This window comes from Caballeronia sp. NCF2 (assembly GCF_023631205.1).
GTDB lineage: Bacteria > Pseudomonadota > Gammaproteobacteria > Burkholderiales > Burkholderiaceae > Caballeronia > Caballeronia zhejiangensis.
On sequence record NZ_JALQDN010000008.1, the window covers coordinates 57,672 to 114,836 of the forward strand.

At 61.0% G+C, this 57,165-nt stretch carries 53 protein-coding genes, 1 tRNA gene and 1 pseudogene (2 of these 55 running past the window's edge); 33 read left to right on the forward strand and 22 right to left on the reverse strand.

The window, feature by feature from the left end:
* Positions 1 to 462: the final stretch of a D-alanyl-D-alanine endopeptidase gene (gene pbpG / locus NCS02_RS05410; protein WP_033537204.1), read on the forward strand. Its footprint begins 723 nt before the window's first position; the window shows 462 of its 1,185 coding nt (coding positions 724–1,185); its start codon lies off the left edge, out of view; the stop codon is at positions 460 to 462.
* Between the two features lie 77 nt (positions 463 to 539).
* On the opposite strand, the gene NCS02_RS05415 is transcribed toward pbpG, so the two are convergent.
* Positions 540 to 1,349 carry an IclR family transcriptional regulator gene (locus NCS02_RS05415; RefSeq protein ID WP_008350464.1) on the reverse strand — a complete coding sequence of 270 codons (810 nt, stop codon included), beginning with the start codon at positions 1,347 to 1,349 and terminating at the stop codon, positions 540 to 542.
* A 190-nt stretch (positions 1,350 to 1,539) separates the two neighbouring features.
* On the opposite strand from NCS02_RS05415, the gene NCS02_RS05420 reads away from it, so the two are divergent.
* Positions 1,540 to 2,274: a (Fe-S)-binding protein gene (locus NCS02_RS05420; RefSeq protein WP_034472139.1), complete on the forward strand. Its 735-nt coding sequence runs from the start codon at positions 1,540 to 1,542 to the stop codon at positions 2,272 to 2,274.
* Positions 2,275 to 2,287: 13 nt separating this feature from the next.
* On the forward strand, positions 2,288 to 3,700 hold the full coding sequence (locus tag NCS02_RS05425; RefSeq protein ID WP_250519361.1) for a lactate utilization protein B: 1,413 nt from the start codon (positions 2,288 to 2,290) through the stop codon (positions 3,698 to 3,700).
* A 55-nt stretch (positions 3,701 to 3,755) separates the two neighbouring features.
* Here NCS02_RS05425 and NCS02_RS05430 read toward each other — a convergent pair whose 3' ends face one another.
* Positions 3,756 to 4,286: a hypothetical protein gene (locus tag NCS02_RS05430; protein WP_008350459.1), complete on the reverse strand. Its 531-nt coding sequence runs from the start codon at positions 4,284 to 4,286 to the stop codon at positions 3,756 to 3,758.
* A gap of 272 nt (positions 4,287 to 4,558) precedes the next feature.
* Between NCS02_RS05430 and NCS02_RS05435 the strand changes: the two genes are divergently transcribed.
* Entirely contained in the window at positions 4,559 to 4,777 is a 219-nt protein-coding gene (locus NCS02_RS05435; protein ID WP_008350456.1) for a hypothetical protein, read from the forward strand.
* A gap of 75 nt (positions 4,778 to 4,852) precedes the next feature.
* On the opposite strand, the gene NCS02_RS05440 is transcribed toward NCS02_RS05435, so the two are convergent.
* Entirely contained in the window at positions 4,853 to 6,052 is a 1,200-nt protein-coding gene (locus tag NCS02_RS05440) for an amino acid aminotransferase (RefSeq protein ID WP_008350454.1), read from the reverse strand.
* Between the two features lie 332 nt (positions 6,053 to 6,384).
* On the opposite strand from NCS02_RS05440, the gene uvrB reads away from it, so the two are divergent.
* The 6 genes from uvrB to NCS02_RS05470 all read left to right on the forward strand — a co-directional run bounded on the left by uvrB (position 6,385) and on the right by NCS02_RS05470 (position 12,495).
* Positions 6,385 to 8,481, forward strand: a complete 2,097-nt coding sequence (gene uvrB / locus NCS02_RS05445; protein ID WP_250522908.1) for an excinuclease ABC subunit UvrB — start codon at positions 6,385 to 6,387, stop codon at positions 8,479 to 8,481.
* Between the two features lie 301 nt (positions 8,482 to 8,782).
* Complete coding sequence (locus NCS02_RS05450) at positions 8,783 to 9,328, forward strand: iron transporter (RefSeq protein WP_008350449.1); 546 nt, start codon at positions 8,783 to 8,785, stop codon at positions 9,326 to 9,328.
* A gap of 88 nt (positions 9,329 to 9,416) precedes the next feature.
* Positions 9,417 to 9,725: a cupredoxin domain-containing protein gene (locus NCS02_RS05455; protein WP_372492535.1), complete on the forward strand. Its 309-nt coding sequence runs from the start codon at positions 9,417 to 9,419 to the stop codon at positions 9,723 to 9,725.
* 66 nt (positions 9,726 to 9,791) lie between these two features.
* Positions 9,792 to 10,643, forward strand: a complete 852-nt coding sequence (locus NCS02_RS05460) for an FTR1 family iron permease (RefSeq protein ID WP_008350446.1) — start codon at positions 9,792 to 9,794, stop codon at positions 10,641 to 10,643.
* The gene (locus NCS02_RS05465; RefSeq protein WP_250522909.1) at positions 10,640 to 12,043 is read left to right on the forward strand and encodes a 4Fe-4S binding protein; all 1,404 of its coding nucleotides are present in this window, start codon (positions 10,640 to 10,642) and stop codon (positions 12,041 to 12,043) included. Before NCS02_RS05460 ends, NCS02_RS05465 begins: the two co-directional genes overlap by 4 nt.
* A gap of 38 nt (positions 12,044 to 12,081) precedes the next feature.
* Positions 12,082 to 12,495, forward strand: coding sequence for a GlcG/HbpS family heme-binding protein (locus NCS02_RS05470; protein ID WP_008350442.1), 414 nt, complete (start codon positions 12,082 to 12,084; stop codon positions 12,493 to 12,495).
* A 259-nt stretch (positions 12,496 to 12,754) separates the two neighbouring features.
* Here the strand turns inward: NCS02_RS05470 and hemP are convergent, their stop codons facing one another.
* The 4 genes from hemP to NCS02_RS05490 all read right to left on the reverse strand — a co-directional run bounded on the left by hemP (position 12,755) and on the right by NCS02_RS05490 (position 15,080).
* Positions 12,755 to 13,003 (reverse strand): hemin uptake protein HemP, encoded by a 249-nt coding sequence (gene hemP / locus NCS02_RS05475; protein ID WP_008350441.1) that lies wholly within the window; start codon positions 13,001 to 13,003, stop codon positions 12,755 to 12,757.
* A 148-nt stretch (positions 13,004 to 13,151) separates the two neighbouring features.
* Complete coding sequence (locus NCS02_RS05480; protein ID WP_250519362.1) at positions 13,152 to 13,640, reverse strand: SRPBCC family protein; 489 nt, start codon at positions 13,638 to 13,640, stop codon at positions 13,152 to 13,154.
* A 40-nt stretch (positions 13,641 to 13,680) separates the two neighbouring features.
* Positions 13,681 to 14,079, reverse strand: a complete 399-nt coding sequence (locus NCS02_RS05485) for an OsmC family protein (protein WP_034472128.1) — start codon at positions 14,077 to 14,079, stop codon at positions 13,681 to 13,683.
* 128 nt (positions 14,080 to 14,207) lie between these two features.
* Entirely contained in the window at positions 14,208 to 15,080 is an 873-nt protein-coding gene (locus NCS02_RS05490) for a pirin family protein (RefSeq protein ID WP_008350438.1), read from the reverse strand.
* Positions 15,081 to 15,252: 172 nt separating this feature from the next.
* Here NCS02_RS05490 and NCS02_RS05495 point away from each other — a divergent pair, with 172 nt between their 5' ends.
* Complete coding sequence (locus NCS02_RS05495; protein WP_008350437.1) at positions 15,253 to 16,215, forward strand: LysR family transcriptional regulator; 963 nt, start codon at positions 15,253 to 15,255, stop codon at positions 16,213 to 16,215.
* Positions 16,216 to 16,553: 338 nt separating this feature from the next.
* On the opposite strand, the gene NCS02_RS05500 is transcribed toward NCS02_RS05495, so the two are convergent.
* From NCS02_RS05500 to NCS02_RS05540, 9 genes are all read right to left on the reverse strand, one after another.
* Complete coding sequence (locus NCS02_RS05500) at positions 16,554 to 16,976, reverse strand: ExbD/TolR family protein (RefSeq protein WP_008350436.1); 423 nt, start codon at positions 16,974 to 16,976, stop codon at positions 16,554 to 16,556.
* Positions 16,977 to 16,994: 18 nt separating this feature from the next.
* Positions 16,995 to 17,741, reverse strand: a complete 747-nt coding sequence (locus NCS02_RS05505) for a MotA/TolQ/ExbB proton channel family protein (protein WP_250519363.1) — start codon at positions 17,739 to 17,741, stop codon at positions 16,995 to 16,997.
* A gap of 32 nt (positions 17,742 to 17,773) precedes the next feature.
* Positions 17,774 to 18,505: an energy transducer TonB gene (locus NCS02_RS05510; RefSeq protein WP_008350434.1), complete on the reverse strand. Its 732-nt coding sequence runs from the start codon at positions 18,503 to 18,505 to the stop codon at positions 17,774 to 17,776.
* Between the two features lie 320 nt (positions 18,506 to 18,825).
* On the reverse strand, positions 18,826 to 19,062 hold the full coding sequence (locus NCS02_RS05515; protein WP_008350432.1) for a (2Fe-2S)-binding protein: 237 nt from the start codon (positions 19,060 to 19,062) through the stop codon (positions 18,826 to 18,828).
* A gap of 175 nt (positions 19,063 to 19,237) precedes the next feature.
* Positions 19,238 to 20,119, reverse strand: coding sequence for a glutamate racemase (gene murI, locus NCS02_RS05520; protein WP_250519364.1), 882 nt, complete (start codon positions 20,117 to 20,119; stop codon positions 19,238 to 19,240).
* Between the two features lie 4 nt (positions 20,120 to 20,123).
* Positions 20,124 to 20,600 carry a bacterioferritin gene (gene bfr / locus NCS02_RS05525; RefSeq protein WP_014190999.1) on the reverse strand — a complete coding sequence of 159 codons (477 nt, stop codon included), beginning with the start codon at positions 20,598 to 20,600 and terminating at the stop codon, positions 20,124 to 20,126.
* Between the two features lie 205 nt (positions 20,601 to 20,805).
* Positions 20,806 to 22,329, reverse strand: a complete 1,524-nt coding sequence (locus NCS02_RS05530) for a fumarate hydratase (RefSeq protein ID WP_008350426.1) — start codon at positions 22,327 to 22,329, stop codon at positions 20,806 to 20,808.
* Positions 22,330 to 22,383: 54 nt separating this feature from the next.
* Positions 22,384 to 22,974, reverse strand: a complete 591-nt coding sequence (locus NCS02_RS05535) for a TIGR00645 family protein (RefSeq protein WP_033537207.1) — start codon at positions 22,972 to 22,974, stop codon at positions 22,384 to 22,386.
* 203 nt (positions 22,975 to 23,177) lie between these two features.
* A complete protein-coding gene (locus NCS02_RS05540; protein WP_244807894.1) occupies positions 23,178 to 24,077 on the reverse strand; it encodes a DMT family transporter in 900 nt (299 codons plus the stop codon).
* Positions 24,078 to 24,410: 333 nt separating this feature from the next.
* Here NCS02_RS05540 and acs point away from each other — a divergent pair, with 333 nt between their 5' ends.
* From acs to NCS02_RS05605, 12 genes are all read left to right on the forward strand, one after another.
* Positions 24,411 to 26,393, forward strand: a complete 1,983-nt coding sequence (gene acs / locus NCS02_RS05545; RefSeq protein ID WP_250519365.1) for an acetate--CoA ligase — start codon at positions 24,411 to 24,413, stop codon at positions 26,391 to 26,393.
* A gap of 76 nt (positions 26,394 to 26,469) precedes the next feature.
* Entirely contained in the window at positions 26,470 to 26,796 is a 327-nt protein-coding gene (locus NCS02_RS05550) for a DUF4212 domain-containing protein (protein WP_250519366.1), read from the forward strand.
* A complete protein-coding gene (locus NCS02_RS05555) occupies positions 26,793 to 28,817 on the forward strand; it encodes a sodium:solute symporter family protein (RefSeq protein WP_008350416.1) in 2,025 nt (674 codons plus the stop codon). Before NCS02_RS05550 ends, NCS02_RS05555 begins: the two co-directional genes overlap by 4 nt.
* A gap of 43 nt (positions 28,818 to 28,860) precedes the next feature.
* Positions 28,861 to 28,950: transfer RNA gene (locus NCS02_RS05560), tRNA-Ser, on the forward strand.
* Between the two features lie 165 nt (positions 28,951 to 29,115).
* Positions 29,116 to 30,342, forward strand: coding sequence for a tyrosine-type recombinase/integrase (locus NCS02_RS05565; RefSeq protein ID WP_250522910.1), 1,227 nt, complete (start codon positions 29,116 to 29,118; stop codon positions 30,340 to 30,342).
* A 26-nt stretch (positions 30,343 to 30,368) separates the two neighbouring features.
* A complete protein-coding gene (locus NCS02_RS05570; protein ID WP_250522911.1) occupies positions 30,369 to 31,235 on the forward strand; it encodes a DUF6387 family protein in 867 nt (288 codons plus the stop codon).
* 147 nt (positions 31,236 to 31,382) lie between these two features.
* Complete coding sequence (locus tag NCS02_RS05575) at positions 31,383 to 31,601, forward strand: helix-turn-helix transcriptional regulator (protein ID WP_250478689.1); 219 nt, start codon at positions 31,383 to 31,385, stop codon at positions 31,599 to 31,601.
* 571 nt (positions 31,602 to 32,172) lie between these two features.
* Complete coding sequence (locus NCS02_RS05585; protein WP_250522913.1) at positions 32,173 to 32,460, forward strand: hypothetical protein; 288 nt, start codon at positions 32,173 to 32,175, stop codon at positions 32,458 to 32,460.
* The gene (locus tag NCS02_RS05590) at positions 32,453 to 32,686 is read left to right on the forward strand and encodes a hypothetical protein (protein ID WP_250522914.1); all 234 of its coding nucleotides are present in this window, start codon (positions 32,453 to 32,455) and stop codon (positions 32,684 to 32,686) included. Before NCS02_RS05585 ends, NCS02_RS05590 begins: the two co-directional genes overlap by 8 nt.
* Positions 32,687 to 32,688: 2 nt before the next feature.
* Positions 32,689 to 32,913, forward strand: coding sequence for a transcriptional coactivator p15/PC4 family protein (locus NCS02_RS05595; RefSeq protein WP_250522915.1), 225 nt, complete (start codon positions 32,689 to 32,691; stop codon positions 32,911 to 32,913).
* On the forward strand, positions 32,910 to 33,356 hold the full coding sequence (locus NCS02_RS05600) for a hypothetical protein (protein ID WP_250522916.1): 447 nt from the start codon (positions 32,910 to 32,912) through the stop codon (positions 33,354 to 33,356). The genes NCS02_RS05595 and NCS02_RS05600 overlap by 4 nt, the downstream gene beginning before the upstream one ends.
* A complete protein-coding gene (locus NCS02_RS05605) occupies positions 33,353 to 36,079 on the forward strand; it encodes a DUF927 domain-containing protein (protein ID WP_250522917.1) in 2,727 nt (908 codons plus the stop codon). Before NCS02_RS05600 ends, NCS02_RS05605 begins: the two co-directional genes overlap by 4 nt.
* Before the next feature lie 838 nt (positions 36,080 to 36,917).
* Here the strand turns inward: NCS02_RS05605 and NCS02_RS05610 are convergent.
* The 4 genes from NCS02_RS05610 to NCS02_RS05625 all read right to left on the reverse strand — a co-directional run bounded on the left by NCS02_RS05610 (position 36,918) and on the right by NCS02_RS05625 (position 41,218).
* Positions 36,918 to 37,796, reverse strand: a complete 879-nt coding sequence (locus NCS02_RS05610) for an MBL fold metallo-hydrolase (RefSeq protein ID WP_250522918.1) — start codon at positions 37,794 to 37,796, stop codon at positions 36,918 to 36,920.
* An 18-nt stretch (positions 37,797 to 37,814) separates the two neighbouring features.
* Positions 37,815 to 39,176, reverse strand: coding sequence for an MFS transporter (locus NCS02_RS05615; protein ID WP_250522919.1), 1,362 nt, complete (start codon positions 39,174 to 39,176; stop codon positions 37,815 to 37,817).
* A gap of 29 nt (positions 39,177 to 39,205) precedes the next feature.
* Positions 39,206 to 40,222 (reverse strand): succinylglutamate desuccinylase/aspartoacylase family protein, encoded by a 1,017-nt coding sequence (locus tag NCS02_RS05620; protein WP_250522920.1) that lies wholly within the window; start codon positions 40,220 to 40,222, stop codon positions 39,206 to 39,208.
* Between the two features lie 120 nt (positions 40,223 to 40,342).
* The gene (locus NCS02_RS05625) at positions 40,343 to 41,218 is read right to left on the reverse strand and encodes a LysR family transcriptional regulator (RefSeq protein WP_061158502.1); all 876 of its coding nucleotides are present in this window, start codon (positions 41,216 to 41,218) and stop codon (positions 40,343 to 40,345) included.
* 563 nt (positions 41,219 to 41,781) lie between these two features.
* On the opposite strand from NCS02_RS05625, the gene NCS02_RS05630 reads away from it, so the two are divergent.
* Complete coding sequence (locus NCS02_RS05630; protein WP_250522921.1) at positions 41,782 to 43,986, forward strand: NACHT domain-containing protein; 2,205 nt, start codon at positions 41,782 to 41,784, stop codon at positions 43,984 to 43,986.
* Positions 43,983 to 46,259: a hypothetical protein gene (locus NCS02_RS05635; RefSeq protein ID WP_250522922.1), complete on the forward strand. Its 2,277-nt coding sequence runs from the start codon at positions 43,983 to 43,985 to the stop codon at positions 46,257 to 46,259. Before NCS02_RS05630 ends, NCS02_RS05635 begins: the two co-directional genes overlap by 4 nt.
* A gap of 616 nt (positions 46,260 to 46,875) precedes the next feature.
* On the opposite strand, the gene NCS02_RS05640 is transcribed toward NCS02_RS05635, so the two are convergent.
* Together NCS02_RS05640 and NCS02_RS36590 are read right to left on the reverse strand one after the other, a co-directional pair.
* Complete coding sequence (locus NCS02_RS05640) at positions 46,876 to 47,451, reverse strand: endonuclease NucS domain-containing protein (protein WP_250522923.1); 576 nt, start codon at positions 47,449 to 47,451, stop codon at positions 46,876 to 46,878.
* A 91-nt stretch (positions 47,452 to 47,542) separates the two neighbouring features.
* Positions 47,543 to 47,653: pseudogene (locus NCS02_RS36590) on the reverse strand (DUF7669 domain-containing protein); the annotation flags it as partial.
* A gap of 855 nt (positions 47,654 to 48,508) precedes the next feature.
* Between NCS02_RS36590 and NCS02_RS36435 the strand changes: the two are divergent.
* The 8 genes from NCS02_RS36435 to NCS02_RS05675 form a co-directional block, all read left to right on the forward strand.
* On the forward strand, positions 48,509 to 48,841 hold the full coding sequence (locus NCS02_RS36435; RefSeq protein ID WP_250478699.1) for a helix-turn-helix domain-containing protein: 333 nt from the start codon (positions 48,509 to 48,511) through the stop codon (positions 48,839 to 48,841).
* A gap of 260 nt (positions 48,842 to 49,101) precedes the next feature.
* A complete protein-coding gene (locus tag NCS02_RS05645; protein ID WP_250522924.1) occupies positions 49,102 to 50,067 on the forward strand; it encodes a hypothetical protein in 966 nt (321 codons plus the stop codon).
* 212 nt (positions 50,068 to 50,279) lie between these two features.
* On the forward strand, positions 50,280 to 51,806 hold the full coding sequence (istA, locus tag NCS02_RS05650) for an IS21 family transposase (RefSeq protein ID WP_250522935.1): 1,527 nt from the start codon (positions 50,280 to 50,282) through the stop codon (positions 51,804 to 51,806).
* A 2-nt stretch (positions 51,807 to 51,808) separates the two neighbouring features.
* Complete coding sequence (istB, locus tag NCS02_RS05655) at positions 51,809 to 52,597, forward strand: IS21-like element helper ATPase IstB (protein ID WP_034472196.1); 789 nt, start codon at positions 51,809 to 51,811, stop codon at positions 52,595 to 52,597.
* Positions 52,598 to 53,992: 1,395 nt separating this feature from the next.
* A complete protein-coding gene (locus NCS02_RS05660; protein WP_250522925.1) occupies positions 53,993 to 55,174 on the forward strand; it encodes a DegT/DnrJ/EryC1/StrS family aminotransferase in 1,182 nt (393 codons plus the stop codon).
* Positions 55,175 to 55,555: 381 nt separating this feature from the next.
* The gene (locus NCS02_RS05665; RefSeq protein WP_250522926.1) at positions 55,556 to 56,437 is read left to right on the forward strand and encodes a S1/P1 nuclease; all 882 of its coding nucleotides are present in this window, start codon (positions 55,556 to 55,558) and stop codon (positions 56,435 to 56,437) included.
* A gap of 33 nt (positions 56,438 to 56,470) precedes the next feature.
* Entirely contained in the window at positions 56,471 to 56,968 is a 498-nt protein-coding gene (locus tag NCS02_RS05670) for a hypothetical protein (RefSeq protein ID WP_250522927.1), read from the forward strand.
* Positions 56,965 to 57,165: the 5' end (the start) of a GMC oxidoreductase gene (locus tag NCS02_RS05675; RefSeq protein WP_250522928.1), read on the forward strand. 1,458 nt of this gene lie beyond the right edge of the window; the window shows 201 of its 1,659 coding nt (coding positions 1–201); it begins with the start codon at positions 56,965 to 56,967; its stop codon lies off the right edge, out of view. The genes NCS02_RS05670 and NCS02_RS05675 overlap by 4 nt, the downstream gene beginning before the upstream one ends.

Consider the following 57,165-nt stretch of genomic DNA (forward strand, 5'->3'; position numbering starts at 1 on the left):
GCGTTCATCGCCGCGATGAACGCGAAGGCCAAGTCGCTCGGCATGGTCGACACGCACTTCGAGAATTCCACGGGACTCACGAGCCAGAACGTGTCGAGCGCGCGCGACCTCGTGAAGATGGTCAACGCGGCGTATCAATATCCGCTGATCCGCAAGTTCTCGACCGACCGCAGCTACGACGTCTTCACCGGCAAGCGCAATCTCGCCTACAACAGCACGAACGCGCTGATCCGCAATGCGTCGTGGGACATCGGCTTGCAGAAGACGGGCTTCATCAACGAAGCGGGCGAGTGCCTCGTGATGCAGGCAACCGTCAACGGCCGTCCGGTCGTCATCGTGCTGCTCGATTCGTACGGCAAGTATTCGCGCTTCGCCGACGCGGGCCGTCTGCGTTCGTATCTCGACACGCTCGGCGAGCCGCATATCATGAGCGCGGACATGGGCAGCGGCGCAAATCCTTGAGCGCCTGATCTTCGCTGATGCAAAAGCAAACGGGATTCGTCGAAAGACGAATCCCGTTTTGACATGCGGCGAAGAAATCAGCGATGCGCGTGTTGTTGCGCGTCGGAAGCTGCCTCTTCCGGGTGATATCCCAGCGATTGCGAGATCTCGAGCGCCGTGTGGCTCAATTGTTTCAGCCAGGCGTCCTGCAGACGATCGGCGGGCGCGGACAGCGACAAGCCGGCGACGAGGCGTCCCGTATCGTCGTAAATGCCCGCCGCGATACAGCGCACGCCGAGTTCGAGTTCCTCGTTGTCGCGCGCGCACGCCTGCTGGCGCACCAGCGACAGTTCGCGCTCGAGTTTCGAGAGATCGGTGATGCTGTTCTGCGTGTGGCCGGAGAGACCGGTTCGCATCGCATACGCGCGTACGCGCGCGGCTTCGTCGGCGGCGAGAAACAGCTTTCCGACCGACGTCAGATGCAACGGCGCGCGGCCGCCGATCGCACGCACGACCTGCATGCCCGAGCGCTCCGAGTACGCGCGCTCGATATAGACGATCTCGTCGCCTTGCCGCACGGAAAGATTGACGGTCTGCCCGGTCTGCCGATGCAACTCGCGCATCGGCGGCATCGCGGCTTCACGCACCGAAAGACGCGCCTTGACGAGATTGCCGAGCTCCAGCAAGCGCATGCCGAGGCGATACGTGCCGGGGTCCGACCGGTCCACGAGCCGGCATAGCACCATGTCGTTCAGAATGCGATGCGCCGTGGATGGGTGCAGATCGGTGCTCTGGGCGAGTTCTTTCAGGCTGACGGGGTCAGTGTGATCGGCGAGGGCGTCGAGAAGACGCATCATGCGCTCGATCACCTGAATGGAGGTTTTGGATTCCGGGTTCGTATCGCTCATCGTGAAAAATCGGTTGATGCGTCAAACAGCGGAATGGGGATTGTATCTCATAATGTGAAAAAAGCGAACGCTTCGCCAAAACAATGCGCTCTCAGATGACGTCGATGGCCAGCGAGAAGCCCGTCGCGCGGGACTTATCAAGGATAATCGGCGCTGCGTTCACATCACTCCACAAACAGGAAACGCCCCAATGCGAGTCGGATTATTCGTGACATGTCTCATCGACATGATGCGCCCGGAAATCGGCTTCTCGGTCATCAAGCTGATCGAGCAGGCGGGTTTCGAAGTCGTCGTGCCGCCGTCGCAGACCTGTTGCGGCCAGCCTGCCTACAACTCGGGCGATCGGCCGCTCGCCCGCGATCTCGCCGAAAAAACGCTGCGCGAATTCGAGCAGTTCGACTATGTCGTGGTGCCGTCCGGTTCGTGCGGCGGCATGATCCGCGCGCACTACGGCGATCTCTTTCGCGACGATCCGCAATTGATGAGCCGCTTCGCGCGCCTTCAGCCTCGCGTGTTCGAACTGACCGATTTTCTCGTGAACGTCGCGAAGGCGCGCATGGAGCCGGGCGTGTTCGACGGCATGGTGACGTATCACGATTCCTGCTCGGGTCTGCGCGAACTCGGCGTGAAATCGCAGCCACGCGAGCTGCTCGCCCAGGCAGGCGTGCCCGTGACCGAGATGGCCGGATGCGAGCATTGCTGCGGCTTCGGCGGCACCTTCGCGGTGAAGTACGGCGACATTTCGACGGCGATCGTCGATGAGAAATGCGCGAACATCAAGGCGAGCGGCGCGGATACCGTCGTGCTCGGCGACCTCGGCTGCATGCTGAACATCGAAGGGCGCCTGCGCCGCACCGGCGATACGTCGACGCGCGTGCTGCATATCGCGCAAGTGCTCGCGGGCGACGCGGCGCGTCGCGCCTGAAGGAGACAAACGGATGCAAGTCCAGACGATGCACTTCAAGGCGCGCGCGGGAAGCAAGCTTGCCGACGAGCGCCTGCAGCAGAATCTCGCCAAGCTCTCGACCAAGTTCGTCAGCGCGCGTGCGAGCGCGGTGCGCGACATCGACTTCGAGGCAACGCGCGCCGCGTTGAAGGAGCGCCGCAATCGCGCGCTCGAGAATCTCGACGTGTGGCTCGAAACCTTCGAGCGCGAGGCGACGCGTCGCGGCGCGACCGTGCTTTACGCCGAAACGACGCAGGCCGCGGCGAAGCTCGTCGCGGACATCGCGCGCAAACACGATGTGAAGAAGGTCATCAAGACCAAGTCGATGGTCTCGGAAGAGATGCAGCTGAATCGCGTGCTCGGCGAGATGGGCGTGCAGTCGATCGAGACCGATCTCGGCGAATACATCCTGCAGATCAACGACAACGAGCCGCCGAGCCATATCATCGCGCCGGTCGTGCATAAGGATAAGGAGCAGATCGCGGATCTCTTCGCGAAGACGCACAACAAGCCACGCCTCACCGACATCCCGGAGATGACGCGCGAGGCGCGGGAAGTGTTGCGGCCGCATTTCATGTCGGCGGACATGGGCGTGACGGGCGGCAATTTCCTGATCGCGGAGACGGGGTCGGTGGCGGTCGTCACGAACGAGGGCAACGAAGGCATGTGCACCGTGATGCCCCGCGTGCATGTCGTGGTGACGGGCATCGAAAAAGTGCTGCCGACGCTCGAAGATCTCGCGACCGCGATGCGCCTCCTGCCGCGCTCGGCGACCGGCCAGACGATCTCGAATTACTTTTCGCTCTTGACCGGACCGCGCTCGGCCGACGAGACGGACGGGCCCGATCATATGTACTTCGTGCTCGTCGATGGCGGCCGCACCGGGCTTATCGGCGGCGAGTTTCAGGAGATGCTGCGCTGTATCCGCTGCGGCGCGTGCATGAATCATTGCCCGGTCTATCAGAAGATCGGCGGACATGCGTATGGATGGGTGTATCCGGGACCGATGGGCTCGGTGCTGACGCCGGCTTATGTCGGCATCGACAAGGCGCTCGATCTGCCGCAAGCCGCAACGCTTTGCGGCGAGTGCAACAGTGTTTGTCCGGTCGGCATTCCGTTGTCGGATCTGCTGCGCAAGCTACGCGAGAAGCAGATGGAGCGTCGGCTGCGTCCGTGGAACGAGCGCGCCGCGCTCGCGGCGTGGGGCTATCTCGCGAAGCGGCCGCTCGCCTATGCCCTTTTCACGAAGCTCGCGGTGCGCGTGCTCGAACGCATCGGCGGCAACAAGAAGACGATTTCACGACTGCCGTTCGGCGCCGGATGGACCGACACGCGCGACATGCCCGCGCCAGTCGGGCGCACATTCCGAGAGCTGTACAAGGCGCAGCATTCGCATCTCGGATAAAACAAGGCCGCGCCGGATCTTTCGATCGGGCGCGGCCTTCGTCGTCGAAGCGCTTTTATCCGCCGTACCGTCCCAGGAAGCCGCGCGAATTGCCGCCCTGCGAATTGCCCCCACCGCCATTCGCGGATGGTGGCGGGGCGCGATTCGGTCCCGGCGGCCGACCGCCCACGGACTGAGGCGCCGGCGAGTTGCCTGCTTGCGGGGGCTGCGCTGCCGGAGGACGGCCGCCGCCTGCTTGCGGTGGCGGACCGTTCGGATGTCCGCCGCCCGCCTGCGGAGGCGGGCCGCCCGGACCCCGGTCGCGCGGCGGATGCCCGCCGCGCCATCCGCCCGGCGGCGGACGACGCCAGCCGGGACCATCGTCCCAATATCGGTTAGGCGGACCGTAGTAAATCGGGCCCGGCCCGGAGTAGTAACCGCCGCCTACGACGACGCCCGGCGGCGGGCCACCGTAGTATCCGTAGCCCGGGTCGTCGTAGACAGCAGGGTAGCCGCCGCCATAGGCCGACGCATCGGGATACGCCGCGCAACCACCGAGAAGTGCGGCAGACGAAGCAAGCAAGACACCAGCGACTGCGGATTTCATGATCGTGGGAAATTCTGTAGAACCATTACTGAATAAGACATCATCGGCGCGTGGATGTCGCGAACAACTTTGTAAGCCTTTATGACGGCAAGCTGTCATAAAGGCGCGAGCGGGCGCGACGTTCATCAAAACGGCTTGTTGTCCCGGGCGCAACAATCCTTTGCTTTTCAACGGCTTTTTAAGGTCGGGACAAGTCCGTAAAATTCGAAATGTCCATCAGTGGGTTCCCTTGATCCGATGCCCGCTGCGACATATCGACCAAAGGCAGTCCCATGAGAAAGACAATATCGACCTACTGGCCCGTCGCCATCCTGCTTCCGATCGCGCTCGCGTTCTGCATGCACGCCGGCGAGGGCAGCGGCGCGGCAATGCGCCATGAAGAAACCAGCGTGGCGGGCGTGAGCGCAGAACTGGCGCGCGCGATTTCGCTCGGCTTCGTCGACGACGAAGACGCACAACCCGCTGCCGTCTCGGCGGAAAAGACGCTTTGATTCGCCGGTTTTCGACGCACACAAAAAATGGCGCCCGCAAAGGGCGCCATTTTCATTTGGACGCGGCCGAACTGCTCACTTGAGCACGGCGGCGACCGCGTTCGCGACGGCGTCGAGGTTGCGCGTGTTCAGCGCGGCCACGCAGATGCGGCCCGTGCTCACGGCGTAGATGCCGAATTCTTCACGCAGACGATCGACTTGCGCAGCCGTCAGACCCGAGTACGAGAACATGCCGCGCTGCTTGTTGACGAACGAGAAGTCCCGATCGACGCCGCTCGCCTTCAGTCGCTCGACGAGACCGTTGCGCATTGCGCGGATACGATCGCGCATTTCGCCCAGCTCCTGCTCCCAGGTCGCGCGCAGTTCCGGCGACGCCAGCACGGCCGCGACGATCGAGCCGCCGTGCGTCGGCGGGTTCGAATAGTTCGTGCGGATCACGCGCTTCAGTTGCGAGAGCACGCGTGCCGATTCTTCCTTGCTCGTCGTGATGATCGACAGTGCGCCGACGCGCTCGCCGTACAGCGAGAACGACTTCGAGAACGACGACGACACGAACACGTTCAGTTCCGATGCCGCGAAGAGACGCACGGCGGCGGAGTCCGCGTCGATGTTCTCCGCGAAGCCTTGATACGCCATATCGAGGAACGGCACGAGGTTCTTCGCCTTCACGACTTCGACGATCTGCTTCCACTGCTCGTCCGACAGATCGACGCCCGTCGGGTTATGGCAGCACGCGTGCAGCACGACGACGGTGCCCGCCGCGTAGCTGTTCAGCGCGGCGAGCATGCCGTCGAAGTTCACGCCGTGCGTGGAGGCTTCGTAGTACGGGTAGTGGACCACTTCGAAACCGGCGCCTTCGAAGAGCGCGCGATGGTTTTCCCAGCTCGGATCGCTGATCGCGACGACCGCGTTCGGGTTCAGGCGCTTCAAAAAGTCCGCGCCGATCTTGAGCGCGCCCGTGCCGCCAAGCGCCTGCGCCGTCACGACGCGGCCCGCGGCGATCAGCGGCGAATCGTTGCCGAGGAGCAGCTTCTGCACGGCGGCGTCGTAGGCGGCGATGCCGTCGATCGGCAGATAACCGCGCGGCAGCGCGGCATCGACGCGCGCTTTCTCGGCTTCGCGCACGGCGCGCAGGAGCGGAATCTTGCCTTCTTCGTTCGTGTACACACCGACGCCCAGATTGACTTTGGTCGTGCGCGTATCGGCGTTGAAGGCTTCGTTGAGGCCCAGGATCGGGTCGCGGGGAGCGAGTTCGACGGCAGAGAAAAGAGACATGATCTATCGGCAGTGGAGGAAAGACGTGCGGCGGGGAAGCGTGGCGACGACGGCATCATGCCGTCGAGCCCAGTCGCACATTGTAGCGAATCCGGCGCGGCTTTTCGGCCGAATATGGCGCGAATGCGCGTGCTTTTTGGCCCTTAATTCCGCGAACACGCCAAAAGCGCGCGATAAAAAAGGGCGTGAGCCGGTGCGCTTGAGATCGGCGAACCATGCCCAATCTGATGGAGACTACGCTTCCACATCCCGGTCACGTCCAGGCGAGCGCGCGCATCGCGTACGACGCTAGAATGATTGTTTGCCTCAGGCGCTGACTTTCTCGATTTCTCATGTCCGACACTCTCATCGCATCCCCGGAAGAACTGGACGAATCGAAGTTCGTCACGTTCGAAGGCTCGCCGTTTCAGTTGTATCAGCCGTATCCGCCCGCGGGCGATCAGCCCGATGCCATCGCGAAGCTCGTCGAAGGCGTCGAGGACGGTCTCTCGTTTCAGACGCTGCTCGGCGTGACCGGCTCGGGCAAGACCTTCACGATGGCGAACGTCATCGCGCGGCTCGGCCGTCCGGCGATCGTCTTCGCGCCGAACAAGACGCTCGCCGCGCAGCTCTACGCGGAATTCCGCGAGTTCTTTCCGCGCAACGCCGTCGAGTATTTCGTCTCGTACTACGACTATTACCAGCCGGAAGCGTACGTGCCGCAGCGCGATCTCTTCATCGAGAAGGACTCGTCGATCAACGAGCACATCGAGCAGATGCGGCTTTCGGCCACGAAAAGCCTGCTCGAACGGCGCGACGTGGTGATCGTCGCGACGGTGTCCGCGATTTACGGTATCGGCAATCCGTCCGAATATCACAAGATGATTCTCACGCTGCGCACGGGCGACAAGCTCGGCCAGCGCGACGTCATCGCGCGCCTGATCGCGATGCAGTACACGCGCAACGAAGCCGATTTCCAGCGCGGTTCGTTTCGCGTGCGCGGCGACACCATCGATATCTTTCCGGCCGAGCACGCGGAAATGGCGGTGCGCGTCGAGCTATTCGACGACGAAATCGAATCGATGATGCTCTTCGATCCGCTCACCGGACGCGTGCGCAACAAGATTCCGCGCTTCACCGTGTACCCGTCGTCGCATTACGTGACGCCGCGCGACACCGTCATGCGCGCGATCGAAACCATCAAGCTCGAATTGCGCGAGCGGCTCGAATTCTTCCACAGCGAGGGCAAGCTCGTCGAAGCACAGCGGCTGGAGCAGCGCACGCGCTTCGATCTGGAAATGCTGCAGGAGCTCGGTTTCTGCAAGGGCATCGAGAACTACTCGCGGCACTTCTCGGGCGCGGCGCCTGGCGAGCCGCCGCCGACGCTCGTCGACTATCTGCCGCCCGATGCGCTGATGTTGCTCGACGAGTCGCACGTATTGATCGGCCAGTTGAACGGCATGTACAACGGCGACCGCGCGCGCAAGGAAAATCTCGTCGACTACGGTTTCCGGATGCCGTCCGCGCTCGATAACCGGCCGCTCAAGTTCAACGAGTTCGAGCGCAAGATGCGCCAGGCGATCTTCGTTTCCGCGACGCCCGCCGACTACGAGCAGCAGAAGGCAGGGCAGGTGGCCGAGCAGCTCGTGCGGCCGACGGGTCTCGTCGATCCGGAAATCGAAGTGCGTCCGGCGCGCTCGCAGGTCGACGACGTGCTCTCGGAAATCAACGCGCGCGTGGCGGTGCAGGAGCGCGTGCTCGTCACGACGCTGACCAAGCGCATGGCCGAGCAGCTGACCGAGTTTCTCGCCGATCACGGCGTGAAGGTGCGTTATCTGCACAGCGATATCGACACGGTCGAGCGCGTGGAAATCATCCGCGATCTGCGGCTCGGCACATTCGACGTGCTCGTCGGCATCAACTTGCTGCGCGAGGGTCTCGATATTCCCGAAGTCTCGCTCGTCGCGATTCTCGACGCCGACAAAGAAGGCTTCCTGCGCGCCGAGCGCTCGCTGATCCAGACCATCGGGCGCGCGGCGCGTAATGTGAACGGCAAGGCGATTCTCTACGCCGACAACATGACCGACTCGATGAAGCGCGCCATCGGCGAAACCGAGCGGCGCCGCGCCAAGCAGATGGCGCACAACGAGAAGATGGGCATCACGCCGCGCGGGGTGGAGAAGCGCATCAAGGACATCATCGATGGCGTCTACAACGCCGACGACGCCCGCGCCGAGCTGAAGGAAGCGCAGGCGCGCGCGAAGTTCGAAGACATGTCCGAGAAGCAGATCGCGAAGGAAATCAAGCGCCTCGAGAAGCAGATGATGGATCACGCCAAGAATCTCGAATTCGAAAAAGCGGCGCAGACCCGCGACCAATTGGCGCTCCTGCGGCAGCGCGTGTTCGGGGCGAACGTGGGCGATCACGGGAGCGGAATCGGCGGCAAGTAAGCATATGTAAGTGATTTTCAAGGCTTAATTCGAAAGGCGCGGCGAATCGGACGGTTCGCCGCGCCTTTTTTATGCCCGCCGCGATCGTGCGAGTCGGCGAAAAGCCTTACTGCGCCTAGGTCTGTAAGCTCGCTCAAATTGTTGCGGGAATCGAACGATGCTAAACTGACGAACATTGAGAATGGTTCGTATTAACGTTCACAGAGTTGTGCTAACGCCGCCGACCGAGCGGCGCTCCGGTATCTCAGTGGCAAGGCTCGCGTGGCACGCGTGCCAATCGATAACAACAAGGAGTTTTCTGATGGGTTCAACGTTGATGCGCGGCCTTGTCGCCGCCGCAGGTCTCACGGCGATGATGGCAGCGTCGGCAGCCGAATATCCGATCGGCAAGCAGCACATCGAGGCGGGCATGGAAACGGGCGCCGTGTATCTGCAGCCGATCACGATGTCGCCGGAAGGCATGATGCGCAAGGCGTCGGATTCGGATATCCACCTGGAGGCGGATATCCACGCGGTCAAGAACAACCCGACCGGATTCGCCGAAGGCGACTGGATGCCGTATCTGCAAGTCACGTATGAACTCACGAAGGTCGGCACGACGCAGACCATCAAGGGCGACCTGATGCCGATGGTCGCGAGCGACGGCCCGCACTACGGCGACAACGTCAAGCTCTTCGGGCCGGGCAAGTATCACCTGAAGCTGCATATTTCGCCGCCGTCGCAGGAAGGCCACATGGCGTTCGGCCGTCACACCGACAAGGAAACGGGCGTCGGTCCGTGGTTCAAGCCGTTCACGATCGAGTACGACTTCCCGTTCGCGGGCATCGGAAAGAAGGGCGGTTACTGATCGTCCGTGGCGCCCGGCATCCCGGACCGGGCGCATTCACTCTCAGGAAGTACGCATGAAGCTGAAAAATCAGGTGGCCGCGCTCGCGATGTCCGCGTTTGCCTTTGCCGGGATGAACATGGCGCACGCCGCCGACCTGCCGACGTTCAAGCTCGAAATGAACGACGGCAAGCTCAATCCGGCGCGCATCGAAGTGCCGGCGGGGCAGCGCATCAAGATCGAAGTGCATAACGTCGGCAAGGGCGCCGCCGAGTTCGAAAGCGTGCAGTTGCGCAAGGAAAAAGTGCTCGCGCCGGGGGCGGATTCGTTCGTGGTGATCGCACCGCTGGATCCGGGTGAATACAAGTTCTTCGACGATTTTCATCAGTCCGCGCAAGGCGTGATCGTCGCGAAGTAACGGAATGTGCCGCGCGATGTTCGCACCGCGCGCGGCCGCTTGAAGTGAAATTGCTGGAGGTCGGGTATGGGGCAGGTACTTTTCATCGTGTGGCGAGAGAGCGTCGAGGCGTTGCTCGTCGTCGGCATTCTCTACGCGTGGCTGAAGAACGGCGATCATCAGGCGCGCCGGGGCCTGCCTTATCTGTGGGCCGGCGTCGTCATCGGCCTGCTCGCGGCGGTGGCGCTGGGCGCCGCGCTCATCGGCTTCACGGAAGTGCTGTCGGGCGATGCGCAGGATTACTTCCAGACCGCGATGGTGCTGATCGCCTGCGTGCTGATCGTGCAGATGGTCCTGTGGATGAAGCGCCACGGACGCACGCTCAAGCGCGACATGGAAACATCGCTGCAAAAGAGCACGCAGGACGGGCACTGGTGGGGTATCGCGGTGCTCGTCGCGCTGGCGATCGCGCGCGAAGGCAGCGAGACCGCCGTGTTTCTCTACGGCGTCGGCTTCGGTCAGTCGGGGCACGTCGACGCGTCGCAGTACATCGCGATCATTCTCGGCTTCGGTCTCGCGCTGCTGACGTTCTATATCCTGCAGCTCGGCGGCAAGATCTTCTCGTGGCGCTCGTTCTTTCGCGTCACCGAAATCATGCTGCTGTTCCTGGCGGCCGGCCTCTTCGAAACGGGCGTCGACAAGCTGATCGACATGGAAGTGCTGCCGGTCATCGTCAATCAGGTGTGGAACACGTCGTGGCTGCTCGATGATTCGAGTACGTTCGGATCGCTCGTTGCTACGCTCACCGGTTATCGCGCGCATCCCGCGGGCATGAATCTCGTCGCGTATGCGGTGTACTGGGTCGTCATCTATCTTCTGCTGCGCCGTTCGAACACCCAGATGGCGCAAAAACAAAAGGCGGCAAGCCGTCCAGCATGAGTTCCGTAATGCGTAGACCGGGCCGGCTTCAACAAGCCGGCCAATGGATGCAACGTCACGGCAGCACGATCCGCATGATTCAGTGGGTCGTCGTTGCCGTGTATGCATTTCTGATCATCGTTCCCGCCGTGATGCCGCTGCCGGACGGCGCCGCGCATCTGTGGAACAATCTCACGCTCGCCGCGCAGTTCGTGTTCTGGGGCATCTGGTGGCCATTCGTGCTGCTGTCGATGGTCATGCTCGGGCGCGTCTGGTGCGGCGTGTTGTGTCCCGAAGGCGCGCTGTCGGAGTTCGCGAGCAAGTTCGGCCGCGGCTGGGCGATTCCGCGCTGGATGCGCTGGGGCGGCTGGCCCTTCGTCGCATTCGGGCTCACGACGATCTACGGGCAGATGGTCAGCGTCTATCAGTATCCGAAGGCGGTGCTGCTCGTGCTCGGCGGCTCGACCGTCGGCGCGATGATCATCGGCGTGCTGTATGGCCGCGAGAAGCGCGTGTGGTGCAAGTATCTGTGCCCGGTCAACGGCGTGTTCTCGCTGCTCGCGCGCCTCGCGCCGTTTCACTACAAGGTCGACGAAGAAGCGTGGCGCCGTTCGTACACGAAGGGCGAGCACGGCCATCGCGTGATTCCGATCAACTGCGCGCCGCTCGTCCCGCTGCGCAACATGAAGGGCGCACAGGACTGCCACATGTGTGGCCGATGCAGCGGCCATCGCGACGCCATCGCGCTCACGTGGCGCTCGCCGTCCGAGGAAGTCGTGAAGCTCGGCGACAAGGCCGCGAATCCGTGGGACACCGCGCTCATTCTGTACGGCCTGCTCGGCATCGCGATCGGCGCGTTCCACTGGACCGTGAGCACCTGGTTCGTCGATCTGAAGCAATTTCTCGCCGCCTGGCTGATCGATCACGACATCCTCTGGCCGCTCGACACCAACGCGCCGTGGTTCCTGTTCACGCATTACCCGGAACAGAACGACGTCTTCTCGTGGCTCGACGGCACCATGGTCATCGGCTATATCGTCGCGACTGGGCTCGTGTACGGCACGGCGCTGCTCGGGCTGCTCGCCATCGGCACGCGCATGCTCGGCAAGATGAACGCGACGCGCCTGCATCACCTGACGCTCGCCCTGATCCCGATTGCGGGCGTCGGCGTGTTCCTGGGCCTGTCCGCGACGACGGTATCGCTGCTGCGCGCCGAGCATCTGCCGTTGTGGTGGGTGCCGGGTCTGCGGCTCGGCTTGCTCGCGGCCGCGAATCTCTGGAGTGCGTGGCTTGCGTGGCGCGTGACGGGGCGCCATGCATCGTCACTTGTTCCGCGCCTTCTTGCGATGGTATGGTTTGTCGCTGCGCTGGCCGTTGCGGACAGCGCGTGGTACCTGATGTTCTGGGGCTTCAGCCGATAAACCGTCCACGCCGTCAAGCGCGGCAACGAGAGCGAGAAGTGAGAACCAAACCCGTACTGACCGACGAAGACGTCAAGGCGATGGCCGCGGCCGCCGAGACACATGCGAGAGAGCACAACTGGAACGTGACGATTGCGATCGTCGACGATGGCGGACATCTGCTGCATCTGCATCGTCTCGACGGCGCAGGCGCGAGCACCGCCGAAATGGCGACGGGCAAGGCGCGCACCGCCGTGCTCGGCCGTCGCGAAACCAAGGTCTACGAAGACACCATCAAGCAGGGCCGCACGGCGTTCCTCTCCGCGCCGATGACCGCAATGCTCGAAGGCGGCGTGCCGATCTTCGTGGGCACGGACATCGTCGGTGCCGTCGGCGTGTCGGGCGTGAAATCGGATCAGGATGCGCAGATCGCGAAGGCGGGCATCGCGGCGCTCGGCATCGAGAACGTCTGAAGCATTCGCGCAATAAAAATGGCACGTCCTCGTAACGAAGACGTGCCATTCTGTTTTCGGATGCAGCGCTCGTCGGCATGCATCGTGACCCAAGCAGGAACCAAAAAAAGCGGCTTCGCTTGCTATCGACGACTGGCTGGTGTTTGCACGAAGGGGTCTAATTTCTCGCGTGCAAGTCGTCCTCGCTGGCTAAGGCCAAACACCTCTTGGCGAGGTGGTCCCCACAATACCCGGTACTACGGCTGTTCTTGCCTGCGCGTCATTTCGTCAGGATCAGTTTGCCCAAACGCGTCGCACGCAACTGGTACGTCTCTCCGTTATGCACGATGCTCACGTGACTGCGTCCCTGCAGCAGCGCGTCGCTTTTCAGCGATCGCTCGCCGGTGCTGTCCCCCGCGTGCGCGACGTGAACCGTGGTCACGGTCGTCGCTTTCGGGCGTGTGATCGCGGCGTCGCGGACAGCCGGGCGGCGCAGCCTGAGCGTGGAGGATCGCGGCGTATCGGTCATGTCGGAAAATGTGCGTTCGTTGATTCGATGGGTCTATAGTAAATGATAACTATTCCTATTTGCAACTAGACTTTCCGATTGAAGCGCCTCTTTCGATAGCCAGTCTCGATGCGGCCGCGAAACATTCGCCACCGCATCCGTTAGAGGCTCAATGCAGCGGACTCTCGTCCCTGCGGCCGTGCGCGAACTGGCGAATGAGCCGCACGGTGTCGATGTCCGACTCGCGGTACGCCGACTTCACGATTTCCTGCGTCTGACGCTCATCGGGCGTGGCGTTTTCGTTCTCGGGCAGCGTCGTGGCGTAAGTGAAGCGCAGGAAGAGCTGGACCGCATCGGGCTGCTCGATCGCCATCGTGAGCGAGCCGCCGACGTAATCGGCGGTCGGCAGAATGTCGTAGCGCACGCTGGAGCCGGGCGTGAGCGTCACGCGGTCGCGGACGGTCGCCTGGCCGTAGTGGAGTTCGCGTTCCATCGTGTCGCCATCGCGCGCGAGGATGTCGCAGCTATCCAGGCCGATCACGAATAGTTGCGGCTGCTCGGCGCGCAGGACGAGGCCTTCCCAGAGCTGCTCGCGCGTCAGCGATTCGAGAAGCGGATTGAGCGGATCGTTGATCTGGATCAGGTGTTCGAAGTTCAAGACGACGTTTCCCTTGGACGTTCGTGGTGCCCGCGATGCGTCACTGCGGCGCGAGTCCGGATTCGATGCGAATCGCGCCGGACAGGACCTTGTGCATCGGGCACGCATTGGCAATTTGCAAGAGCCGTTCCCGCTGCTCATCGGACAGCGCGCCCGTGAGCGCGATGCGCCGGTCGATGTTCGTGCCGTCGGCGGTGCTCGTCATCGACAACTCGACGTGTACGCCTTCGAGCGGCCACTCCTTGCGCTTCGCGTACATCTTCAACGTGATCGACGTGCATGCGCCGAGGCTCGCGAGCAGTAGCGACGCGGGTTCCGGTCCGGTATCGCCGCCGCCGATGCCCGCCGGCTCGTCCGCGACCCACGAATGCGTCCCGTCGCCGAGACGGACCTGATAGTCGATGTTGCCGATGCTGGCGGTCACGGAAGGTCCGGCCATGCGTGCTCCTGGTTGAAGTTGAGACTGCAAGATTGACGACAAAGGCGAAACGGCGCGGCAAGAACGGTCATTGTGACGCAATGTGTCCGTTCGTGCCGCACCGTTTCGCGGTTTTCGCTGTGACCAGATCAATGCGCGATGGCGCCCATCCGGCCCGCCTGATAGTCGATCACGGCCTGGCGGATCTCGTCCTCGGTGTTCATCACGAACGGGCCGTAGCGCACGACCGGCTCCTTCAGCGGCACGCCGCCGATCAGCAGCAGCTCGACGGGCTCATCGCCGGCGGCGAGCGCGATCGTATCGCTGTCGTCGCGGAAAATCACCATCTGCTGCGCGCGCACCGGCTGGCTTTGCGGACCGTACAGCGCGGTGCCCGACAGCGGATAGGCGAACACACGGTAATCGCGCGGCACGGCGAGTTCGATCTTCGCGCCTGGCTTGAGCGAAAAGTGCTGATACAGAATCGGCGTGCGCGTCTCGATCGCGGCCTTCACGCCGAGCGCCTCGCCCGCGATGACCTTCACGCTGACCTTGCCGTCCTCGCTCGTCGCGACGGGAATCTGCACGGACGGAATCTCCTGATAGTGCGGCGCGATCATCTTGTCGCGCTGCGGCAGGTTGACCCAAAGCTGCAGGCCGTGCACGCGGCCGCCGCGTTGCGTGAATTCCTCGGCGGGCATCTCGCTATGCACGACGCCCGCGCCCGCGGTCATCCATTGCACGTCGCCGGGACGCAGCGTGCCGGAATGCCCGGCCGAATCCTTGTGACCGAACTCGCCTTCGAGCATGTACGTGACGGTTTCGAAGCCGCGATGCGGATGGTCCGGCGCGCCTTTAGCCTCGCCGGGTGCGTAGTCGGCTGGGCCCATCTCGTCGAGGAGGAGGAACGGATCGAAATCCATCAGAAGACGGGTCGGGAAAGGGCGATGCACGACGAATCCGCCGCCTTCGACAGTGCGGGTCGCCGGAATGATGCGTTCGATGCTGCGGCTGGTGGACATTATTGCCTCGCGTCGGGAATACGGAAAAGAGGGGAATAGCGATAAATTTGAAACACAGAGCTATTATATGGGCCGCATTTCGCGGTAAAAGCCGTCGCGGCGCAATGGATTGTCCCGCTGGGGATAACGAACCGCGTCGATCTTCATCTCTTCCAAGTCCACCGGGCGACTCATGAAAGCCGACTCGCATGACCTGAACGATCTGATGTACTTCTCGCACGTCGTCGAGCACGGCGGGTTTTCCGCCGCCGAGCGCGTGCTCGGCATCTCGAAGTCGCGGCTGTCGCGGCGCGTGTCGGAGCTGGAAGCGTCGCTCGGCGTGCGTCTGTTGCAGCGCTCGACGCGCAAGCTCGCGCTGACCGAGGCCGGGCAGCTTTTCTATCAGCATTGTCAGGCGATGCTCGCCGAGGCACAGGCGGCCGTCAACGTCGTGCAAAGCCTGCGCGATTCGCCGCGCGGCACGGTGCGCGTGAGCGTTCCGGTCACGATCGCGCAGACGTTCCTGTCCGCCGTGATGCCGGATTTCATGCACCGCTATCCGGAAGTGCGCGTCGTCATGCGCGTGACGAACCGTGTCGTCGATCTGTTCGAGGATGCCGTCGATGTCGCGCTGCGCGTGCGCTCGGAGCCGCCCGCGAGCTCGAACGTCGTCGCGCGCCCGCTGTGGCGCACGGAGCAGATGCTGGTCGCGGCGCCATCGCTGCTGAAGTCGAATGCGCCGCCGATGACACCCGCCGAACTCGCCCAGTACGACACGATCGACACGCCGTCGGCGGACGGCCGCCACGTCTACCGCCTGATCGCGCCGGACGGCACGCGCCATGAGTTCGAGCACGAGCCGCGCCTCGTCACGGCCGATCTGTCGATGATCCGCGAGGCCGTCATGCGCGGCGTCGGCATCGCGGCGCTGCCCGAGATGATGTACGGCGCGCCGCTGCGCTCCGGGCAGCTATCGCCGGTGATGCCCGGCTGGACGTTTCCGTCGCCGCAACTCTACGCGGTGTTTTTGTCGCGTCAGGGCATGGTCCCGGCCGTCCGCGCATTCGTCGATTTTCTCGTCGAGTCGATCGGTAGCGGCCAGCGCTTTCCGGGAGAATGTCCTGTTCACGAACAGCCGGAACGGGAAACAGTTTGACCGCATCGGCGTTTGTCATTGGTTTATGGCATTGAAGCGCGCGCTTGCGATGGACAGATTCAATTGATCGTCACAATTTGTGGCGGTATATTGAAGCCTCCTTCGCTAAGGAGCTCCTTATGCGAAAACTGACGGCTGCTCTGATAGTTAGCCTGATAGGGTTGATTGCACTGTCCGTGTCGACCACGGCTGCTGCATGCGACGGAACTTCCGGTTCTGGCTATTCGAACCCAAAGTGACCGCCTCACCCGAATGCGCCGAGCGCGCACGAAAAAAGGCCTTCATCCGACGATGAAGGCCTTTTACTTTGTGCGCCCGGAAGAGGGCGCGTCGAGCTGTTACTTGCCGCTCTTCGGCTCGGTGACGAAACCGATCTTCGTCAATCCGCCTGCCTGCGCCGCCGACATCAGATCGGCGACCTTTTCGTACGCCACCTGACGATCGGCGCGCAGATGAATCTCCGGCTGCGGGTTCTGCTGCGCCGCCTGCGCGATGCGCGCGTTGAGCGCCGCTTCGTCGATCGGCTGATCGTCCCAGAGCGTGGTGCCGTCAGCCTTGATCGCGATGTTCACGTGCGCGGGCTTTTCGTCCTGCGGCTGGCTGCTCGCGTGCGGCAGGTCGATCTTGACCGCGTGATGCATGGCCGGAATCGTGACGAGGAAGATGATCAGCAGAACCAGCATGACGTCGACGAGCGGCGTCATGTTGATCTCGCTCATCATGCCGTCGTCTTCGTCTCCGGCGAAAGGGCTCATGGCCATGATGCGGACCTCCCCGGCTTACGACGCGCGCGTCGCGAGACGCAGCTTGTCCGACGCGGCGTTCGTCGCGCGCTTGGTCGACGAAAGCTTCGAGCCCGTGACGAAGAACGCGTGCAGGCCGTGCGCGAAGCGGTTCAGCTTCGTGACGATGCCCTTGTTCGCGCGGGTGAGCGCGTTATAGCCGAGCACGGCGGGAATCGCGACGAACAGGCCGAACGCCGTCATGATGAGCGATTCGCCGACCGGACCGGCGACCTGATCGATCGACGTCTGTCCCGTCGCGCCGATGGTCAAGAGCGCGTGATAGATGCCCCAGACCGTACCGAAGAGGCCGACGAACGGCGACGTGGAACCGATCGACGCGAGGATCGCGAGGCCCGCCTGCATGCGGCCGACGCCTTCGTCCATGACGTCTTTCAGGCAGCGCGTGATCCAGTCGGACACGTCCATGCGGTCGTGCAGATGCGGCTGCGTCTGATGATGATGGTCGGCGGCTTCCTGGCCGGCGAGCGCGAGCGCGAGAAACGGGTTGTCCGCCGGGCTCGACGACTGGCTGCCGAGCTTCTTGATGCCGTCGTTGAAGTCGTCGGAGTGCCAGAACGCCTGTTCGGCGTTCTTGGTGAGGCGCTTCAGGCGCACGACGTTCCACGCCTTCACGACGATCACCGTCCACGAAAGCACCGACATGATGACGAGCGCGAGCGCGATGCCCCGCGTCACGAAGTCGCCTTGCGCCCAGACGTGCGCAATCCCGTAATTTTCCATTTCTGTTTCCTTCCTTGTATCTAAATAAACGATCAGTCGTTCAGACTGAAAACGAATGGCACCGTGGCGCTAGCACGAATCGCTTCGCCATTTTCCTTGTAAGGGCTGCACGCGCTGCCGCGCACCGCGTCGAGCGCCGCTTCATCGAGGCGCGACGAGCCGCTGCTCTTTTGCAGCGTGACGTTTTCGATCTTGCCCGACAGGCCTACCGTCAGACGGATGACGGCCGTGCCCGTTTCGCCGCGGCGCTTGGACATCGCCGGATAGTCGGGCTGCGCGATGTTGCAACTCAGGTGCGCGACGTTCTTCGGCGCGGCGAGATCCATGCTCGGCCTGCCGATCGCGGGCGCGGCCGGCGGCGGCGCAGGCTGAGCCGGAGCGGGCGGCGTGGGTTCCGGCGCGGGCGCGGCGATCTGCGAAGGCGCTTCCGTGACCGGCATCGGCGTCGGCTTCGGCTCGACTTTCGGTTTCACCTTCGGCTTGGGCTGCGGCTTCGGAACGGGCTGCGGCACCGGCTTGGGCGGCGGCGGCGTTTCGACGGCGACCGGCTGCGGCGCGGGCTGCGGTGTCTCGCTGATCAGTTGCGCGGTGATGGATTTGGCTTCGATCGGGCGGGGCGGCGGCTCGTTCTTCATCGTCAGCGCGACGCCCAGCAACGCAGCGTGAATGGCGACGACGGCGACGCACGCCGCGATCACGCGCGGATTCGCATTTGCTGTCGGCGCGGTCTGGAATGCGGCGGGAGAAGTGGTCGGGGACTGCATCGTTATTGGCTGCTTGTGATGCTGCGTGAATGCTTGCTGATAACGCTGCCTTCGAGTTCGCTGTCCAACGAGCGCACAGGCACGGTGCGGAAGAAACCAGACGACGTCATTTTCGGAAAATCAGCAGGGAGATGAACAGGGTAGTCACGAAACCAATCAGCAATTCCATCTTTCCCTCCAGGGGTAAGGGTTGCGCGGCTGGCTGAAAGTGACCGGAAATACGAAGGTAACCTGGCTTGCTGGAGGCGATAAAACGACTGGGCGGCGCATCCGGAGCATCGGCGTCGCCGGTTGAGCGCGGCGACGCCGCGCGAATTGCTTCAGGCAGCCTGGCGCTCGTAGAACGTCAGCGGCGCAACGTGCTCGCGCTGCTGAACGCCGCATCGCGACGCGCAGACGCCGCTTTGTGCCATTACGTCGCGAACGCTTTCTTCACACTTGCCGCAGCACAGCGCGACGCCGAGTTCGAACTGCAGTTCATCAAAGGAGTCCACCCCTTCGGCGATGGCGCTTCGAATCTTTCGGTCGGACACTGATTTGCAGACGCAGACAATCATGATCGTTCGCAATAGTTAGCGTTAATGCGAATTATTATCATTCGGTATTGGCGCCTTTGCAAGCGCAGGACCGTGTTTTTTGTAACAGAGGGCGAAAGTTAGCGGGTTTATTGCTAGGAGCCTTGTCTGACGGGGCAAAGCGCGCGATGGAACTGCCAACGCGCGTGAGAAACCCTCAGACGATGTCGGGTTCGGCGAGGCGCGTTCGGCGCGAGGGGATGTCGACGTGCTCGACTTTGGCATCGAGCTGAAGGAGCGCGGCGGCGAGTTGACGCTGCGATTCGCCGTCGGCGGTGGAGCAGAAGCGCGGCATATCGTCGGACGGCGCGCCGAGATTTTTGAGCGCGTGCGCGTCGAGCAGACGATCGAGCTGCCGCGCGATGGCGACGCTCGTGTCGACGATCTGCAGCCGCTCGCCCGCGATGTCGCGGATTGCGCGATCAAGAAAAGGGTAGTGCGTGCAGCCGAGCACGAGCGTGTCGGCGCCGGCATCGAGCATCGGCGCGATATAGCGTTCGAGCAGCGCCATCAGCGCGGGCGACGAGGTGTCGCAGCGCTCGACAGCCTGCACCAGCCCATGTCCCGCCTGACAGATGAAGCGGCAGTCGCCGGCGTAGCGGTCGAGCAGCGACTGAAAGCGCGCAGAGCGCAGCGTGACGGCGGTCGCCAGCACCCCGACCACGCGCGACTTCGAGACCGCCGCCGCCGGCTTCACGCCCGGTTCCACGCCGACGAGCGGAATCGGCAGACGCTCGCGCACGAGCGCGATCGACTGCGCGGTGGCCGTGTTGCACGCGACGACGAGCGCCTTCGCGCCCTGACTGACGAGCCACTCGCCGATTGCCATCGTGCGGTCGACGATGAAATCGTCGTCGCGTTCGCCGTAGGGCGCATGCAGTGAATCGGCGACGTAGATCAGACGCTCGTGCGGCAGGATCGCGCGCACGGCGCGCAGCACCGACAATCCGCCGAGGCCGGAATCGAAAATGCCGACCGGCGCGCTCGCGTCAGACGCGGCACGCTCGTTCGGCATCGGGAAGGGCGCTACGCGGGACATCCGATTATTCGTGATCGCCCATCATGGTCTGCTGGTAATTCTGGATGCCGACCTTGTCGATCAGATCCAGCTGCGTTTCCAGCCAGTCGATGTGCTCTTCGGTGTCGTGCAGGATCTTTTCGAAGATTTCGCGCGAGACGAAATCACGCACCGACTCGCAATACGCGATGGCTTCCTTGCAGGTCGACTGGGAAATCTGCTCGAGCTTCAGGTCACATTCGAGGATTTCCTTGGTCTCTTCGCCGATCAGCAGCTTGTGCAGGTCTTGCAGGTTCGGCAGGCCGTCGAGCATGAACACGCGCTGAATGAGCCAGTCGGCGTGCTTCATCTCACCGATGGATTCGTCGTATTCGTGCTTGTTGAGCTTTTCGAGGCCCCAGTGCTGGTACATCCGCGCGTGCAGGAAGTATTGGTTGATCGCGGTCAGTTCGTTTTTCAACTGCGCGTTCAGAAATTCGATGACTTTCGCGTCGCCTTGCATGATTTTGTTTCCTGTTCGTAACGTGGGGCTGTTGGAAAGATAAACCTTGAGTGTGCCGATGCCAAGGTTAGGTAGAAATTTTTTGTTTCAGACGAAACTGAGAATGAAAACGCTTCTCGACTGGCGGCGGTTCAAAGAAAAGAGCCGGGCGCATCGCCCGGCTCTCGTCGTTCAGTCACGGTGATAAACCGCCATTAAGCGGCGATCAAGCCGTCGCGACCGGAATCTTGCCGATTTTCGCCTGCCATTCGGCCGGGCCCGTCTTGTGAACCGACGTGCCGCTCGAATCGACTGCCACCGTAACGGGCATGTCCTGCACGTCGAACTCGTAGATCGCTTCCATGCCGAGGTCTTCGAACGCGAGCACCTTCGCCTCGCGGATCGCCTTCGACACGAGATACGCCGCGCCGCCGACCGCCATCAGATACGCCGCCTTGTGGTTCTTGATCGCCTCGATCGCGACCGGGCCGCGCTCGGCCTTGCCGATCATCGAGATGAGGCCGGTTTGCGCGAGCATCATCTCGGTGAACTTGTCCATGCGCGTGGCCGTGGTCGGGCCAGCCGGACCGACCGCTTCGTCGCGAACCGGATCGACCGGGCCGACGTAATAGATCACGCGATTGGTGAAATCGACCGGCAGCTTCTCGCCCTTCGCCAGCATGTCGGCAATGCGCTTGTGCGCGGCGTCGCGGCCCGTCAGCATCTTGCCCGACAAGAGCAGCGTCTGGCCCGGCTTCCACGATGCGACTTCTTCCGGCGTCAACGTGTTCAGGTCGACGCGCTTGCTCGTCTCCGTGTTCGGCTGCCATGTGACCTTCGGCCATGCGTCGAGCGGCGGGGCTTCGAGCTTTGCCGCGCCCGAGCCGTCGAGCGTGAAGTGCGCGTGGCGCGTCGCCGCGCAATTCGGGATGATCGCGACCGGCTTCGATGCCGCGTGCGTCGGCGCGGCCATGATTTTCACGTCGAGCACGGTCGAGAGACCGCCGAGACCTTGCGCGCCGATGCCGAGCGCGTTCACCTTCTCGTGCAGTTCCACGCGCAGTTCTTCGATCCAGTCCTGCGGGCCGCGCGCGATGACATCCTGAATGTCGATCGGGTCCATCAGCGATTCCTTCGCCATGACCATCGCCTTTTCGGCCGTGCCGCCGATGCCGATGCCGAGCATGCCCGGCGGACACCAGCCCGCGCCCATCGTCGGGACGGTCTTGAGAATCCAGTCGACGATCGAATCGGACGGATTCAGCATCGCGAACTTCGACTTGTTTTCCGAGCCGCCGCCCTTGGCCGCGACCTGAACGTCGACCTTGTCGCCCGGCACGATTTCGTAGTGGATCACGGCCGGCGTGTTGTCCTTCGTGTTCTTGCGGCCGCCTTCGGGCGGGCTCACGATCGATGCGCGCAATACGTTGTCCGGGTTCAGATAACCGCGGCGCACGCCTTCGTTGATCATGTCGGTGACCGACATCGTCGCACCGTCCCAGCGCACGTCCATGCCGACCTTCACGAACACCGTGACGATGCCCGTGTCCTGGCAGATCGGACGCTTGCCTTCCGCGCACATGCGGCTGTTGGTCAGGATCTGCGCGATCGCGTCCTTCGCGGCCGGGCTTTCTTCCAGCTCGTAGGCGCGGCCGAGCGCCTGGATATAGTCGAGCGGATGGTAGTAGCTGATGTACTGCAGCGAATCAGCGATGCTCTGAATCAGGTCTTCCTGCTTGATGACTGTCATGGCTTTGGGCTCTGGGGGACTGAATTTTTTCCTGCGGGCGTTCTGAAGGACGCTTCACTCGACTGCGTTTTTCGGCGGCGCAAAGGACTCGTCGTGGAAATGGCGCGGATGCGTATGCGTGGTCAGCCGGTCGACATACGCCATGATGAGCGCGGAAACGAGGAACGCGACGTGGATGATCACCTGCCACAACACGGTGTGAAACGTGTGCTGGTCGGGGTTGATGAAGGTTTTCAGCAGATGGATCGACGAGATGCTGATGAGCGCCATCGACAGCTTCACCTTCAGCACGCCCGCGTTGACGTGATCGAGCCACTCGGGCTCGTCGGGATGGCCTTCCACGCCGAGCTTCGACACGAACGTCTCGTATCCGCCGACGATCACCATGATGAGCAGATTCGAGATCATCACCACGTCGATCAGGCCGAGCACGACGAGCATGATATTGGTTTCGTCGAGCGTCATCGCGTGCGTGACGAGATGCCAGACTTCCTTCAGAAACAGGACGACGTACACGGCTTGCGCGACGATCAGGCCCAGATAGAGCGGCACCTGGAGCCAGCGGCTCATGAAGATGACTTTCGGCAGCAGTTTCATCGAGCCGGGCTGCTTGGGCGAGGCGGGAGAATGCTTGGGAGCGGACATGGGCGGCTTTTCAGTCGGGGCGGGTCGAACCGGAATGATGACTGGCGAATATGACGAACCGGAACGTGCAAAGTGCGTGCGGAGCGTTTGCAATCCGCCGGCGAGCGGCGGGTGTTGGCGCATTCGCGGTGTCGGGAAGCCCGCTATTGTAGCGTGTCGTCGCGCGGACTTCCCAAATGCTTTCAGAATCCGCTGAACCCGTTTTAGGCGCCGGTTTCGCCCGAAACGGAAGCCCGGGCGCGCGCCTTCAAGCTTGCGAGCGCGATGCCCGTCACGACGCACGCGAGCGCGATGCCGTGCGCGAGCGTCGGACGTTCGTCGAGAAAGGCGATGCCGTAGAGCGCCGCCGCGACCGGCAGCACGGCGCAGAAGACGCCGGCGAGACTGCCGTCGACGTGACGGATGCCCTTCATCCACAGCCAGAACGAGAAGATGCTCGCCGAAAGCCCGTACCACAGGACGAGCGCCCACGTGTTCCAGGCGACGCTCGTCCAGTCGAAGTGCGCGAGCGATGTTGCGCCGAGCGGGAGCATGAGCAACAGGCCGATCGCGTGCGTGTACGCGCAGATGTCGATGGCGGGCAGCGTCTGCGTGAGACGGCGCGAGAGGATCACATAGAGCGATTCGCAGCACACGGCGCCGAGCACCATCAGATTGCCGGGCAGGGAGCTCGCGCCCGCATCCCCGGCCTGCGCGACGTTGATGACGAGCACGCCCGCGATCGCCAGTCCGATCGACGCGAGCGCGCGCGGACCCGGCTTCTCCTTGAGGAAGATCCACGCGAAGAGCGCGACCACGGCCGGAATGGTGCTCGTGATGACGCCCGCCGCGACGGCGCTCGTGCGCGCGACGCCGTTCAACATCAGCAAGGTGAAGCCGAACGTGCCGAAGAATGCCTGCAGGAAAAGGTTGAGCCATTCGCCGCGCGCGACGCGCTTCATCTTCGACCAGCGCAAGAGCGGCCAGAGCACCGCGAGCGCGATCACGAAGCGCAGCAGCGCGAAGAGCGGAACGGGAACGAATGCGACGATCGATTTGCCGATGCCGACGTTGCTTCCGACGAGCAGCATCGCTGCAATCAAAAGAAGGGCGTAGCGATTCAAGCTGGATACCGCGCTGGGAGTTCAGTTACGATTGTGGGGACGCATTGTAGAAGCCGCGCGGACTCCGTGTATACCCCGTGCCTGTTGGCCCGGCCACGTAAGAAGCGGGTAAGTTGAGCGGCTTATCTTGAATTCAATGCAGGATGTCGCCGGCATGCGAATGTGCCGTGACATTGTTCCGTGCCGCTCCGGTACGGTAGAAAGGAGACAAGGTCGAAGCCAGGAACGCCGCGCGTTCTCCGCTTTCGAACCTCATAAACATGCGGCGCGCGCAACCCATTCAGCGATGCGCGCGCCGCCGGATTTCGGAAACACCATCAGGAGAGGTTGTCGATGTCTGCGATCGAATCGGTTCTTCAGGAAAAACGTGTGTTCCCGCCGTCAGCCAAGGCAAGCGCGGGTGCGGCAATCTCCGGCATGGACGCCTACAAGGCGCTTGTAGGGGAAGCGGAACGTGACTACGAAGGCTTCTGGGCGCGCATTGCGCGCGAGACGCTCACGTGGCACAAGCCCTTCACGCAGGTGCTGGACGAATCGAAGGCGCCTTTCTACAAGTGGTTCGAGGACGGCGAGCTCAACGCGTCGTACAACTGTCTCGACCGTCATGTGGAAGCGGGCCGCGGCAACGACAACGCGATCATCTTCGAAGCCGACGACGGCACCGTCACCAACGTCACCTATCAGGATCTGCTGGACCGCGTCTCGCGTCTCGCCAATGCGCTCAAGAAGCGCGGCGTGAAAAAGGGCGACCGCGTCGTGATCTATCTGCCGATGTCGGTGGAAGGCGTCGTCGCGATGCAGGCGTGCGTGCGTATCGGCGCGACGCATTCGGTCGTGTTCGGCGGCTTCTCGTCGAAGTCGCTCAACGAACGTCTCGTCGATGTCGGCGCGGTCGCGCTCATCACCGCCGACGAACAGATGCGCGGCGGCAAGGCGCTGCCGCTGAAAAGCATCGCCGATGAAGCGCTCGCCGCGGGCGGCTGCGAGAAGGTGAAGGACGTCATCGTGTATCGGCGCACGGGCGGAAAGGTCGCATGGACCGAAGGCCGCGACGCGTGGCTGCATGAAATCGTCGAGAACGAATCGGCGAAGTGCGAGCCGGAATGGGTGAGCGCGGAGCATCCGCTTTTCATCCTTTACACGTCCGGCTCGACGGGCAAGCCGAAGGGCGTGCAGCACAGCACGGCCGGCACGCTGCTGTGGGCCGCGCAGACCATGAAGTGGACCTTCGACATGAAGCCGGGCGACATCTTCTGGTGCACGGCGGATATCGGCTGGATCACGGGGCATAGCTATATCGCGTACGGGCCGCTCGCCATCGGCGCGACGCAGGTCATGTTCGAAGGCGTGCCGACGTATCCGCACGCGGGCCGCTTCTGGGAGATGATCGCGCGCCACAAGGTCACGATCTTCTACACGGCGCCCACGGCGATCCGCTCGCTCATCAAGGCATCGGAAGCGGACGCGAAGGTTCATCCGAAGAGCTTCGATCTGTCGACGCTGCGCATCCTCGGCACGGTCGGCGAACCGATCAATCCGGAAGCGTGGATGTGGTATCACGAGAACGTCGGCCGTGGGCAATGTCCGATCGTCGATACGTGGTGGCAGACCGAAACCGGCGGCCACATGATCACGCCGCTGCCGGGCGCGACGCCGCTCGTGCCGGGTTCCTGCACGCTGCCGCTGCCGGGCATCATGGCCGCGATCGTCGATGAAACCGGCCAGGACGTGCCGAACGGGCAAGGCGGCATTCTGGTCGTGAAGCGCCCGTGGCCGTCGATGCTGCGCAACGTCTGGGGCGACCCCAAGCGCTATCAGACGAGCTATTTCCCGGAAGAACTCGGCGGCAAGCTGTATCTCGCCGGCGACGGCGCGGTGCGCGACAAGGAAACCGGCTACTTCACGATCATGGGCCGCATCGACGACGTGCTGAATGTCTCCGGCCACCGCCTCGGCACGATGGAAATCGAGTCGGCGCTGGTCGCGAATCCGATCGTCGCGGAAGCCGCGGTCGTCGGCCGTCCGGACGATACGACGGGTGAAGCCGTGGTCGCGTTCGTCGTGCTGAAGCGCGCGCGCCCGGAAGGCGACGAAGCGAAGCAGATCGCCACCGAACTGCGCAACTGGGTCGGCAAGGAAATCGGTCCGATCGCGAAGCCGAAGGACATCCGTTTCGGCGAGAACCTGCCGAAGACGCGCTCCGGCAAGATCATGCGGCGGCTCTTGCGCTCGCTCGCGAAGGGCGAGGAGATCACGCAGGACGTCTCCACGCTGGAAAATCCCGCGATTCTGGATCAGCTCGGCGAAGCGCGCTGATCGTCCGCGACCGCTGCCTCGCGCGGCAGCGGTCGATCCTTATTGCCGATGACATGCGGTTTTGTTAAAAAACCGCATGTCCGATTCTTCCAACCCGACGCCTGCCTCGCCGCCGCCCGTATCGGCGGCGATGGCGCGCGCGCATCGGCGCTACTGGCGCTTCAATATCGCGCTGATCGGCGTGCTGATGACCATCGGCTTCGTCGTCTCCTTCGGCCTGCCGCTCTTCGCGCAACGCTTCCAGCATGCCCGCGTCGCCGGCTTTCCGCTGCCGTTCTACTTCGGCGCGCAGGGCGCGATTCTCGTCTACATCGCGCTGATCCTCATCTATATCGTGCTGATGCAGATGGCCGATGCGCGTCTTGCCCATGCCGCCCGCGCCGAACAGGGCGACGCCGCATGAAGCTCACGAACCGGCTGATCCTCTCCTACGCGCTCTATACGGTCGGCTTCCTGCTGTTCATCTTTCTGATGGAGCGCATCGAGCGCACGACGGGGCCGGGAACGTGGATCGGCTATGTGTTCCTGTTCGTGCCCATCGCGGTGTACGCGGTGATCGGTCTTTTGTCGCGCACGTCGGATCTCGTCGAATACTACGTGGCAGGACGGCGCGTGCCGTCCGCGTTCAACGGCATGGCGACGGCCGCCGACTGGCTTTCGGCGGCATCGTTCATCGGGCTTGCCGGGTCGATCTACGCAAGTGGTTACGACGGCCTCGCGTACGTGATGGGTTGGACCGGCGGCTATTGCCTCGTCGCGTTCCTGCTCGCGCCGTACGTGCGCAAACTCGCGCGCTACACGATTCCGGATTTTCTCGGCACGCGCTTCTCCAGCAACCTCGTGCGCGGGCTCGCGGCGTTCGCGGCGATTCTCTGTTCGTTCGTCTATCTCGTCGCGCAGATCCAGGGCATCGGGCTGATCGCGTCGAGGTTCATCGGCATCGAGTTTTCGATCGGCATCTTCTGCGGTCTCGCGGGCATTCTCGTGTGCTCGTTTCTCGGCGGCATGCGCGCGGTGACGTGGACGCAGGTCGCGCAATACATCATCCTCATCAGCGCGATGCTGATTCCCGTGTCGATGATCGCGCATCGCGAAGGGCTCGGGTGGTTCCCGCAATTCAACTACGGGCGCGTGATGGAGCGCGTCGAATCGCTCGAACGCGCGGTCGCCGTGTCGCCCGACGAAGCGCGCGTGCGCGCCGATTATCAGCGGCAGGCCGCGCTGATTCAGCAACGCATCGACGCGCTGCCGCAGTCGTTCCATGCCGAGCACGCGCGCCTCGCCGCGGAGATCGCGGAACTGCGCCGGCACAACGGGCCGCTGCGCGAGATCAACGAGCGCGAGCGCGAACTCGCGGCTTTTCCACGCGATGCCGCCGATGCGCACGCCAAATGGTCGCGCGAACGCGATGCGTTGATCGAGCGCGTCGCCGCGCCCGTGCCGATGGCCGAGGCGTTCGCTCCCGGCTCGGCCGGTGACGAGAGCCCGCGCGTGCATCAGATCAACTTTCTGTCGCTGCTCCTGTGCCTGTCGATCGGCACGGCGAGCCTGCCGCACATCCTCACGCGCTACAACACGACGACGTCGGTGTCGTCGGCGCGGCGCTCGGTCGGCTGGACGCTGTTCTTCGTCGCGTTGTTCTATTTGACGGTGCCGGTGCTCGCGGTGCTCATCAAGCATGAAATATTGACGGGGCTCGTCGGGCATCGCTTTGCCGATCTGCCGCAGTGGGTCACGCAATGGCGGCGCGTGGAGCCGTATCTGATCCGCATCGGCGATGTGAACGGCGACGGCATCGTGCGCTGGGCCGGCATTCAGATGCAGCCGGACATGGTCGTGCTGGCGGCGCCTGAAATCGCGGGATTGCCGTATGTGATTTCCGGGCTGATTGCCGCCGGCGCGCTCGCGGCGGCTTTGTCGACGGCGGACGGACTCCTGCTGACGATCGCGAATGCGCTCTCGCACGACGTGTATTACTGCATGGTCGATCGCCGCGCGACGAGCCAGCGGCGCGTGACGATCTCGAAGATTCTGTTGCTCGGCGTGGCGCTGCTCGCGTCGTATGTGGCGTCGCTGAATGCGGGCAACATTCTGTTTCTGGTCGGCGCGGCGTTTTCGCTTGCAGCGTCGAGTCTCTTTCCGGCGCTCGTACTCGGCGTGTTCTGGAAGCGCACGACGCAGCGGGGTGTCGTCGCGGGCATGATCGCGGGGCTCGTCGTGTGCGTGTATTACATCGTGTCGACGTATCCGTTCTTCGTGCAGTTGACGGGTTTCGCCGGGCCGCGCTGGTTCGGCATCGAGCCGATCAGCTCGGGCGTGTTCGGGGTGCCGGCCGGATTCGCGGTGGCGATCGTTGTGAGTCTGTTCGATCGGAAGCCGGATGCGTACACGCGCGCGCTCGTCGATTACATTCGCCATCCGTAGGGGCTGGCGCAGGCGCGGGAACTTGGTATAATCGCGGTCTTCCGGAGAGATGGATGAGTGGTTTAAGTCGCACGCCTGGAAAGCGTGTATAGGGTAAAACCTATCGGGGGTTCGAATCCCCCTCTCTCCGCCAGGACACCCCTCTTGGACGGTCCGATTTCATCGGATTCAGTCGTCAAAACCCCCGCCAGATAAGGCTTTCAGCCGAATCCCCCAGAGATCACAAGTCGGAACCCATTGCCTTTCATCGCCATAAGTCGTAAATTTTTAGGCGGGTAGGTTGGCGGGTAGGAATTGAATGCCTCGAATTGCACAAGAGTTGGGTGCGCTAGCCGTGTCACGCCTGTCTGAGCCAGGTACGCATGCGGTAGGCCGAGTTGCTGGATTGATGCTCCAAATCTCGGCGAGCGGTGCTCGGTCGTGGATCTTGCGAACAACGATTGCCGGACGTCGCCGGGAGATAGGCCTCGGGCCATACCCGGCGGTGTCGCTAAAGGATGCGCACGCAAAAGCTCAGGCGTTGCGTGATGACATCGCGAATGGGGTTGACCCGCTCGTAGCCAAAGCGGAAGCAGCGAGCCGACTGCGCGCCAGTCGAGCGCTAGATGTCACATTCAAGGAAGCTGCTACACGCTTCATCGAAGCTAAAGCTCCCGAGTGGAAAAGCGCAAAGCATGCATCCCAGTGGACCAACACGATCGAGGAATACGCTTATCCGAAGATCGGAGACTTGCTCGTTCGGCACATCATGCGCTCGCACGTCACTGATGTGCTCGAGCCAATTTGGACAAAGAAAACAGAGACCGCGTCTCGCCTGCGCGGACGCATAGAAGCCATTCTTGATTGGGCTCGCGTGAAAGGGTATCGCGACGAGGGCATGAATCCGGCGGCTTGGCGCGGCAACCTTGACAAGCTCTTATCAGCACCAAAGAAGACAAGGCGCGTTCGGAATCATCCAGCGCTTCCTTTGGCCGACACGCCAGCATTTGTCGCAGATCTGCGTAAATCGACCGGCATCGGCTCCCGATGTCTGGAATTTGTGATCCTTACCGCCGCGCGCTCAGGGGAGGCGAGGGGAGCACTATGGACAGAGGTCGACCTTGATCGTCGTATATGGGCGATTCCTGGCGAACGAATGAAGGCTCAGAAAGAACATCGTGTTCCGTTGTCTGATCGCGCCGTTGAACTTCTGAAGAGCATCGAGCGCGACGACAAAACAGACTTGATCTTTCGCGCGCCACGTTCGAACAAGGTGCTGAGCGATATGACGCTGCTTGCAATCCTGCGCAAGAAGGGCCTCACGGCCACGCCACATGGATTTCGCTCGACCTTCCGCGACTGGGCGAGCGAGCACACGAACCATCCGCGAGAACTGGCCGAGGTCGCACTCGCTCACGTTCCTGGCGGAGCATCAGAGATGGCCTATTGGCGCGGCGATATTTTGGAGAAACGGCGTCGCCTAATGGCAGATTGGGCTGAGTTCTGCTCTAGCGCTGCGACTTCCGACGACTCTTCATCCGACTAGCGAATAAGCGAAGGTGCAGAATAAACGTGGCTCATCGATCCCAAAAGAACACATCGCTTCCTGCAGCTTTCGACATCCGAAAATACGACGTCTGTAGTGATTTCGGTTGGAGCGAATGGTACGCAAACCTTATGCAACGAACTCTGCGACTCATGATGTTCGAGCAGGGAGCGCACTTTCAAGATGAGATGAGGCAGGGGCTCTTGAGCCGTTTCGAGAATCCGATAGCCGAATCAATGAAGATTGAAGAGGGAGACGGCTATTCGAAACCGATTTTTAGGTCGCAGGTCACCGATATGTCCGCCTTTGACCATCTCACAGGTTTCTTCAGTATCCCACCTGAGTTGGATCCCAATAATAAATATCGCAAAGCGGTGTCGGCGATACAGCGAGACATCGACGACAACGAGTCCGACGACAACGAAACGAAAGAGGCCTGCTCAGTATTGGATGTGCCGCACTGGGAATTTGATCTCGACATGGGATACGACCTGTCAGGCAAAGTGCATGCGACGGTGGACCTCTTCGCGTCCGAGGAAAAGCTTGTGGAAGACTTTCGGATGTGGCTCAGGGCAACCCGAACGAAACTCGGCGTCCCAAATCTCAAGCGGCGGTACACGGTTGCCGACATGGCCGACTGGGCAAGGTTCCGCATCTTGGCTTACTTGGATTTGACTATGTGGGCCGCGCTTTCGAAAGTTTCCCTCACGCAGCAGCAAATCGGAGTGGCATTGTTCCCGGACGAGTATGGCGTCATCCTGGCCGATCGCGTGCGTAAAGTAGTAGCGCCTCTCGCTCTGTCACTCGCGACGCCGGCCGCTATGGACACGCTCTATGGACAAGCGTTAGAACAGGCCAAGAAGGACGATAATGATCAAACGGCTCGGAAGTAGGAACGAGAATCAACGTTTTCAATTCCGGCATCAAGAATCGCATTAGCTATTCCGGAGCCCTTTTCCTCCGACTCCGGGCCACGACATCGAAAGCGGCCGCTCGCATAATTCGACGCGTTCAATCCCGAACGCTACCGAGTTTATGCGATGAAAAAATCAGACCTGGTTGCTTTTCAAAACTTCGACCGACTGCCGAACGCCGCAGGCGTAAGCGATGTCGTGGTGGCGGCTCTGTGCTGCTGTCACGTAGCAACGGTATGGGACCGTTCTAATAACGGCAAACTGCCCAAGCCCGTGAAGATCGGCGGCTCGACGCGCTGGAACGTTGGTGAACTCCGCAAGTATCTGACGCCGGAGACCGCATAAATGACGTTGAAAAAAAAGCTGGCCCGGAGGCCAGCAACAAGGGTCTTCGGAGGATACAGCGCTTCAATATTAGCCAGGCAAAGCAATCGGTACCATCAGTCTGGTACGAAAATCACTTGCTTGACGAAGTTGGAATCAGTCGTCTATTCTTTGAGGTGTGGGAGGAGACACCTCTCACTCGGGATTGGCGTCCCGATCAGACATAGGCGGACAACCGCCGACCGGCGGTATTTTTTCGTCCGCAGCCATGCGTTCGCCTTCAATGGCCGGGCCTTGGCGGGGGAGCGCTCGCGCTCGCCGGTTTCCTATGTCACCGGTACGCCAACCCCGTCATGTGCCTGGCCACCCCAATTGGCGTTGGGGGCCAGGTTCGTTGAACTTGACATAGGAGGCAACGCCATGCGCCCCGCCAATTCCGCTCGCTCTGAGCAAATTCAAACTTCGCTTCAAGTCCAGATCATCAATCGAGCTCTGCGCGACGCAGCGCTTGCCCCTAGCGCGAACGATGCGCTCGACTGCTGCGCCGAAGCACTCCTTCACCTCGCTGAAATCGCTCGTGCAGAGGTGACCCATGGCTAAGGACATAGATCTCAAAGAGCTCGCCTCGCTTATTGGATCCGCTTCGGTCGAGCTCGCCTGCGCATCTCAGTCGTTCACGGACATCTCGGCACTGTTCAACGCCCTCGGCGCACTTGCTGATAAACCGTCGCTCGTGCAGCAGCTCGCCGCTCTCGGCGTTCGTATGAGTGAGTCCAATGCAGCCGCCTATGAGGAGGAAGGCGCCACCTATCGGGAGCACGGTGTTGGACTAGCCGAATCGATCCGCCCGGTTGGTTCTCAGGAGGTGAAGCATGCATGACGTCTACGAGTTTTCCGCGAGAGCCTGGCAGATCCACGATGTGCTCCAGACGCTGTTCTCCGCCCTTCCAGAGGACCAAGAAAACAGTGCGGTGCCGGTCCTCGGTGTCGTGGGCCTGCTGACCAGCCTCTCGCGCGAGCTCGCAAACGAGCTCTCCGAGATCAAGGCCGACGAGCCGATTACGCACGCGAATCGAACTCAGTACTCCTCATTTGGAGGCGTCTGATTATGGATAGTCAAGAACAAGTCGTAATCGACATTCAGAAGAGCCCGACGCAGCGCATTCGTGTCTCGCATCGCTCATACAAGGGTCGCCAATACGTCGATGTCCGGCTCTTGGTGGTGAACGCCGCAGGTGACTTCGTACCAACCCAAAAAGGGTTGATGGTGCGCCCTGAGCTACTGCCGCAGGTCATTCAGGGGCTGACGCGGGCCGCACAGGAGGTCGTATGAACAGCAAAAAGAAAACTACAAAACACCAAAACATCTTGCGCAGCGCCGTGGATATTTGGGAGGAGCGCCCTCGGAAGCAATCTACCGCCGGCGGCGGGCGCAATCGCGAGAACCAGAACTACGAGCTGGGCATTCCGATCGCCGAAGGTGAGTACGCGAGCCCTACTGAATGCGTGCTGATGTGTGGCTTTCTCGTGTTCCACGCAAAGCATGCCGATGACGACGTGCGCCAGTTCGCACGCCGCGTCCTCGACGTGGTGTTTGCTGCGGCCGCTGAGAAGGGATTCCGCCGTGCCGATTTGCTTGAAACGATGATGTCCAAGCGTGAACCTTCGCCGCGCATGCGGGTTCTCGCGGGGCAAGCGACGGCGGCAATCGGCACTAACCTCGCTTTCGCTCGCGTGGTCGCACGGGCCGGTGTGAGTGCGGGAGGCAAACAATGAGCACCGTCTTTGACGAACACCAACGGATCCTCGAGGCACTCTCATACATCCCGCCGGACGTTGAGCGCGACGTGTGGTTTCGCGTCGCTGCGGCGCTCAAGCATGGCGAGGGCGAGGCTGGCTTCGAGACGTTCGATAACTGGAGTCAGGGTAGCCCAAATTACGTGGCGGCCGACGTTCGGGATACCTGGCGCTCGATCCGTCCTGACGGCGGAATCACGATCGCCACTTTGTTTGCGATCGCCAAGAGGTACGGCTACAACCCGCGCGCGAAGGCTGCAATCGTCGTTGATCCGGTGGAAGTTGCACGACGCCGGATCGAACGCGATGCCCGCGTACAGAAGGAGGAGCAAAAACGAGCGAAAGACCGCAAACACGCGGCGACGCTCGCCCTCGCCCTCATCGAGAAGTCGCAACGGGCGCGTGACGATCATCCCTACCTGATGCGCAAGGGCGTCGCAGCGGTGGACACCCTTCGTGAGCTAGATGTCGAAAAGCTTCAGTTGCTGATTGGTTATAGCCCGCAGTCCGGCGGCGCGCAGCTCGAAGGCCGGATTCTCATCGCGCCGGTGACGATCAATGGCGCGGTCACCACCGTGGAGATGATCGACGAGTCGGGCCGCAAGTCTGCGCTGGCGGGGGGCGAGAAGGCGGGCGGCTGCTGGTTCGTCTGCGCAGTTCCGCTGAATTGCGCGCGCATCCTGATCGCCGAAGGCGTCGCGACCGCGCTGTCAGCTCATTTGTGCACCGGCCATGCCACCGTGGCGGCGCTCTCGGCGGGCAACCTGATGAAGGTTGCTCAGGCGATGCGGGTCGCCCATCCGAATGCCGAAATTACGGTACTCGCCGATCTCGGAAACGGGCAACAGAAGGCGGTCGAGGCAGCTCGATCCGTTGCGGGTGCCGTCGCCACACCCGAATTCGGCGACAAACGCAACGAGGACGAGACCGACTTCAACGATATGCACACACGGTTCGGAGCGGCGGCGGTCGCCGCGCAGGTTGAACGGGCCGCAAAGCCCGATGGCGACGAGCAACCGGATAAGGGCTGCGTGCCGCGTGGCTTCTCTGTGAGCAAAGAAGGTGTGTTCTACACAGACGACGATGGCATGCCGCATTGGATCTGCTCGCCGCTTCATGTTCGCGCGCTGGTGCGTGACCGCGCCTCGGAGAACTGGGGGCGGCTGCTCGAATGGAAGGACGCCGACGATCATCCGCACGTGTGGGCGATGCCCATGGAGATGTTGCGTTCGGACGGCGCGGACATGCGTGGCGAGCTCGCTCGTTTGGGGCTAGACATTGCCCCGAGTTTCCGCGCCCGCAACAAGCTCACCGAGTACGTGACAACTGCCAAACCGAAAGCGCGCGGGCGATGCGTAACGCGTACAGGCTGGCACAGCGGAGCCTTCGTATTCCCAGACCAAACCATCGGCAAATCAGCTGAACGCGTGATCTTTCAATCGGAGGCAATCATGCGCGCCTACTCACAGGCAGGAACGTTGGACGACTGGAAGCGCGACGTCGCCGCTTACTGCTCAGGCAACTCACGTATGTTGGTCGCAGTCTCGACGGCGTTCGCCGGGATGATGTTGGCATATTCCGGTCAGGAATCGGGCGGTCTGAATTTGGTTGGCGATTCGTCTACGGGCAAGACGACGGCGCTTCGCGCGGCATGTAGTGTCTATGGCGGCCCGGAATACATGCAGCGGTGGCGAGCGACGGCGAACGGCCTCGAAGGACTTGCAGCACTTCACAACGACACCCTGTTGGTGCTCGACGAACTGGCGCAGGTCGATCCCCGCGAGGCGGGCGAGATCGCCTACATGCTGGCGAACGGCAGCGGCAAGGCGCGCGCGGGGCGAACCGGCTCGGCGCGTGCGCGGCAATCGTGGCGACTGCTGTTCCTGTCGGCCGGCGAGATCGGCCTCGCACAGCACATGCAAGCGGGCGGCAAAAAGGCCAAAGCCGGTCAGGAGGTGCGCCTCGTCGAAGTTCCGGCTGATGCTGGTCGCGGCTTCGGCCTCTTCGAAACGCTGCACGGGCAAGTCGGCGGCGCGAAGCTCTCGGCGCTGATCAATGAGGGCTGCAAGCGAAGCTACGGCGTCGCCGCGATCGAGATGCTTAACGCGATCGCCAAAGAGCCCGAGGTGATCGAACAGTACTTGCGTCAGGAAACAGCCAAGTTCCTCGCCGACAACCTACCGAGTGATGCCAGCGGGCAAGCGCATCGTGTTTGCGAGCGACTCGCGCTGATCGGATTAGCTGGCGAATATGCGACCGATCGAGGAGTTACCGGTTGGCAGCCGGGTGAGGCACTCGCGGCATCAGCGACGTGTTTTCGAGCATGGCTGGAAAATCGGGGCGGCGCGGGCAATCACGAGCAAGGCGTAATACTCTCGCACGTGAAGGCGTTCTTCGAGGCCCATGAAGAGTCGCGGTTTACCGACTTCAACGATGTGTCGGAGCGGCCGACCATCAATCGAGCGGGTTTCCGTCGCAAAGGGGATGCAGGCGTGGAGTATTTAGTCTTTCCAGAGATCTTCAAACGCGAAGTCTGCAATGGATTCGAAGCGCGTTCGGTGGCCAAAACACTCATTTGCGCCGGCTGGATTCGCCCGTCTGCCGATGGTCGCTCTGTCCGAGCCGAGCGCATTCCTGACAAAGGTCCCACGAAAGTCTACGTTTTCACGTCCGAGATGTGGAAATATTCGTTACCCACCTGAAAAAGCGCGGGTTACACGGGTTACACGGGTTACGCAGACGGGAAGCCTTGCCACACAAGGGTTTCGGCGTAACCCGATCCGAAGAAAACGTAACCCATCGCGATTTGCACGGGTTACAGCCAGAGCGGTGTAACCCGAAACGGGGGTTACGCGATGTCCGGGTTACAAAGTGGGTTACAAAAATAAGCTCTTAAAATCAATAGCTTAGGCGAACGTAACCCATGTAACCCGTGTAACCCCGTATTAGAACAACTTCCGAAGCATAGTTGGGAGAACGGTGGGAGCCCCGTTACGACGATCTGCACACCTCATACAGGATAGTTCCGCCCACTGGTACATCGCCGAGATGGAGCAGCATCCGGTGTCGCAGATTGAAGGCTTGAAGAGTTGCCGCGGGAGCCGGCGAAATTTCGTGGCGGCAAAATCTTGTTTGACTCATTCGCCCACTAGCCGCGCATATGTCTACTATTGCAATTCCGTCCGTTGCAAACTCACCAAGCGTGCGGTTGCCGACACAGCCAACCTTCGCCGGTTACGACTGTGTGGGCGGTAGCCCGTCCATTTGCGTTCATTCGCCGGCCTGCACCGCTGAAACGACTGTCGGCAGGCGCGAATGATTCTTTACGAACCTGAACAGCCTTTGGCGGCTGAAACATCAACGTCGACATACGAACCGCTTTCGGACATCGGCCCGGTTCTCTGCGGTGCATTGGCAAGCGTGCTCAGCCGGTCGCCGGTTCACGGTCATCAAGCGCAGACAGACGACAATGCGGGCGAGCGTCTTCAGTGGAAATCGGAGACGCACAAAGTCATTACTGTTTCAGCGTTACCTGTTCAATCACGCGTATCGCCACTCGAAGCCTTCCGCCGTCCGCGTGACGGTTCCGGCCGACGTCTCGGCGAAATGCGCGGCGAATATCGTCGCGCCCGTGCCGGCTGCATGCGCGAGCAGACGCGCTCGCGACGCACGCGCCCGCTGCTGGTCGAGACAGAACATCGAACTTAATTCCGGTCGATGCACCTGCACGGCGCTGTGCATCACGTCGCCGGAAAAGAGCGCCGTTTCGCCGCGGGAGCGGATCTCAATCGCCATGTGCCCGATGCTGTGCCCGAAGGTCGGCATGAAGCGAATGCCGTCAAGAATCTCTTCGCCCTCGTCCGGTACGACGTGCGCCTGACCCGATTCAATCACCGGCAGCACGCTGTCTTCGAATACGATACGACGTGATTCGCCCTCCGGCATAAGAAAGTAATCGCGCTCTTTCTCGCCGAACACGTACGTTGCGTTTGGGAACACCGGCGCCCAGCGGCCGTCTTGCCAATGCGTATTCCAGCCGACGTGATCGACGTGCAAATGCGTAAGCAGCACGTAATCGACCTTGTACCGCGAGAAGCCCGCTGATTCCAGCCGCTCGAGCACGGGGTTATCGAGCTTGTCGAATAGCGCGCTGAACGGCCTCGACTTACCGTTGCCGATTCCCGTATCGACGATGAGCGTCACGCCGTCGATCTCGACCACCCAGAGATGGGTCTTCAGTTGCACGCGCGCATTGACGAGGTCGAGTGTGTTGACGGCGAATCGGTCACCGAGCGCTCGCTCGTCGTCTGTCGGCCACGCGGGAAACAGCCGATCCGGCGCGATTGCGAAGCAGGTTTCGTCGACGCGCGTGATGGTCGCTGCGCCGACATGATGAGCGTGTAAAGCGGCTGATGTCATGGTTGTGTGCTCCTGGTATCAACGCGAATTCGCGGCTGCTACCCGGCAAGTTGCGAATGCGTAGAGAATCATGCTGACAAACGCGGCCGCGCCGCCGACGATCGCTAGCGACACGCCGAGGCTGGCGCCTGTCGCTCCAAGCCGCTCGTTCAGATAGCCGACGGACAGCGGGCCCACACCGCCGCTGATCGCATTCGTCATGAAAACAAGCAGCGCCAGCGAACGACCTCTCATTCGGTTTGGTACGGCAATCTGCAGCGGCACGGGCGCGAGTCCCATCGCGATGCTGGCAGTCAACGCGCTGACTCCATAAAGCACGATGGCCACGTTGCTGCTTGCGACGAGCGGCATGGCGATGGCGGCAGGCGCCAGCAACGCAACGGCACATGTGGAGAAGCCGAGCACCTTGCGCAGCGTGGTGTCGTCGGTGACGCGTGTTGCAAGCAGCGCCCCGCTTGCAACCCCGAGGATGCCGCCGATCATGTACGCGGGTGCAGCCATCTGTCCGACCATGCTCGGTGCGAGATCAAAATGTCGCATCAGCAAGGTCGGAAACCACGCGGCGTGCGAATAGAACAGGGTAATCAATGCGACGTATGCCGCGAAGTACGGCAGGCAGAAACGATTGCGCACGAACAGTTCAACCAGCACATCGCGCAACGATGGTATCTCGTTGTGCGTGCGCGCGTCGTGCGTGTCCCCTTCGCGCCTCGCCGGCTCGCGAACCGTGATCGCAACGAGAGCAGCAAGGAAAAGGCCGGGCACGCCCACCGCGACGAACACCGCTTGCCACGGCTCAAACCCGTGCGCCCCGAGCCATGCGGTGCCCTGTCCCGTCACCGCTGCCGACAACAACATGCCACCGCCGAACAGCGCCGCGCCGCCGCCGACATACGGCCCGAGCATGAACACGCTGCTCGCGCGTGCAACGCTGCGCGGCGCGAAGATGTCGCTGAAGATCGACAACGCGGCGGGACTCAGCGCGGCCTCGGCAATCGCCGTTCCGGCACGCGCGAGAAGCAGTTCCGTGAAGTTGGTCGCGAAGCCGCATGCCGCCGTTGAGATCGCCCAGATGGCGATGCATATGGCGATGAGCCTGACGCGATTGCCGCGATCGACGAGGCGCGCGACGAACACACCCGCCGTCGCGTAACACATCGTGAACGAAAAGCCCTGCAGCAAACCGATCTGCGTGTCCGTGAGCGCAAGCGACTGCTTGATCGGCTGAACAAGAATGCTGACGACCTGACGGTCCAGATAGGAAAACGCAAAGCACAGGAAGAACAGCAGCACGATATACACAGGATGCCGCGCGCTGCTACGTGGTGCGAGGGCTGCCGCATCATCGGCGGCCCGGCTCGAAGCGGGGTAATGACTCATATGCACTCTCCGGGGTCGATGGACGCGTTTCAATCGGCGTGAGTTTCTGAAGCGAGCAACGCGATACAGTCACCCGGTTCGACGCGCGCGAAGGTCCTCATGCACATCACAACGCCGTCGCCACGAAACGCGATATCAAGCGGTGCGTGCCACGGTCGATGCGGATCGAAGAGACGTCCTGCAAGTTGACCTTCGCGTACCTGATCGCCTAGCTTGAACGCCGGTTCGAAGACCCCGGCAACCGGCGAGTATATGTAATGACGCGCGCCTTCCACGCGCAGGAAACGCGTCGTATGAGGCGCCGGGGCCCCTGCGTCCGCGATCACACTGAGCCGTTGCAACACGCGCTGCAATCCGCTTTCGACGATCGCGAGATTAGCCGCATCGCAGCCGGCGTGTCCGCCGAATTCGCCGCATAAAAAAAGCTTGCCGTGCCGTTCGGCTGCCGCGGCCATCGTGCGATCCTCGCCGAGCAGATCCATGACCATCGTGTTCGGCGCGCCGAATTCGCGCACGAGGTCCATGTACAACGCGCGCTGTTCGCCTTGGGCGGGCGGAGATGCAAGGAGCGTCGGCGCGTGCTCGAACGACGCGCCGCCCGCGTGAAGATCGATCGCGACATCGGCGAGTGGGAGCAATTCGGTCTCGACGTAATGCGCAATCATCTCCGTCGGCTGGCCATTGCGCGCACCGGGAAACAAGCGGTTGAGGTTGCCGCGATCGATCGGCGAAGTGCGCGTGCCGTTGATGAAGGCCGGGAAGTTTAGGCCGGGAATCACGATCAGGCGGCCGCATATCGTCATCGACGGCATGCGGTTCATGAGCTTCATCAGCGCTACGGGGCCTTCATACTCGTCGCCGTGATTGCCGCCCGTTAGAAGGATGGTCGGGCCGCTGCCCGCGCCTGCGTTGAGCACGGCCAAGGGAATCGGCACATGACCGTAAGCCGAGCGGTCGTGCGAATACGGCAAACGCAGCGTGCCCGTCTGGAAGCCGGTGCGTTCATAGTCGATATCGGTGGCGATGAGTGAAGCGGACGTATACATGGCGCGGTCGGTAAAGAGCTTGGGGTGTCTTTACTATCGGCGACGAAAATATGTCCGGCCAATGCCGTTTTCTGCGACGGGTGATGCCTTCAAGGCATCGCGCGCGAGGAAGTCGAGCCGCTAGGAGAGCAGTTCGACGAAACGCTCGAGCGCGGGATTGGTCGCCCGCTCAACGAAACAGAATTCGAGCGGCAAGGGCACTGAGAGATCGCGCAATTCGACGAAGCGCACGCGGGCGGGCGGCCGGTCGCGATTCGCGGCATTGACGATGGCTGCTCCCATTCCCGCCGATACCAGCGAAAGAATCGCGGTTTCCGTCGACGCCTCCTGACGGATATCGAGCGTCAGCCCACGTTCGGCGCACGCGGAAAGCAGGCGGTCGTAATACGCGGGATAGACGCGGCGCGGAAACAAGATGAACGGTTTGCCCGCGAGTTCTTGCGCATCGACGGCGCCTGCGCTGCCTTGTGGCCACGATTCCGGCACCGCCAGCACGACGCCCTGATCGAGCACATGAACGCTTTCGATACCTTCGGGCAGCGCGCCGATGCGATACGCGATAGCGCCATCGAGCCTGCCTGCGGCTAACGCATCGAGTTGTTCGGGGGTGTTCATCGGCGTGAGTTCGAGCGCGACATTCGGCGCGGCCTGCTCGAAAGCGCTCAGCGCGCGCGAAACGATGCCGCTCCATGCAGCGTTCTCGACGAAGCCGATACGCAATTGCCCCTGCACGCCCGATGCGATGCGGCGCGCAAGCCGATTGGCGGCATCGACGCGGTCGAGAATCTCGCGCGCTTCCGACAGGTAGGCCTCGCCAGCGGGCGTCAGTTTCAGGCCGCGCGGCGTTCGTTCGAACAGCGTTGCGCCGATGGCGTCTTCGAGATCCTGAATCTGCCGGGATATCGCCGGTTGCGTGACGTGCAGGTGGTCGGATGCCGCGCGCACGCTGCGCAATTCGGCGACAGCGATGAAATAGCGAAGATGCCGAAGCTCCATATTCGTGTCTGCCCGATCAGAGTGTCGAATTGCCGGACGATCTTGACATGCTTCGGTGCTGGAGCAAAGGCGTGCGTCAGGACATGTGATGCTCCGATGATCTTTCTCTGCTCAACAATACGAGCAGAGACAGGCAAAAGCCGACCCAACTCGGCCGCTCGACGCTCGGCGCACCGAGCGTCTCTTGATGGAGTGCAACGGCCAGTCGCTCGTGGTCATCGCCGACGCGTCGTCGGCCTTAGCGAACGCTTGGCCATCGCCATTGATGAGATAACTCTCCTCTTCAAAACCCCCGGTCGAGCAGCCATAGTTTCAATGACAAAAAATCGCACTGTCCCGGTCATGCATGCTGACTCCATCCAACAGCAGATGGGGTCATGAAATACCGACGTGTGAGCATTCCGTTCTGATTATGTCGTTTCCCTTTCCGGAATAACCCGGACGGTCCACAGCGCATCTTTGATGTAATGACCCCGTAAAATCATGCTTACGTCATAGTTGATAAGTTAATGGTGGGGAACAGATGCACCGTCTCTCGGAGTGACGATGCAAAGGGGAATTAGATGTCGGTCGACCTCGACGAGTTTATTCAGCTTCACCGCACATTTCACGATCTCGCGCTTAGCGATGGGGAAGGCAAGGAGTCGGATCTATTCCGGCTGATGCGCCGCGACAAACCCACGCAATGGTCCGACCTACTTGAGGAGCCGCGTGTTGTCCTCCTCTCCGAGGCAGGGTCCGGAAAAACAGCAGAGCTCCGGCACGTCTGCCGCAACTTGCGGCAGAGCGCAAAGCGAGCCTTCTTCCTGCGCATTGAGCACCTCGCTCAAGACTTCGACGCCGCGTTCGAGGAGGGAACGCCCGAGGAGTTTGAGGAGTGGAGGACCTCGAGTGAGCGCGGCTGGCTTCTGTTGGACTCCGTCGATGAAGCGCGGCTGAAAGACCCGAAAGATTTCGAGCGCGCTATAAGGAAGGTCGGGCGCAAGCTCGGCGGCGTCCTTCAACGTACCCATGTCGTCATCACCGGACGGACCGACGCTTGGCGGCCAAGGACTGATCTGCTGATCTGTGAGGCGGCGCTACCGTGGACGCCGCCGGCGACGGCGCCCGACCAGGACCAGGAGTCCGATGAAGCCGTGACCACTAGCGACGTCCCTGTGCCGACGGGTCGGAAGTCGCCATTTCGCATCGTCGCGCTCGACGAGATCGCTGGCGAGCAGGTCGACCGCTTTGCCAGCGCCAAGGGCGTCGCCGATATCAAAGCCTTTAAAAAGGCGGTAGAACGCGCTGACGCATCGTCGTTCTTGTCCCGCCCACTGGACCTCGCCGAGACAGTCGAGTTCTGGATCGCCAACAAGAAGATTGGCTCGCGTCTCGAGCTGATACGGGCGAGCATCGACAAACGCTTGGAGGAGCGCGACCAAGACCGCGCCGACGCCAACCCGATCTCCAAGGACCGTATCCGAGCGGGCGCGCGCTTTGTCGCGGCGGCAGCGACGCTCGCCAAGGAGTCGGCTATCCGGGTGCCCGACGGTCAGCAAAACGACCGCGGGCTCTCGATCAAGGAAGTGCTGACCGACTGGAACGACACCGACTGTCGCACACTCCTGACCAGGCCGATATTCGACGAGGGCATTTACGGGACGGTACGCTTCCACCACCGTTCCGTCCGGGAATTTCTCACAGCGGAATGGCTCAACGCCATGCTTGTCGACGAAGGATCGCGGGCGAAGATCGAAAACCTCTTTTTCCGTCGCCAATACGGCATCGAGGTAGTGGTGCCGACGATGCGCCCGCTACTTCCCTGGTTAGCCCTACTTGACGGGCGGATCCTTGAGCGCGTAATGCGTCTCGCGCCCGAGGTCTTGTTTGAGGGTGGAGATCCTGCACAACTGCCAGTGGATACACGCGCCCAAATTTTGCGCGAAACCTGTGAGCAACTCACCCAGCCAGCGCATGGCCGAAGTGCCACCGAGTATTCGGCCGTGCAGCGCTTCGCGAATCCGGACCTCGCGGAGTGCATCCGGGAACTCCTTGACAAGCACAGCAGCGACGAAGACATCGTCTGGTTCCTTCTCCGCCGCATGGTCGAACAAGGAGGGATCGCTACCCTCGCGGACCAGGCCAAGCACTTCGCACTCACCTCGCGCGCGGAGTACACGCGGATCGCAGCCATCCGGGCAATGATCGAAGTCGGGTCGGGGCACGACTGCTTCGAGGTCTGCGAGGCGTTTATTAAGGAAACGCCGCCGCTCTCGCGCAGATGGCTCGGTGAGCTTGTCGTCGGCCTCGGTCAGACGCGGGCCGACGTGGACTGGCTGCTCCGCGCACTTGCGCTCACGGCACCCAAGAAGCGCTACGAGACCGATCCGCTCTTGGATTCGCTCGCCAGCTATGTGACCACACTTCCACCGACGCTCCTCCCCGCACTTCTCGATGGACTTGCCGAACTTCTGAGCCGCAGGCCAGTGGTCGAGCAGCGTCACTGCGAGATGTCAAGGCGATACAGCTGGCTCGGCCAGATCGCGGGCCAAGCCTTGGTGCTGCTGATAAAACGCTGCGATCCTGCCACGCTAAATAAAACGGCTCTTTCGATCCTGCGAAAGCTGCCCATGGCCGAGACCTACGAGCGCGGCTCATTCGAGGGTAGGGGCTCGACGAATTGCCACAACTGGTCCGCGGATGGCCAGGGCTCAACCGCGCTCTTTTCTGGCACAGCGTTGCCGAGGAGCGGGCGTGGCGGAAGGGGAAGAATGGCGAGCGGTTGACCGACTACTGGCATGTCTCGTTGTTCGGCGCCTACTGGGCCTTCGACGGCTCCGACTTCGACTACATGCGCGATGAGATCTCTGGTCGACCGCTCTTAGACGACAAACTCGTCGCGCTGACGCTCGCCGTCATGCTCTACCATCAGAACGGCCGTCCTCGGGCGTGGCGAGAGGCGCTCAAAACGGTGTCGTCGGCCGATCCTGACGTGGCTGCTGAGCTAGACAAGTTGCTAAGGCCGCCCAAGGGCGCCCATACCGAGTTCAGGCGCCAGGCGGCGGCCTGGAAGCGGCAGTCTGAGAAAGCAGCGAAGATGGAGGCGGCGGCCAGGGAAAGGGCAAAGCAGATCCTGGCTGGCCGAGTGGATAAGATCCGTGACCCCGGAAAGCCCGGCATGATCTCCGGCGATCAGCGCTACCTTCACGATCAGATGCGAGGCGCCGAAGGTCAGCACAATTGGTGGACAGAGGGCAACTGGCGATCGCTCATCGAAGAGTTTGGCCAAGAAGTGGCAGTCGCATTCCGGGACGGTGCCGTCGGATACTGGAGACAGAATAGTCCTCTGCTTCGCTCCGAGGGTGCTTCGGCGAACACCACGCCGTTCTCGACGATCTTCGGTCTCACCGGACTGGCGATCGAAGCACGAGAGACGATTGCCTGGCCATCATCCGTCGGTTCGGAAGAAGCGGAGATCGCGACCCGATACGCTCTGCAGGAGCTTAACGGCTTTCCGGTTTGGCTCCCTCTATTGCACAAGGCATCCCCATCGCAAGTCCTCGACATCCTGCTCCAGGAGATTAGATACGAGCTTTCTTCCGAAACGGCGACGGGGGACAGCCACTATGCGCTCGCTAACGTCGCCTCGCACGGCGATTGGCTCTGGGATCAAATCGCTCCGGTGCTATTGTCCGAGTTGCGCTCCAAACGAGTTAATACACGGAACCTCGGACATCTCCTGGCGATCGTCAACCGATCATCGGTTGCCGACAAGGTGATCGCCGCAATTGCTTCGCGAAAGGCTAAGGCGACCCGCAACCTCATCTTTGCTCCGATCTGGTTTGCCGCCTGGGTCGGGGCCGATCCTGCTGCGGCGATCCCGGCGCTTGTGGCCCGGTTCGCCGGCATGGACAACCCGGTCCAGCAGACGAAATTGGCCCTTGCCTTCATCGTCGCTCTCATGGGTGGCATATCGCAGAAAGGCCAAGCCCGGCAGGCGTTTCGCACAGTCGAGCACTTGAAGTCGCTCTATCTGCTCATGGCGCGCTACATCCGGCAGCAGGATGACATCGAGCGCGCGGGGCAAGGCGTATATTCGCCAGGTTTGCGAGACGATGCGCAGGACGCGCGAAACGCGCTCGTCGCATTCATCCGAGAGACGCCCGGGAAGGAGGCGTTCCTCGCGCTCCTCGAGATGGGGCGCGCTCACCCTGACGAGCGCTCCCGGCCGTGGATGAGCTACTACGCGAAGGCTAAGGCCGCAGCTGACGCCGACGTCGATGCGTGGACGCCGTCGCAGGTTCGAGAGTTCGGGAAATCTCTGGTAGCGACGCCGGCGAATCACCGCGAACTCTGGTATCACGCCGTCGACAAGCTGGAAGCGTTAAAGCACGACCTCGAGAACGGTGATTCCAGCATCGCCTCGATCCTTCAAGCGGTCGATCAGGAGACGGAGTTCAGGAAGTTCCTGGGTGGATGGTGTCGCGATCGCGCAGCCGGCCGGTACGTCATCCCGCAAGAAGAGGAGCTCGCCGATGCGAAGCGTCCCGATCTGCGGTTCTTTGGCGTCGGCTTTGACGCCCCAGTGCCGGCCGAACTCAAGCTTGCTGACAAGTGGACTGGCCCTCACCTTTTTGAGCGCCTCGAAACTCAGCTGTGTGGTGACTATCTTCGCGATCTCCGCTCAAGCCGCGGCATCTTCGTCATAGTCTATCTCGGGACGAAAACCTCTTGGGATCTTCCGAATGGGCGCCGAGTTGACGCTTTTGAGCTGCTCGTGGACGAGTTGCAGCGACACTGGGTGCTTATATCGAACGACTACCCCGGTGTAGAGGACATTCGTGTGATCGGCATCGACCTCACGCGGCGCGGCATCGATACCAAGGCGGCCAAGAAGGTCAAGAAAATCGCTGAGTCGGTGGCAAAGCAGCCGAAGCTGGGATCGGGAAAGCGCGAAACTGCTGCTCTGCGGCCTTCTTTCGGCGATGCGCCGTCACCCCCTGCTACCGAAGACGGCGAGAAGGGCGTGAAGAAACCCCGGAGACGCGAGAATAAATGATGACCGCCGTTGCAGTGGTCGACTTGGACGGCGCGTCAGAACTTGGGCTTGGAGCTATTCGCCGGGTGGCGCTCAGATGATTGATCGCTTCTGGTCGACAAGCGTGCTAAGCAATTGCAGATTTCGGAGCGGACCGGCCGTTCGAGTGACTGCTGCGTGGGTCAGACGAACGGCCGAAACTGGCCGACTGCGGCAGTTCATCCGGACACGCGGCGAACAGCTGATTAAGAGCCTTTCTTGCTTCACTGCACTAATGCGCGCCAGGGCTTCGAAGGACGCCCACGTTGCGATCACGCTTCTGCTAAGCGTACTGGACAGGCCTTTGGGGAGCAGAGATCTGAGAAAAATCGACTGGGGACCGACCGTTCCCATGACGGCGGGCGCCGCGGACGCGTTGCAGCAGATCGAGGTCTGGTGACTGGGAAACGCGGTCAGGGGGGGGCCGAAGTTCTCGGGACAGCGCGCTCAGTTCAGGCAGCGTCCCTTTGCGTGATGGCAAATGCTGAGATGAGCACGGTCACCACCGACACAGCCCCGGTCAGCAACCGTAACTCTCCTTCGTTGAGCTCCGTGACGAACAAAAGCACAGCCGTCCAGGCGTGCGACAACCACGCCATCATGCCCGACCTCGCGATGCCACCACGTTCAGGCCGACCGGTGCCAGTTCGACACTTAAACAGTACTCCATGAGCTGGACCCTGGGCGCGACCTTGCCGGCGTATTTGAGCTTGTCGGAGATCGAGTTCGCCACGATCACTCCGGACACGGTCTTTCCGTTGGCGATGTGGTGCTCGATCCACCCCATGTGACGCTGCACTTGGTTGCGGGCTGCGTCAGGGCCCCGGCCCAGCTTCAGCTCGAACACCACATAGTTACCATCGCGGTCCAGGAACACCAGGTCCGCAGGGCCGCAATCCGTTTGATACTCCACTCCGTCCCGTCCGTCGGCATCGACGAACAGACTCAGGGGGCCGTGCGCGGTGGTGCTGGGCGGGCTTCGCGCCAGGTAGTCCCGCAGGTGGCCTTCCAGTGCGAACGCTCCATCCCCGAACCCGTCGTCCACCGGTTCCGCGGCGTCGATGTCCGACGTGGCAGCTACCTCTTCGGTGGACTCGTCCACGCGGCGCACCTTCAAACCGTCGGGCGTCTCCTCGATCGCCCACAGGCCGTGCTCGCCCGGGTCGTACCACACGACCTTGCCACGCCCCGGTGGCGAACAGGAAGTCGTACCGACCGTTGGCGAGGCGGGGCTTCTTGTTCTCGGGGTAGCCGACCCGGCCCACCCGGTTCACGGTGCAGATGCTGATCTGGCAATGGACGGTCCCCTCGTTCCAGTTGGGGTAGCCCTGCGCCAGCAGCTGCTTGATCTCAGCGTTGCTGGTCTCGCGGCCCAAAGGGATGACGGCGTCCCGGACCAGTTGCTAGATCGGCGGGCGTGCGGCGGTGGGGGTGGTACTCACGGCTTAGGTCCCTCGTCGTCGGTCGGTCGTTCGTGGCGTCGTTCTCGATCGCCGGTGGAGGGCACCGCGCCCAGGCAGGACACGATTGAACCACGGTCGGTCGTGCTGACAACAGGGGAAAAGTGTTGCTCCTGGACGCTGCGCGCATCCGAAGCCGAAGGCCCCGGCGGCAAAACCGGTTCTGAGCCCATGAGGCCGCCGGCGGAGTTCGTGCGCAGGAGCCTCGGGCTCAGAGGCGGGTTGGTAAGGGACCCAAACCCGGTCGACCCGCATAAAAAAGGGCGCCCTGCACACCTTCGTTCGTCGCCCGCTGGTCGCCACCGTGTGAGATCCAAAATATATCGTGGCGACTCGGCATCGATGACCTCAGCGCGATTGCGTCAGATCCTGCATTACGGTTAGAAGAGATTTAAGGGTTGGAGTCAGCTTCCTGTGATAGGTCAGTGGACACTCCTCCTGATCCAAACCGTTCGACGGTGTCTCAGCGGAAGTTCGGATCATGTGTTCCGGATCTGTCGTATCAAAGGTATTAGTCTTGAGCTCCTGCAGAGAACGGAATGGCGAAGAGATCAATAGCATGCATCAAATCTTAATGTTCGCATAACTGATAGATTTTGGAGTTGGGCGAAAACGCGAAGCGGCGACGGTGGTTTCATAACTTTGCTATGGTCGAGCGTCCGTCTTGTGAGCTTCTGCTGTCGAATTTGCTCAAGGACGAGTGCCAGCACGCGCGAACTCAACAATCTTGCCAAGATGGCGATTCTCTATCAAGGCGAGGCTAGAACGCGAATGAAAAACAGATTGGAAGCTTTCCGAATTCGATTACGCCGTGCGCGCAATGAGCTTAGCGAGTCGCAGCGTGATTTTGCAGCACGAGGGGGAGTAACAGAAAAGACTCAATCAAACTATGAGAATGGATCGCGAGAGCCAGGTTTGCTTTATTTGTACAACCTCGGGATGTCAGGTGTGAATTTAAGCTACTTAATTCTAGGGGAGGAATTCGAATGCCAGCTTAATCCAAACGAGCAGGGGCTCATCCGAGAGCTTCGGAAGCACCAGTACGAAAAGCGCGACGAGATCGTAGCGGGGATAGTGACCCTGCTGAGGGCTTCGCGCTTGTAGCACACGCACACCCTAAACCCGGGGTAGTCGCATTTCAATGACGGATCGCCTGCAGCGATCGCCGGTTGATCAAGGAGCTGATATGGAATTTTTGCATGAGCAGTTGGACGAAACGAACAATGAGCATTTCGTCGCGCGAGAGGAACCTGATGATGCGGGTAGCATCAGGAGAGAAGCTCCACCACCAAAAGGAGGGATCAACATGGACAGCGCTCGGTTCGGATACCGCTAAGTCGTAGCGCTCGATCGAGGATAAAGCGATGCTGTCTGGAAGAATCGATCTGCAATCTCGTGAGCTTCACTTGACAACGCGTTCGCACGGGCACGGCACTAACCAACTGGTCCTGGAGAACAACCCGTTTCTTCAAAGCATTACGCTACGGTCGGACGACGTAACGCATGTACTTACGTTCGAGAGCACCGAATCCTCGATTGCAACTGTAGAAGACATAGATCTGCATAGCTCAGGGACATGTGACGAACGCGTTGCGACCTTGATTAGCAAATTCGACTTTCTTGGATGTGCTTTCTTTGCCTTGCGGCTTGATGGCTCACCGGGAAAGGACCCGGAGATTTCCATTCGAGCTAGCGCCTACTATCCTGTCCCGTTATATCTGCTCATGTCTCGCGATTGTGTCGATATCGATTGGGATATCGTGCGATTGCTGATGACACATCGTTGCACTCTCGATGTGGACTACGCTAAGGCGATTCATGCAGGCACTGTGCCTTACGGAAGCTCAACAATCGCGGCCGAGATTAAGATGCTCCCCGAACGCTCCACGGCGATCATTAACAAGACAGGCGTTCGAGTGGATGCCGCTCCAGACGCTTGGTTGCCGGCAAGGCGAAGCCTTAAGCCGGGATGCGAGGCCAGTGCGCTTCTCTCTGAAAGATTGTCGTCTTTTGTCATGGACCGCTTCAAAATAAGCTCCTCGATCGCTGTCGAGGTGAGCGGCGGCGTCGATTCCGCACTGCTCGTGGCTTTGATGAAGCATCGTAGTCTGAAGCCCCGCTCGCTAGGCGCTGTCATCAGTGAATCACAACCGAATGGTCCGCAAACGTATCGGATCGGAAAGATAGAGGAAAGGCTGCAACACGAGATTTTGCGCGTGTGTGCATGGAGTTTCTTAGACCAAACATGTCGCAGTGTTGCTGCTCAATATCAACCGGACGCGTATGGCGAATACTGTTATGGCGCATTCGGCAGGCTATGGGACGTGTGAACTTTCGCCGTTAAGGAGCCAAATCATTTTCGGCATAAAGGCGCCGGGGACTTTTCGGCGTTTAGGCGCCACAAGTCTTTCGGCGTATAGGCGCCAGTAGATTTTCGCCATAAAGGCGCCACTGGCATCTGAGTCGGGCGCTCGAACTTCGCCAACCGCTACCCTCGTGGCACGCATTTGCTCCGGAGGGTGGCTTGAAGAGGAAGTTCGAGATGTACCAATATCGACAGGTTCTGGTGCGAATGCGCCAGGGTGACTCCGACCGGGATATCGACCGCTCGAAGATCATGGGCCGTAAGAAGCTGGCAGCCGTACGGGAGATCGCAACCGAGCGGGGGTGGCTTTCTCCGGACAACGCTCTGCCGGATGACGCGCAGCTTGCGTCAGCGTTCAGCCGAAGGGAGTTCCTGCCTGCGAGCTGTATCTCGTCGGCCGAGCCGTGGCGCGAGCAGATTGCGCAGTGGCACGACGCGGGCGTGCCCGGCACGACGATTCACAGCGCGCTGGTGCGCAACCACGGCTACGAGGGAAGCTACTCATCCGTCTACAGGCTACTTCAGCAATTGAAGGCGGAGCTCACGCCGGATGTACCGATGCGGCTGGAGTTCAAACCTGCAGAAGCCGCGCAGGTTGATTTCGGCGCAGGTCCGACCATCACGGACGCGCACACGGGCGAGGTCCACAAGACGTGGTTCTTCGTGATGACCTTGTGCTGGTCGCGGCATCAATACGTCGAGTTTGTCCGCGACCAGAGCGTCGACACATGGTTGCTATGTCATCGTCACGCCTTCGAATGGTTCAATGGCGTAGTGGGACGCGTCACCATCGATAACCCCAAGTGCGCCATCGTCAAGGCCTGTATCTACGAACCCGAAGTCCAGCGGGCCTATGCGCAATGCGCCGAAGGATATTCGTTCAAGATCGATCCGTGTCCGCCGAGGGACCCGGCTAAAAAAGGAATTGTCGAGTCGGGCGTCAAATACGTGAAGTCGAGCTTCCTTCCTCTTCGCGAATTTCGTGATCTGGACGACGCCAACCGGCAAGCGCAAGCCTGGGTGATGCAAGAGGCCAGCACCCGGACGCATGGCACGACGCGCGAGGTGCCGCTCAAGCGTTTCGAAGACGTTGAACAGGCGCTGTTGCAGCCGCTTCCCGATGTGCCGCCCGAGCTGGCAACCTGGGCGCGCGTGAAGGTTCATCGCGACGCCCATGTGCAATTCGAGCGCGCCTACTATTCCGTGCCGTTCCGGCTTGCCGGTAAAGATCTGTGGCTCAAGGCGACCGCCACCATGGTGCAGCTCTACTACGAGCACGAACTGTCGGCATCGCATGTCCGCCAGACGGCGCCAGGAACGCGTAGCACGGTGGCCGATCACATGCCGCCAGCAGCACAGGCCTGGCAACTGCACGACCCCCAATGGTGCCTGAGAGAAGCGCAGCGTATCGGGCCGTCGTGCTACGCGCTTGTTCACGCGCTCTTCGGCGATCAGGTTCTCATCAAGCTGCGCGCCGTCCAGGGCGTGCTGCGCTTCGCTCAGCAGTTCGGCGCGTCCCGCTTGGAGGCGGCCTGCCGTCGCGCGAATCACTTCGGCACGCCGAGCTACAAAGCCGTCAAGCTGATCTTGCAGAAAGGCCTCGATCAGACTTGGCTGTCGATCGAACCCGTTGAATCAGGCGCGACCACCTACACCCACGGCGGCCGCTTCTGCCGCGATACCCAGACTCTCCTGATCCATTGAACATGAATCCAATTCCCGAACTCACGTCTTCTCTTAAGCAACTGCGACTGTCCGGCATCCTCGACACGCTCGAAGCACGCAACCGTGAAGCCATCGACCGTAAGCTCGCCTATACCGATTTCCTGACGTTGCTTATCCAGGACGAGATCGCACGGCGCGATCATCGAAAGCTCGACGCCCGCATGCGCCGCGCGAACTTCCGTGGACAGAAGACACTGGAAGGTTTCGACTTCGACCGGCTACCCAATCTTAATCGCGCCGTCGTCCATGATCTTGCGACCTGTCGCTTCATCGATGAGAAGGTCAGCGTGCTAATCGCCGGTCCTTGCGGAACGGGCAAAAGCCATCTGGCGCAGGCACTGGGCCACTCCGCCGCCCGGCAAGGTCACGATGTCCTGTTCATGACCCAGACCCGGCTTCTCGGCGCGCTACGCAACGCGCAAGCCGTCGGCTCCTACGACCGACGCTTCCAGGCGCTTGCCAAGGTGCCGCTGCTCATCATTGACGACTTTGGACTGAAACCCATGCGCACGCCTGAAGATGAAGACTTCCACGATCTGATTGCCGAGAGGTACGAGCGTACGTCGACCGTCTTAACGAGTAATTTGGATTTTACCGAATGGGGCGACGCGTTCGCGACCAACAAAATGCTCGGTGCCGCAACGCTTGATCGTCTGCGACATGCCGCGTACCGCGTCGTGCTCGACGGCGAGAGCTACCGTGTTCCACGCCCGATGCCCGAAAGCAACAAATCAGCACTTGCGAAAGGAGGTAAAAACAAGGATTCTTGATCCCCGTTCGAGCCCCGAATCAGGCGCCTTTCGCTGGCGCCATTACGCCGAAAACACCCGGCTCCTTTACGGCGAAAGGCAACACTCCCTGACCGATTCGCCACAGACTTCTGCCCCTGCCCGCCCTCAAGGCGTGATTTTGTACGCTCAGGCGTGGCGTGAATATATCTGAAGGGCCTATTGAGCACTCCCGCCATCTCGTGAGTGCACCGAGGAGGGCTCGACTAGCGGCTCGGCGCGCGTCCGGCTGCTTCTGCAGCCCTTTCACGTTGGGAACGTTTAGGGGTGTTCCGAGAACGCGTATGGCGCGGTCCGCTATTTGATCAGCAATGGCCGATCTAACTTCGATATAGGCCTGATGCAGATAAATTGGTGTTCCTTCATCCCAGACGACGGTCAATCGTTAAGCAACCGGGAATCTCGTGGGCGCGCGGATCGGTGAGTCCAGTTGTATTTCGAGAGCTAACTTCTAGAGCGCTTGCGTGTAATTGCTGCGCCCGCATGCCTTTTCACAGGAGCTCTGCTTGGATCACGACAGACGAGGCCGTCACCCTGCAACTCAACCGCGGAACTTCCGGTTGACGGGCGCTATCACCATATTCGGCGATGAGGCCCAGAGCGGGCTCGCCCGCGAATCGGCATCTCGGAAGCGGGCAAGGAAGCCGCGCGGGAGGGGCGTGGCATCGGGATAACGTTGTATCGGCTCAACTTTACCTGGACCCGCCAAAGCGTCATCGAGTGGCCAGATGATCGACATAACGCCATCGTGAGGCGGGGCGCATCACTATGCGTTTTGACGTTTCCTTTCAAGAACATAGCGCCCGGGTCGGGGCGTTATCTACACGGTTATCCACGTAAGCTGTGGATAAGTAAGCCTCTGCGGCCCGTGCAACGCGGAAGCGGCTCCGGATCGCTGTATAGCGACCTCCTGGAATTTCCGGAGTCGGCCAATAGTTGCCGTTCGCGTAACACCGAAGACAGTCATTTCAATGACCGGTTCACATTGGAAACTGCCGAATGACCGAAGGAGGCAGACGGAGCTTCTGTCGTTTGGGTCTGGGTGCCAGTCCTAGTTGGGATGAACTGCATGAGGGCTGGCGTCTAAGCGCGCCGTACACTCCGCCACGCAGACGCAAGCCGCCGCCCGCGCAAGCGGTGCTCAGCGGCATTGACTATTCGCGGCCCGTTCTTTCGAAAGCGGTGGCTGATATCGCTCAACTTCTCAACGAACGCTTGCATGCCTGTTGAAAAAATCAAGAAAACCTGAATTGAAGCGGTTAGGGAATACCTTACGCACGCTTTACATCGCTTGACCTACTCTGAGTCGAGGACGCGTGCGCACGTCCTTGACCTTAAATCTACATCTTCGGGTGCGCGTTCATAAGGAGATTCCCCATGCCCGACTATGGCGAACCCGACCTCTATCGGTCACCAAAGTATTCCGATTTGATCGCTGATGCCGTCAAGGAATTCACTACGTCTCCGAGATGGGACGATTGGGATCTTGATGGACTGCTAGTTGATATACCAATGTCCTATGCGAACAAGCTAGGCGTCAAGTACGGCATCTTCTGTTGCACCGGAACTGCCGGTTTGCACGCAAGTTTAATGGCCTTGCCATTGAGGCCTGGAGACGAGATCATTCTACCCTGTATGACTTTCATACGGTGCGCAACTCCCCTCGTGCATCTTGGATTGATTCCGGTTCTCGCGGACATAGACCCGTCCACCGGGAATCTTGATCCCAACTCATTGGCTTCCGTAATATCGGCCAGAACAAAGGCTGTTCTAGTGGTGCACATGTGGGGAATCCCAGCGGACATGAGAGGCCTGGCGTCATTCTGCAAGGATCATGGACTCTACCTTATCGAGGACTTCAGTCACGCTCACTTCTCTCGACATAGTGACGGATTCGTCGGCTCGTTTGGGCACGTGGCATACGCTTCGATGCAACGAAAGAAAACGCTTTCGGTCGGTGAGGGTGGACTAATCGTCACCAAGGATGAAGAAATCTACGTTCGACTTCGCCAGATCACATCTCCTGGATCTTTCAAAGGAACGCCAAATTACAACGAGTTCTCTGGATTTGGATTAAATCTTCGGATGAGCCCATTCTCGGCCCTGATCGCCGAACAGCTGTTTTCATATGTAGACAAAGTTGTCGAAGATCGAGCTGCTCAAGCGCAAGCTTTTTCAGAAATGCTCGCTCGGTTCCCAGATTATATCGTTCCTCCGAATCTACCCGCGTACGCCGAGCTCGTTTCGGCATACGGTTACAAACCTCAGCTCGGTCCACGCGGAACAATTGAGATGCTGCGGAAGGCAAACCAACTTCAATTGTGGCGCTTCGCTGAGTTTTCTTATGGGCATATAAAGGACGATGTTTTCTGGACAAAAAGTTCGGATTTCTACCCCTTCTGTCAAAGGATTAAACCGAAAGTCTCGGGAGAATATCCGGGCTACGACAAATACATGAAGGGACGCGTTGGCTTATCTGTGCCGACAGTTGGGTCTGAATATTGGACTGACGCCAAAAAGAGTCAGTGGATGGATGCTCTGCGCAACGCTTTCAGCTAGCACGGGCTCACGAAACCGAAATGTGGCCGGGGGCGCTTCATCTGTCGGATGAAGTGCGTTCAACTGGACGCGCCACAGACTGAACCGCCAGGCGTGCGTGCGGGTGTAGGTTCCGAATCTGCGTGTTGTGATCCGAACACTGTAAGCGATCGTCGGTTGGGGATTTCCCGAGGGTGCTTTGCGTACATTTATACTAAGCTCAACGGGCAAGGGAGAGGAAGTCGCGACCCGCAATCTTCGAGTAGAGAAGCGCGTGTGACCTCATAATTCTAGACGTGGTGATTGCCGGCTTCGGTCTGTGCTGAAAAGAACTAAGGTTATAGTGGTGCTCGTCTGAGCGCTAGTGGCGGAAGGGCTAACAAGCGAATAGAAGGGGATGCGATGTCCAGCCGGAAGCGGTTTCGGAATCGTCTCTATCTTGCACAATTCGCAGTATCGCTGATCGCGATGTGTGTAAGTCCGTTCGTGTGGAGTTGGGGTCAAGAGGGACATTCGATCGTCGCAGAAATCGCGCAGCGAAGATTGACACCCAACGCTACAATGGAACTAGCCGGCACACTTGGTGCCGGAACTTCTATGGCGTCGGTCGCGAGTTGGGCAGACGACGTAAGAGATAGCCGGCCCGAAACTGCGTCTTGGCATTATGTCGATATTCCTATAGCGGATGATAAGTACGATCGAGCTTTAGAGTGTAAGCCGTCCACCAGCGGAGACTGCATCGTTGAAGAACTTACTCGACTTCGCATCCAACTACGGTGCGGAGTCTCAGCACAAGACCGACTCGATGCATTAAAGTTCGCGATTCATTTCATCGGGGATATCCATCAACCGCTTCATACTGTCAACGATTTCAAGGGTGGCACCGCACTCAGTATCGCCGTCATCATGCGTGGGTTGACATGCACGGGTCATTGTCAGCCTGCGCAGTCTTCCACGAACCTGCATGCCCTATGGGATAGTGGCCTCATACAAAAAACCGTTTGGGATTGGGGGGCGATGGTGGATCGCCTAGAAAATGGCTGGTTAAAAAGCGCGGAGGCGGCGACACCGGGCATTGACGGCGGAACACCGAAGGAATGGGCTGAAGAAACTCACCACCTAGCTCAAGCGGTGTGGAAGATGACACCTGAAAATCATCAAGTCGACGACGTCTACTTTTCAGCCGCACTTCCCTTACTCGATCGGCAACTCGGCGTCGCAGGTCTGCGTTTAGCACGCTTCTTGAACGAAGCGTACGCCTCTCGAACATGCCCGGCCGCGTAGCATTCAATCTATTCATGAGTTGGGAGAAGAGTGATGTACCAGGCCCGCACTTTACATCCTTTTAGTCCTCTTTCTCTGGACGTTGCTGGTGAGTGCGAGAAGGCGGTATGGCCGATATTCTCTGCGATCGGTGACTTTTGGGGGATTAGGACGAATCCACTCGCATACCGTCTTCGCTTCACTTCGTTCATCGATCACCGTATCCGGACGAACCCCCTCTACGCCGACTTTTATCGGAGAGCGGATGAGATGTTCAAAGACCTAGTGCAAGCCCATGGCAAGGAAGAGGCCGTTCGCATACTTTTCACGAAGAAAGATCAACGAACGGTGCCGCAGTTAATACCGCGACAACTGACAGCAAGTACCGACGTTGATTTCGTTCAGGTGTATGTCATCGACGAACTAATTGCGCTATACATGGCGCTTGGAGGGTTCAGAGCATTTGGAGCAAAGAATTACTGCGGTTACTTCGGCGGGGCGAACGTTCCGAACGAACCGATCCCATATCGCCCGATGAAGAAACATTCATGAACGTCGAAACTTTGATCATAGGGTCTGGCGTGGCAGCAACTACGATCGCGCAAAGTTTGCTAGAACGGGACCCAGCTGCATCGATTCTTATGCTCGATGCTGGCAGACGCGTCAAGACCAAGGACTTCGCCGTCTGGGAGAACTATCTGGTCACCGGGCGCCTTCCGTACGAAAACTGCCGCGACCTCGACTATCCT

Bases quoted from the DNA above. Each gene is read 5' to 3' on its own strand.
- NCS02_RS05630 (WP_250522921.1), top strand. From the start codon at position 41,782: ATGTCGGTCGACCTCGACGAGTTTATTCAGCTTCACCGCACATTTCAC.
- bfr (WP_014190999.1), bottom strand. From the start codon at position 20,600: ATGCAAGGCGACGCGAAAGTCATCGAATTTCTGAACGCGCAGTTGAAA.
- NCS02_RS05575 (WP_250478689.1), top strand. From the start codon at position 31,383: ATGAAAAAATCAGACCTGGTTGCTTTTCAAAACTTCGACCGACTGCCG.
- NCS02_RS05500 (WP_008350436.1), bottom strand. From the start codon at position 16,976: ATGGCCATGAGCCCTTTCGCCGGAGACGAAGACGACGGCATGATGAGC.
- hemP (WP_008350441.1), bottom strand. From the start codon at position 13,003: ATGACCGATACGCCGCGATCCTCCACGCTCAGGCTGCGCCGCCCGGCT.
- NCS02_RS05585 (WP_250522913.1), top strand. From the start codon at position 32,173: ATGGCTAAGGACATAGATCTCAAAGAGCTCGCCTCGCTTATTGGATCC.
- NCS02_RS05605 (WP_250522917.1), top strand. From the start codon at position 33,353: ATGAGCACCGTCTTTGACGAACACCAACGGATCCTCGAGGCACTCTCA.
- murI (WP_250519364.1), bottom strand. From the start codon at position 20,119: ATGTCCCGCGTAGCGCCCTTCCCGATGCCGAACGAGCGTGCCGCGTCT.
- NCS02_RS05415 (WP_008350464.1), bottom strand. From the start codon at position 1,349: ATGAGCGATACGAACCCGGAATCCAAAACCTCCATTCAGGTGATCGAG.
- uvrB (WP_250522908.1), top strand. From the start codon at position 6,385: ATGTCCGACACTCTCATCGCATCCCCGGAAGAACTGGACGAATCGAAG.
- istA (WP_250522935.1), top strand. From the start codon at position 50,280: ATGTACCAATATCGACAGGTTCTGGTGCGAATGCGCCAGGGTGACTCC.
- NCS02_RS05435 (WP_008350456.1), top strand. From the start codon at position 4,559: ATGAGAAAGACAATATCGACCTACTGGCCCGTCGCCATCCTGCTTCCG.
- NCS02_RS05430 (WP_008350459.1), bottom strand. From the start codon at position 4,286: ATGAAATCCGCAGTCGCTGGTGTCTTGCTTGCTTCGTCTGCCGCACTT.
- NCS02_RS05485 (WP_034472128.1), bottom strand. From the start codon at position 14,079: ATGGCCGGACCTTCCGTGACCGCCAGCATCGGCAACATCGACTATCAG.
- NCS02_RS05595 (WP_250522915.1), top strand. From the start codon at position 32,689: ATGGATAGTCAAGAACAAGTCGTAATCGACATTCAGAAGAGCCCGACG.
- NCS02_RS05460 (WP_008350446.1), top strand. From the start codon at position 9,792: ATGGGGCAGGTACTTTTCATCGTGTGGCGAGAGAGCGTCGAGGCGTTG.
- NCS02_RS05440 (WP_008350454.1), bottom strand. From the start codon at position 6,052: ATGTCTCTTTTCTCTGCCGTCGAACTCGCTCCCCGCGACCCGATCCTG.
- NCS02_RS05425 (WP_250519361.1), top strand. From the start codon at position 2,288: ATGCAAGTCCAGACGATGCACTTCAAGGCGCGCGCGGGAAGCAAGCTT.
- NCS02_RS05420 (WP_034472139.1), top strand. From the start codon at position 1,540: ATGCGAGTCGGATTATTCGTGACATGTCTCATCGACATGATGCGCCCG.
- acs (WP_250519365.1), top strand. From the start codon at position 24,411: ATGTCTGCGATCGAATCGGTTCTTCAGGAAAAACGTGTGTTCCCGCCG.
- NCS02_RS05660 (WP_250522925.1), top strand. From the start codon at position 53,993: ATGCCCGACTATGGCGAACCCGACCTCTATCGGTCACCAAAGTATTCC.
- NCS02_RS05530 (WP_008350426.1), bottom strand. From the start codon at position 22,329: ATGACAGTCATCAAGCAGGAAGACCTGATTCAGAGCATCGCTGATTCG.
- NCS02_RS05590 (WP_250522914.1), top strand. From the start codon at position 32,453: ATGCATGACGTCTACGAGTTTTCCGCGAGAGCCTGGCAGATCCACGAT.
- NCS02_RS36435 (WP_250478699.1), top strand. From the start codon at position 48,509: ATGAAAAACAGATTGGAAGCTTTCCGAATTCGATTACGCCGTGCGCGC.
- NCS02_RS05535 (WP_033537207.1), bottom strand. From the start codon at position 22,974: ATGTCCGCTCCCAAGCATTCTCCCGCCTCGCCCAAGCAGCCCGGCTCG.
- NCS02_RS05645 (WP_250522924.1), top strand. From the start codon at position 49,102: ATGCTGTCTGGAAGAATCGATCTGCAATCTCGTGAGCTTCACTTGACA.
- NCS02_RS05625 (WP_061158502.1), bottom strand. From the start codon at position 41,218: ATGGAGCTTCGGCATCTTCGCTATTTCATCGCTGTCGCCGAATTGCGC.
- NCS02_RS05670 (WP_250522927.1), top strand. From the start codon at position 56,471: ATGTACCAGGCCCGCACTTTACATCCTTTTAGTCCTCTTTCTCTGGAC.
- NCS02_RS05620 (WP_250522920.1), bottom strand. From the start codon at position 40,222: ATGTATACGTCCGCTTCACTCATCGCCACCGATATCGACTATGAACGC.
- NCS02_RS05450 (WP_008350449.1), top strand. From the start codon at position 8,783: ATGGGTTCAACGTTGATGCGCGGCCTTGTCGCCGCCGCAGGTCTCACG.
- NCS02_RS05490 (WP_008350438.1), bottom strand. From the start codon at position 15,080: ATGTCCACCAGCCGCAGCATCGAACGCATCATTCCGGCGACCCGCACT.
- NCS02_RS05510 (WP_008350434.1), bottom strand. From the start codon at position 18,505: ATGCAGTCCCCGACCACTTCTCCCGCCGCATTCCAGACCGCGCCGACA.
- NCS02_RS05555 (WP_008350416.1), top strand. From the start codon at position 26,793: ATGAAGCTCACGAACCGGCTGATCCTCTCCTACGCGCTCTATACGGTC.
- NCS02_RS05465 (WP_250522909.1), top strand. From the start codon at position 10,640: ATGAGTTCCGTAATGCGTAGACCGGGCCGGCTTCAACAAGCCGGCCAA.
- NCS02_RS05505 (WP_250519363.1), bottom strand. From the start codon at position 17,741: ATGGAAAATTACGGGATTGCGCACGTCTGGGCGCAAGGCGACTTCGTG.
- NCS02_RS05565 (WP_250522910.1), top strand. From the start codon at position 29,116: ATGCCTCGAATTGCACAAGAGTTGGGTGCGCTAGCCGTGTCACGCCTG.
- NCS02_RS05515 (WP_008350432.1), bottom strand. From the start codon at position 19,062: ATGATTGTCTGCGTCTGCAAATCAGTGTCCGACCGAAAGATTCGAAGC.
- NCS02_RS05455 (WP_372492535.1), top strand. From the start codon at position 9,417: ATGTCCGCGTTTGCCTTTGCCGGGATGAACATGGCGCACGCCGCCGAC.
- NCS02_RS05495 (WP_008350437.1), top strand. From the start codon at position 15,253: ATGAAAGCCGACTCGCATGACCTGAACGATCTGATGTACTTCTCGCAC.
- NCS02_RS05550 (WP_250519366.1), top strand. From the start codon at position 26,470: ATGTCCGATTCTTCCAACCCGACGCCTGCCTCGCCGCCGCCCGTATCG.
- NCS02_RS05615 (WP_250522919.1), bottom strand. From the start codon at position 39,176: ATGAGTCATTACCCCGCTTCGAGCCGGGCCGCCGATGATGCGGCAGCC.
- istB (WP_034472196.1), top strand. From the start codon at position 51,809: ATGAATCCAATTCCCGAACTCACGTCTTCTCTTAAGCAACTGCGACTG.
- NCS02_RS05665 (WP_250522926.1), top strand. From the start codon at position 55,556: ATGTCCAGCCGGAAGCGGTTTCGGAATCGTCTCTATCTTGCACAATTC.
- NCS02_RS05600 (WP_250522916.1), top strand. From the start codon at position 32,910: ATGAACAGCAAAAAGAAAACTACAAAACACCAAAACATCTTGCGCAGC.
- NCS02_RS05610 (WP_250522918.1), bottom strand. From the start codon at position 37,796: ATGACATCAGCCGCTTTACACGCTCATCATGTCGGCGCAGCGACCATC.